The following is a 54,005-nucleotide window of genomic DNA, read 5'->3' as shown; positions in this document are numbered from 1 at the left end:
CCTCCTCGGTGAAGTGGGGCGTGAACGACGCCAGCCCCGGGCGCAGGGACGGATCCACGGCGATCGGCGCCTCGACGGCACCGCGCCGCGAGACCACCCGCACGCGCTCGCCGTCGGCGATGCCCAGGCGGGCGGCGTCGTCGGCGTCGATGCGCAGCGACTCGCGGCGGCGCAGCGGCGAGGAGTACCCGCCGGTCTGCACCCCGGAGTTGTAGGCGTCGAGCACCCGCACGGTGGTCAGGCGGATGGGGAACTCGTCGTCGAGGGCGTCGACGGGCGCGACGTGCTCCACCGGCGTGAACGGGGCCGGGCGGCCCCGGTCGGCGGGGTCGTCGGCCCACAGCCGGGCGTGCATGAGCGGCGTGCCCGGGTGGTCCAGCGACGGGCACGGCCACTGGATGCCGCCGAGGGCGTCGAGCCGCTCGTAGCTCATGCCGGCGTGCCAGTTGAGCGAGACCGAGCGCAGCTCGTCCCACACCTCCTCGGCCGTGGGCTCGCCCCAGTCGTGGCCGAGCGCGGTGGCCAGCGCGCAGATGATGTGGGTGTCCGGTCGCGCCTGGCCGGGCGGGTCGATCGCCTTGCGGACGCGCTGGACCCGCCGCTCGGAGTTGGTGACGGTGCCCTCGTACTCGCACCAGTCGGCCGTCGCCGGGAACACGACGTCGGCGAGCTGGGCGGTGGCCGTGAGGAAGATGTCCTGCACGATCAGGCAGTCCAGCTCGGAGAGCAGGTGCCGGGCGTGGGCGGCGTTGGCCTCGGACTCGGCGGGGTTCTCGCCGATGCAGTACAGCGCGCGCAGCTCGCCGCGCTCCATCGCCTCGAACATCTGCGAGAGGTGCATGCCGGGCCGGGGGTCGAGCGTCACCGGGTGCTCGGGTGTCGACCAGGCCGTCTCGAAGCGGTGGCGGGCCTCGTCGTCACCGAGGTCGTAGCCGCCGGGCAGCTTGGCCGGGATCGAGCCCATGTCGCCGCCGCCCTGCACGTTGTTCTGCCCGCGCAGGGGCACCAGCCCCGAGCCGTAGCGGCCGACGTGCCCGGTGAGCAGCGCGAGGTTGATCAGCGCGAACACGTAGTCGGCGGCGTTGTGGTGCTCGGTGATGCCGAGCGTCCAGCAGATCTGGGCGCGGTCGGCCCGCGCGTAGGCGTGCGCCAGCTCCTTGATGGAGGCGGCGGGCACGCCGGTGATCTCCTCGGTGCGCTCGAGCGTGTAGGGCTCGACCGACGCGACGTAGTCGTCGAAGCCGGAGGTCGACCGGTCGACGAAGGTGTGGTTCACCAGCCCCGCGTGGATGATCTCGCGCCCGATCGCGTTGGCCAGCGCGATGTCGGTGCCGACGTCGAGGCCGAGCCAGGCGTCGGCCCAGTGCGCGGTCGAGGTGTGGCGCGGGTCGACCGAGTACATCCGGGCGCCGTTGCGGAGCCCCTGCAGCACGTGGTGGAAGAAGATCGGGTGGGTCTCACGCGCGTTGGAGCCCCACAGCACGAGCAGGTCGGCGTGTTCCGCCTCCACGTAGGCGGAGGTGCCGCCGCCGGCACCGAACACCGTCGTCAGACCGACGACACTGGGAGCGTGTCAAGTGCGGTTGCAGCTGTCGACGTTGTTGCTGCCCATCACCACCCGCGAGAACTTCTGCGCGGCGTAGTTCATCTCGTTGGTGGCCTTCGAGCAGCTGAACATGCCGAAGGCGTCGGGGGAGACGCCGCGCAGGCCCGCGGCCGCGCGTTGCAGCGCCTCGTCCCAGCTCGCCGGTCGGAGCTCGCCGTTCTCGCGGACCTGGGGTTGCGTGATCCGGACGTGGCGTGGCTTGCGCATGCTCGGGCCTCCTGAACGCTGTTGCCGCGGCCACCACTGTAGGTGTCGTTGCGAGGCGCGTCACACGGGGATTTCGTGCTGGGAAACTTTGTTTCCTGGCTCCCCCGCCGACGTCCGGAAGGTCCTTTCCGCTCACCTGTTCGGAGGTGCAGGCTTCGGGGTATCGGGGGAGACACACGCATCGAGGAGGAGCGAGATGGCGGGCAACCCGAGGGTCGAGCAGGTGGTCGAGCAGGTCCGGAGCCTGAACGAGCAGATCGTCGATCGCGCCCGTCAGGGCGGCGAGGAGTCGCTGCGGGCGTACAAGGAGCTCCTGGAGAACCTCGCCGAGGCCGAGGAGGCCGCCGGCGACCGCACGGCGGAGTGGGTGCAGGCGTTCGCGCGTGCCCAGGCGTCCTTCACCCGCGAGCTGGCCGAGGCCTTCCCCGCCCTGCTGCAGCGCCTGGGCCAGGGCTTCAGCGGCGTGACCGGGGCGGCCGCGCAGCAGGCGCGTCGGGTGCCGGGCGTGGCGGCGGCCGAGGGCGAGGCCAAGGGCGCGGTCTCGGTCGAGGAGGACCTGCCGATCACGGGCTACGACGACCTCAACGCGGCCGACGCCGCCAAGGCGGTCGACGGGCTGTCGGCGACCGACCTGGGCAAGGTCGACGCCTACGAGCGGCGCACCAAGAACCGCAAGACGGTGCTCGACAAGATCGCGTCGCTGCGCTGACGGGACGGCACCCGGGTCCGGGGTTTCGGGCCCGGGTGCGGTCGTCAAGCCGTCGGTCATGACCACGGACCAGTCGTCGGACCAGTCGTCGGACCAGCCCCCGCCGCAGGAGCAGACCCACCCCGGCAGCACCGGGGCGATGGAGCCCGAGCCGGCCGACGAGATGCGCGGCTACGTCGGCCGCGACCTGCTCGCCGGCCGCAAGGCTCTGATCACCGGCGGCGACTCGGGCATCGGGCGCGCCGTGGCGGTCGCGTTCGCCGAGGAGGGCGCCGACGTCGCCATCAGCTACCTCTCCGAGGGCGACGACGCCACGCACACCCAGCAGCTGGTCGAGGCCAAGGGCCGCCGGTGCGTCCGGCTGCCCGGCGACATCGCCGAGCGCGACCACTGCGCCCGCATGGTCGAGCGCGCGGTCGACGAGCTCGGCGGGCTCGACCTGCTGGTCAACAACGCCGCGGTGCAGACCCCGGTGGACGGTCCCGAGGAGCTCTCCGACGAGCAGTGGGACCGCACGTTCGCCACGAACGTCTCGAGCTTCTTCTGGATCACCAAGGACGCGCTCCCGCACCTCGGCGAGGGGGCCGCGATCATCAACACCGGCTCGGTCAACGGGCTGCGCGGCAACAGGTCGCTGCTCGACTACTCCGCGGCCAAGGGCGCGGTGCACGCGCTGACCATGTCGCTGTCCCAGCAGCTGCTCCCGCGCGGCATCCGGGTCAACTGCGTGGCGCCCGGCCCGGTGTGGACGCCGCTGATCCCGGCCACCATGCCCGAGGACAAGGTCGACTCCTTCGGCGCCCAGGCCCCGATCGGCCGCGCCGCCTCGCCCGACGAGATCGCCCCGTCGTACGTGTTCTTCGCCGCCGACCGGCTCTCGTCGTACTACAGCGGCGAGGTCCTGGCCCCGGCCGGCGGCGAGACGCATCCCGGCTGACGGCACACCCGGTGTCCCGGACGGCGGGCGTCGGGTAGCCGACCGCATGAAGGTCGTCTACGTGTCCTACCCGCCGTCCGACGCCGCCGGGGGCGACGTCCCGGCGAGCGCCGACAACGCGCTCGGGCTGCGGGAGTTCCTCACCTCCCGCGGCCACGACCTCGTCACCACCACCGACACCGGTGCGGGCCTCGACGAGGAGCTCGCCGGCGCCGAGGTGCTGATCACGACGCCCTTCTGGCCCGTCTACCTCGACGCCGAGCGGGTCTCGACGGCGGCGGACCTCCGGCTGGTCATCACCGCCGGCGTCGGCTCCGACCACACCGACCCCGAGACCGCCCGGCAGCACGGCATCACGGTCGCCGAGGTCACCGGCAGCAACGTCGTCAGCGTCGCCGAGCACAACGTGCTGCAGATCCTGGCGCTCGTGCGCAACTTCGTCCCGGCCCACGCGAACGCCCGCGAGGGTGGCTGGGACGTGGCGGGGGTGGCCGCGTCGTCGCACGACCTCGAGGGCAAGACCGTCGGCATCGTCGGGCTCGGCGCCATCGGGGCCCGCACGGCGCTGCGGCTCAAGGGATTCGACGTGCGGACGCTCTACTACGCCAACCACCGGCGCTCGCCGGCCGAGGAGGAGACGCTCGGCGTGCGCTACGCCCGGCTCGACACGCTGGTGCGCGAGTCGGACGTCATCTGCCTGGCGCTGCCGCTGATGGAGGGCAGCCAGGCGCTGTTCGGTCCCGAGCGCCTGCAGGCGATGAAGCCGGGCGCCTGGCTGGTCAACACCGCGCGCGGCGCCATCGTCGACCGGGACGCGCTGGTGGAGGCGCTGGAGTCCGGGCACCTCGCGGGGTACGCCGGCGACACCTGGTACCCCCAGCCGGCGCCCGCCGACCACCCCTGGCGCTCGCTGCCCGAGGGCTCCGAGGCCATGACGATCCACTGCTCGGGCATGACGCTGGAGGCGCAGGACCGGATCGCCGAGGGTGTGCGCGAGATGCTCGAGGCGCACCTCGACGGCGAGCCCCTGCCCGACGACTTCGTGATGGTGTCGCCCGACCGCTGAGGTACGTGAGCGAACTTCGGGGCTATCGCCCCGAAGTTCGCTCACAGACGGGGCGTCAGGCGGCCACCGGCTCCTCGGCGCGGGTCTGCGCGCGCGGGGCCGGGACGTCGGCGGCCGGGGCGGGCGGCGTCTCGCGGCCGGTCAGGCGGTCGACGAAGCGCTTGAGCTCGCCCGCCACCGGCAACGAGAGCTTCCAGATCGACCGCGTCGACTGCCAGAACTGCCGCGGGAACGGCCCGGTCGTGTAGGGCAGGTCCCAGCGCGCGCAGATGTCGCGCACCTTCTCCGCGATCTCCGGGTAGCGGTTCGACGGCAGGTCGGGGAAGAGGTGGTGCTCGATCTGGTAGCCCAGGTTGCCGCTCATGAGGTGCATGAGCCGGCCGCCGGTGAAGTTCGCCGACCCGAGCAGCTGGCGCAGGTACCACTCGCCCCACGTCTCGCCGTCCAGCTCCTCCTCGGTGAACACCTCGGCCCCGTCCGGGAAGTGGCCGCAGAAGATGATCGCGTAGGACCACACGTTGCGGACCAGGTTGGCCGTCGCGTTCGCCGCGATCGTCGCCGGGAAGAACGGGCCGGACAGCGCCGGGAAGAACACGTAGTCCTTGAGGGCCTGCTTGCCGGCCTTGCGCCCGATCTGGCGCAGCTTGGCCTTCATCTCCTCGGGGTCGGCGTCCATCGTCGCGGCGCCCTCGATGTCGAGGTCGTGCAGCGCGACGCCCCACTGGAACAGGAACATCAGCAGCGCGTTGTAGAGCGGCTGGCCCAGGTAGTACGGGTGCCACGGCTGGTCGGAGCGGACGCGCAGGATCTCGTACCCGACGTCCTTGTCCTTGCCGATGACGTTCGTATAGGTGTGGTGCAGGTAGTTGTGGGAGTGCTTCCACTGCTCGGCCGGGCAGACGTTGTCCCACTCCCACTGCGCCGAGTGGATCTCCGGATCGTTCATCCAGTCCCACTGGCCGTGCATGACGTTGTGGCCGATCTCCATGTTCTCGAGGATCTTGGAGGCGGCCAGGGCGGCGGTGCCGGCGATCCAGAGCGGCGGCAGGATGCTGCCGACGAGCGCGACGCGCCCGCCGGTCTCGAGCCGGCGCTGGAGCCTGATGACCCGCCGGATGTAGGCGGCGTCGTCCTCGCCGCGCGAGGCCTCGACCTCGCGCCGGATCGCGTCGAACTCACGCCCGATGGCCGCGACGTCGGCCTCGCTCAGGTGCGTGAACTCCTTGATGTCCGAGATGGCCACGGCGGGGTTCCTCTCTGCGTCGGGGGAGCGGTCGGTACCTGAAGTACTAGGTACCCACGGTACCGATCATGCGACGGCTGCGGGCCGGCGATCGCTGTGTCGCTGGGCACCGAGCGGGGCATGGGCCCCGTCACACGCCGCGGCGGGCGGGTCGCGTGCGGGCGCCCGACGGGGCCGGGCGAGGATGCGTGCCACCCGATCGGGGGGTCCCGGGGTTCCGTCGCCGAATTCGGTAACGGATTGGTCACGGCCCGCGATAGGCGGTCACGGAGCAGAAGGGAGGGGTATGTCGACGCCGACCTCGGTGCCGAACGCCCTCGGCGACGGCCGGGCCACCATCGAGCCCGGACGCCTGGTCGCCGGGCGCTACCTCCTGGTCGCGCCCGTCGGTCGAGGCGGCTCGGGATCCGTCTGGCGGGCCCACGACGAGCTGCTCGACCGCGACGTCGCGATCAAGCGGCTGCACGGGGCCCGGGCGCTCGACGCCCAGCGCGCCCGCCAGATCCGCGACCGCGCCCACCGCGAGGGCCGCGTCGCCGCGCGCCTGCACCACCCGCGGCTCGCCGCGATCTTCGACATGACCGACCTCGACGGCGAGGTCTGCCTGGTCATGGAGTTCGTGGCGGCCCCGTCGCTCGCCGACCTCCTCGACCGCGAGGGCTCCCTGCCGCCCGTGCGCGTCGCGGCCATCGGTGCCCAGATCGCCGAGGGCCTCGCCGCGATGCACGAGCGCGGCATCGTGCACCGCGACGTCAAGCCGGCCAACATCATGATCGGCGCCGGCGACACGGTGACCGTGACCGACTTCGGCATCGCGGTCGTCGACACCGACCCCGGCACCGCCGACCACCTGGTCGCCGGCACGCCCCACTACATGGCGCCCGAGCTCGCGCGCGGCGGCCCGGCCACCGCGGCCGCCGACGTCTTCTCGCTCGGTGCGACCCTCTACGCCGCGCTCGAGGGCGCCCCGCCCGCGGGTGACGGCGGCAACGCGCTCGAGGTGCTCTCCCGCGTCGCCTCCGGGGTCGTCGCCCCGGCCCGGCGCGCGGGCGACCTCACCCCGGTGCTGCGGGTCCTGCTCGACCACGACCCCGCGTGCCGCCCCGACGCGGCCCGCGCTGCACGGATGCTCGCGAGCCACGACCCCGCCCCCGGCGCGGGCACCGCCCTCGGTGCCGTGGCGCCCGCCGCGGCCGTGCGCTCCGACCTGCTCGGGGCCGGCCCCGCCACGCCGGAGCCGTCCACCCCCGACCCCGCCGACGACGCCCGCACCGGCCCGCTCGCGCTGCCCGGACGGGCGCCCGCGCACCGGGGCGCGACCCGGGCGGTCACGCCCGTCCAGACGGGTCCGCGCCGCGTGACCCGGATCGGCCGCCCGAGGCGGCGGGCCGCGGCCGTGGGCGCCGGGCTCGTCGGGGTGCTCGGCGCGGCCGGCATCGTGGCGGCCGCGACGGGCTCGTCCGACCCGACGCCGGTCGCGGCCCCGGACACGGCCGCGCCGGCGCCGATGCCGGTCCCCGTGGCGGCGCCCCCGGTGATCCCGCCGGGCCCCACCACGACCCCGTCGCGCGCCACCCGCTCCGCCACGGCGGACGACGTGGAGGAGGTCGCGTCGTCCACCCGGGCCACGCCGGTCCGCCGCTCGCGCGACGCCTCGGCCGCACGGGCGGCCGCGCAGTGGGAGCGCTGGTTCGAGCGCTGGCGGGCGCAGGCGCGGGCGAACGACGATGGCGACGACGACCGTGCGCGGGGGCGGGCCCGCGGCCGCGACCGCTGAGCCGGTTCAGTCCTCCCGGCGCTCGTCGCGGGCGGGCACCCGCGGCGTGGGCACGCCCCGCTCGTCGCCACGGCCGTCGGTCGGTGGCGCGCTCGGACGTGGACGCACGATGCGCCTGATGCGCGGCTCCTGGATGAGCCGGTCGTCCATACGGTCGCGCATGGTGCCTCCCGGGCGTCCTCGGTGGCGGGGACGTCGAGAGGCGAGGCTACGGCCGGACACCGCACGAGCGCTGTACGTCATTGTGCGTACGTCCGGGTGGCGCCGTCGCCGCTCGTGACGGTGTCGACCTTCACGACGACCGGACCGCCCGGTACGTTCCCGGAACGGGACCGCCGGTGCGGACGAGGGGCCCGCACCGGCGAGGCCCCGTGCCGGGGTGCCGCGGCGACCGTCAGGCGCCGCCGCGCAGCACCTCGCAGAGCACCAGGGGCTCGGCGTCGGCCGGGAGCGCGAGCGGGCGCCAGCGCGGCGCCCGGCGCAGCGCGGGGTCCCTCGTGACCGCCCACCCGTCGGTGGCCGACCAGCGCAGCGCCCGCACCTCGCGGGGCGGGTCGGCGTGCACCCACAGCGTGAATCCCGCGCCCGCCGTGTCGGGCACGGTCTCGACGTCGTCGCCGTCGAGCAGGTCGAGCGCGGTGGCGACGGCCTCCGCACACGCGGTGGCGTGGGACAGCAGCCAGGGTGCGGGAGCGAGGGGAGCGGTCGGGGCGGTCATCGGGGTCACCTCCGGGCGGGCCCTGAGGACGCGGGCACCGCGTGGTTACCGACGAGTATCCCCGCGATCGGAGCGTGCCGTCACTCCGGGTCGTTGTGGGGGTCGCCACCCACGCGGTAGGGCGTGGTGACGCCCTCGTACATGAGGTGGGCGATCAGTCCCTCGCCCGGGTGGGCGAGGTTGTGGCAGTGGTCCATCCACAGCCCGGGGTTGTCGGCCACGAACGCGATGTCGACGCTGTGGCCGTCCTGCACGTCGACGCTGTCTGTCCACCACGGGCTGCCGGTGGCGGGGACGCCGTCGCGCGCGAGCACCACGGCATGGTGGCCGTGCAGGTGCATGGGGTGCAGCTCGCCGCTGCCGTTCTCGATGTGCATCCGGACGACGTCGCCCTCGCGCACGACGTACATCGGCACGTCGGGCCACAGGTGCCCGTTGACCGTCCACCACAGGCCGGGGGTGCCGTCGAGGAACCCGGGGCGACGGCCGATCACGTAGTCGAAGGACCGGTCCGCGGCCGCGGGGTCGAAGGGCAGCGCCGCGGGCGAGCCGTAGTGCAGCGGGTCGAGCTCGCCGGCCGGTCGCGGGGTCGGGGGCAGCGGCCGTCCGAAGGTGACCGCCGACGCGCCGCCGATCTCGACCCGCACGCCCGCGCCGTCGGCGGGGAGGTCGATCTCGAGGTCCGCGCGCCCGCCCGCGGTGACCGCGAGCGAGTCGGTCGAGGGGGTGGGCGCGGCGACCTCGGTGCCGTCGATCGCGGCGAGGCGGTGGGGCGCGCCGCCGACCCACACCTGCACCGGTCCGTTGTCGGTGTTGACGATCCGCACGCGCACCCGCTGCCCCGGCGCGCCCGCGCCCGGCACGTCGCCCTCGAGGCCGTTGACCGTGCGGCGTCCCGCGTACAGATGGGTCAGCGCCGTCGTGTCCGCCACGTCGCCGAGGCCCTCCCGGGGCGTGACGACGAGCGCGCCGAACAGCCCGCCCTTGACCTGCGGGTCGGCGACCTGGTGGGAGTGGTACCAGAACGTGCCGGCCTGGTCGGCGCGGAAGCGGTAGACGAAGGACTGACGATGCGTGACAAGCGGGAGGGTCGGGACACCACCCCGGCGGCCTCGGGGTGCGGACCAGGGTCGAAACCCGGGGCCGACCCGGAGGGCAGCGCCGGCGGGCGGCGGCACGCTCGGTGCCATGACCACACCCCAGTCGAGCACGTCGTCCACCTCCGCCCCCTTCGGCTTCCGCCGCAGCGTCGGTGACCGCTGGATCGCCGGCGTCTGCGGTGGCATCGCCGCCCGCACGGGCCTCGACGTCACCCTCGTGCGCGTCCTCGCGGTACTCCTGGCCGTGTTCGGGCACCTCGTGGGTCTGATCGCCTACCTCGCCGCCTGGGCCCTGGTGCCGGAGGAGGGGTCCGACGAGCGCAGGCCGGCCGCGCCGGCCCCGGCGGACCCGCCGACGAGCACCGTGTGACCTCCGGGCGGGCGCCGGGCGGGCGATCTAGGCTCGCCCGCGTCGTCCCGCCAAAAGGAAGCTCCCCGATGCCCACCCCGCCCTTCACGTCGGTCTACCACCAGGGGTTCGTGCGCGTGGCGGCCGCGACGCTGCGCACCACGATCGCCGACCCGGCGGCCAACGCGAGGTCGCTGCTGGCCCTGGCCCGCGAGTGCCGGGACGACGGGGTCGGCCTCGTCGTCTTCCCCGAGCTGACGCTGTCGGGGTACTCGATCGAGGACCTGCTGATGCAGGACACGCTGCTCGACGCCGTCGTCGACGCCCTGGGCGACGTGGTCGCCGCGTCGGAGGAGATCACCCCGGTCCTCGTGGTCGGCGCCCCGCTGCGCCACCGCCACCGCATCTACAACTGCGCGGTCGTCGTGCACCGCGGGCAGGTGCTGGGTGTGGTGCCGAAGACCTTCCTGCCCAACTACCGCGAGTTCTACGAGCCTCGCCAGCTCGCCGCGGGCGCGGGGGAGGAGGGCACGATCCGCCTGCTCGGCGCCGACGTGCCCTTCGGCGCCGACCTGCTCTTCGCGGCCGACGACGTCGACGGCCTCGTCCTGCACGTCGAGGTCTGCGAGGACATGTTCGTGCCGATCCCCCCGAGCGCGGAGGCCGCGCTGGCCGGGGCGACGGTGCTGGCGAACCTCTCGGGCAGCCCGATCACGGTCGGCCGCGCCGAGGACCGCCAGCTCCTGGCGCGTTCGGCGTCGGCGCGCTGCTCGGCCGCGTACGTCTACGCCGCCGCCGGCGAGGGGGAGTCGACGACCGAGGTCTCGTGGGACGGCCAGACGAGCATCCACGAGAACGGTGTCCTGCTCACGGAGACCGAGCGCTTCCCCTCCGGCGAGCGCCACTGCGTCGCGGACGTCGACCTGCGCCTGCTGCGCTCCGAGCGCCTGCGCATGGGCACGTTCGACGACAACCGCCGCCGCCACGAGCGGGCCTTCCGCACCGTGGCGTTCACGCTCGCCCCGCCGACCGGCGACATCGGGTTCCGCCGCGAGGTCGAGCGCTTCCCGTTCGTGCCCTCCGACCCGGCCCGCCTCGAGCAGGACTGCTACGAGGCCTACAACATCCAGGTCGCCGGGCTCGAGCAGCGGATGCGCGCCATCGGCGGTCCGAAGATCGTCATCGGGGTGTCCGGCGGGCTCGACTCCACCCACGCCCTGATCGTGGCCGCGCGGGCGCTGGACCGGGCGGGTCGCCCGCGCTCGGACATCCTCGCGTTCACCCTGCCCGGCTTCGCCACCGGCGAGCGGACGAAGTCGAACGCGCAGCGCCTCGCCGAGGCCCTGGGCGTCACGTTCGAGACGATCGACATCACCGAGACCGCCCGGCTGATGCTCGGCAACCTCGGCCACCCCTTCTCCCGGGGCGAGCCGCAGTACGACGTCACGTTCGAGAACGTCCAGGCCGGCCTGCGCACCGACTACCTCTTCCGCGCCGCCAACCAGCGCGGCGGCATCGTGCTGGGCACCGGCGACCTCTCCGAGGCCGCGCTCGGGTGGTCCACCTACGGCGTCGGCGACCAGATGTCGCACTACACGGTGAACACCGGCGTCCCGAAGACGCTGATCCAGCACCTCATCCGCTGGGTGATCAGCTCGCAGCAGTTCGACGACGAGGTCGGCGCGGTGCTGCAGGACGTCCTCGACACCGAGATCAGCCCCGAGCTCGTGCCGGCCGACTCCGACGAGGAGATCCAGTCGAGCGAGCAGAAGATCGGGCCCTACGACCTGCAGGACTTCAACCTCTACTGGGTGCTCCGGCACGGGTTCCGGCCCTCGCGCATCGCGTTCCTGTCCTGGCACGCGTGGCGCGACCCCGACGCCGGCCCCTGGCCCCCCGGCTACCCCGAGACCGACCGCACCTCCTACGACCTCGCCGAGATCCGGCGCTGGCTGCAGGTGTTCGCGCAGCGCTTCTTCGGGTTCGCGCAGTTCAAGCGCTCGGCGATGCCGAACGGGCCGAAGGTGGTCGCCGGCGGGTCGCTCTCGCCCCGCGGCGACTGGCGCGCACCCTCGGACTCCTCGGCGGCGATCTGGCTCGAGGAGATCGAGGCGCACGTGCCGGAGAGCTAACCCGCGGCGCGCTTGTACGGGTCGGGCGGGAACCAGCCGCGGGCCACGACGGCCTGCGACCAGTGGCCCAGCGCGTCGACGAGGCGGTCGAGGTCGGCGCCGAGCGCGTCGACCACGGGCTGCTGGGCGAGGTCGGTGGCCTCCTCGACGCGGTCGCGCAGCCGGCGGCACTCGGCGGAGAGGGTGTCGCCGTCGAGCAGGCCGCGGGCCCGCAGGCGCGCGAGCGCGGTGTCCATGGCCTCGGGCGACCACCCGCGCGTCGCGGTGTACTCCAGCAGCTCGAACCCGACCCACAGCTCGGTGAGGACGTTCGCCTCGATGCCGTCGAGGCCCGCGGCGACGCAGGCGGCGACGTGGGAGTCGCCGCGGTGCTCGCGTAGCAGCGTGGTCGCGTGCCACAGGCGCCCGTGCGCCTCCGGCGGCCAGGGCAGCGCGGACATCCCCGCGTAGAGCGGGCGCCCGACGACGTCGACGGGGTCGAGCGCGACCCGCAGCGTCTCGACGACCGCGTCGACCTCCGCCTCGCCCACGTCGGCCAGCACGGTGCGCAGGGCCGCGGTACCGGCGCGCTCGCGCATCCCGCGCAGCTCGGCCACCGGGCACGCGGTCCGCGCCTGGTCCCAGAGCCCGCCGACCAGGCCGGGCTCGAAGACCGCGAACGCCGCGGCCACGACCGGCCCGTCGGCGTCGCCGAGCACCGACGCCCGCCCGCCGACGTAGCCGCCCAGGAAGTCGAGGCCCGCCGCGCCGCTCTGCTCGGCGGCCGGGTCGCTCCACACCGTCACCATCGCGAGCGGCTCGATCGCGTCGCGCAGGCGCCGGGCCGGGGTGGCCTCGGGGGAGGGGTCGGCGATCGGTCCCGTCCGCGGTCGGCAGAACACGGAGCGGGCCTCGTCGAAGTCCATGGCGCCGGATCGTTGTCCGCGGCCTCGTCGCCGTCCAGAGTTGTGGGCGACTCGGAAGATGTCGATGTGATGGTGCGCAACCGGTCCCGCCCGCGGGCCTGACCGCGCGTCGGGTTCCGGTGGGCCGAATGCCGACTCGACGTGCGGGCGTCCGTCTGATCTTCTGATCGCCACGGCACGGGCACCACTGGAGGACCCCCGCATGACCATCACCCCCACCCGGACCACATCGATCTTCGGTAACTCGGTCAAGCGCACCGAGGACAAGGGTCTGATCCGGGGCGCCGAGGACTACACCGGCGACCTCCCGATCGAGGGCTCGCTCCACGCGGTCTTCGTCCGCTCGCCGATCGCGCACGGCACGATCACCAGCATCGACGCCGCGGAGGCGCGCTCGATGCCCGGCGTCGTCGCCGTGTACACCGACGGCGAGCTGAACGTGAACGACCGCCCCGGCCTGCCCGGCGTGGTCCCGGACGCCATGAGCCGCCCGGCGCTGGCCCGCGGCAAGGTGCGCTTCGTCGGCGACATCGTCGCGGTCGTGATCGCCGAGACCGCCGGCCAGGCCCTCGACGCCTCCGAGACCGTCTTCGCCGACATCGAGCCGCTGCCCGCGGTCACCGACATCGAGGCCGCGCTCGCCGACGACGCCCCGCGCCTGTTCGACGACCTCGAGTCGAACCTCGTCGCGGGCGCCGGCACCGGCGACGTCGAGGGGATCTTCGACAACGCCGACACGGTCGTGAAGGGCACCTTCTACAACCAGAAGCTCGCCGGCGTGCCGATGGAGCCCAACGCCTGCGTGGCGATCCCGGGCGACGAGGGCCGGATCAAGATGTACCTCTCGACCCAGGGCCCGCACGGCGCGCGTGACGCGATGGCCGGCGACCTCGGCATCGAGGGCGAGAACGTGCACGTCATCGCGCCGCGCGTCGGCGGCGGGTTCGGGCCGAAGATGCACGCCTACCAGGAGTGGGGCATCGTCGGCGCCGCCGCGCTCGCCCTCGGCAAGCCGGTGCGCTGGAACGAGACCCGCTCCGAGAACATGCTCTCGATGGTCCACGGGCGCGCCCAAGTCCAGCACGTCGAGCTCGGTGTCAAGAACGACGGCACGATCGTCGGCCTGCGGGCCACGGCCATCGGCGACGCCGGCGCCTACCCGGTCCTCGGGACGATCCTGCCGAGCCTGACCCAGCTCATGGCCCAGGGCGTCTACGACATCCCGGCCATCGACTTCACGTGGAAGGCCGTCGCCACCAACACGACCCAGATCGGGGCGTACCGCGGCGCCGGGCGGCCCGAGGCCACGCAGATGCTCGAGCGGATCATCGACATGGCCGCCGACGAGATCGGCGTCGACCCGCTGGAGATGCGGCGCAAGAACTTCCTGGCGCCCGACCGGTTCCCGATGACCAGCCTCACCGGGGCCCAGTACGACAACGCCGAGCACGCCAAGGCGCTCGACGCGGCCAAGCAGGCGGCGGGCTACGACGACCTGCTCGCCGAGCAGCAGAAGCTGCGCGCCGAGGGCTCGCGCACGGCGATGGGCATCGGGATCGCGTCCTACGTCGAGGTCACCGCGCCGCTCGGGCTCGACGTGGAGTTCGGCTCCGCCCAGGCCCACCCCGACGGCACGTTCACCGTCAAGGCCGGCACCAGCGCGCACGGCCAGGGTCACGAGACGGCGTTCACCCACATCGCCTCGCAGATCCTCCAGGTGCCGATGGACAAGGTCCGCCTCGTCCAGTCGGACACGGCGCTGGTGCGCAGCGGGGCGGGCACGGCCGGCTCGCGCTCGCTCCAGACCGGCGGCAGCGCGATCTGGACCGCCTCCGAGCAGCTCGTGTCGCGGGCCCGCGAAATCGCCGCGCACATGCTGGAGGCCTCGCCGGACGACATCGAGCTCGTCGACGGCGGGTTCGGCGTGAAGGGCATCGCCGACACCCAGGTGAGCTGGGCGCAGGTGGCGACGGCGTCCGAGGACGGCTCGGGCTACGACCCGGGCGTCGGCGGCAAGCAGCTGCTCGAGGAGCTCGACTTCACCCAGGGCCAGTCGAGCTTCCCGTTCGGGTCGCACATCTCCGTGGTGGACGTCGACCTCGACACCGGCATGGTGAAGCTGCGCCGGCACATCGCGGTCGACGACTGCGGCCGGATCCTCAACCCGATGCTCGTCACCGGGCAGCAGCACGGCGGCATCGCCCAGGGCATCTCGCAGGCCCTCTACGAGCGCGTCACCTACGACGAGGACGGCAACCCGACGTCGGGCAACCTCGCCTCGTACGTCATCCCCTCGGCGGCGGACCTCATCACCTACGAGACCACCAACACCGAGACGCCGACCCCGCTCAACCCGCTCGGCGCCAAGGGCATCGGCGAGTCGGGCACGATCGGGTCGACGCCGGCGGTGCACAACGCCGTGGTCGACGCGCTGTCGCACCTCGGTGTGCGGCACGTCGACATGCCGCTGACCCCGGAGACGGTGTGGCGCGCGATCCAGGGCGCCTCGGGCGGCGACCCGGCCAACCGCCCCGCCGCCGGCCCCGAGTACGCGGGCGAGGCGCGCCCGCAGCACTGACCCTCACGTGAGCGGACTTCGGGGCTATGGCCCCGAAGTCCGCTCACAGGGGGTGGGGGGAGGGGGCGGGGATGATCGCGTGGTTGGGGCACGCCCCGCTGCCGGTGCTGGTGCTGACGGTCTTCGTCGCGGTCTACCTGGCCGCGGCGCTGGTCCTCGCCGGGCTGTGGCTCGCGCGGGGGCGGGGGCACAGCGGGTCCCTGGGCCCCCTCAGCCCGGGCCTGCTCTCGCCCATGGGGCTGATCTTCGGCCTGCTCGTCGGGTTCCTCGTCGCCGACGTGTGGGCCGACCGGGACGACGCCGCGGCGGCGGTCAGCCGCGAGGCGAGCGCCCTGCGCGACGTCGACCTGCTGATGGGGGCGTTCCCGGAGCAGCGCACCGAGGTGCGGCGGCTCCTGGCCGAGCAGATCGACCAGTACGTGTCCGTCGAGTGGCCGGAGATGGCCGACGGCGACGCGACGCTGACCGTGGCGCCCGCCCGGCTGGTGGCGGTGCAGGCGGTCGCCCTGTCGCTGCCGGTGCAGACCGAGGGCCAGCGGGTGGCGCAGGACCGCGTCGTGACCGCGGTCGACCAGGCCCTGGAGTCGCGGCGGACGCGCCTCGTGCTGAGCGGGTCGGCCATCGACCCGCTGCGGCTGACGGCGCTCTACCTCGTCGCGCTGACGACGCTCGCCGCGATGGGCTGCATCCACGCCGACCGGCTGCGGCGGGCCGGCGTGTCGCTGGCCCTGCTCGCCACGGCGATGGCGCTCGCGCTGACCCTGCTCTGCGCCCAGGCGGCACCGTTCGCCGGCTACTTCGCGATCGACCCCGAGCTGTTGCTGCAGGTCCGCCCCCCGTGAGCTAGCCGGGCAGCACCCAGCCGATGGGGTCGGCGAGGCGCAGGGCCGACTCGGGGCCCCAGGAGCCGGGCGCGTAGGGCTCGGGCTGCCGGTCGTCGTCGAGCACCTCGGCGGCCGCGATCCACACGTCCTCGAGACCGTCGGGCCGCGTGAACAGCGCGCGGTCGCCGGTGAGCACGTCGTGGATCAGCCGCACGTACGGGGGCAGCGGGTCGCCGCCCGACAGCGTGTCGAGCGGGATCTGGGTCCAGGCGGTACCGAGATCGGACGAGGCGCCCGGCGTCTTGACGTTCATCGACAGCGCCAGCGCGCCGTCGCCGGCGAGGTCGAAGCACAGCACGTTGCCCCGCGTCGGCAGGTCGCGCTCGTCGACCGGGCCGTCGTCGGGGTCCCGGAAGATCAGGTTGACCTTCTGGTGGCTCGCGGCCATCCGCTTGCCGGTGCGCAGCAGGAACGGCACACCGCGCCAGCGGTCGGTGTCGATCCACAGCCGGGCCGCCACGAACGTCTCGGTGGTGGAGTCGTCGGCGATGTGGTCGAGGTCGCGGTAGCCCTCGAACTGCCCGCGGACCACCTCGTCGCGCCGCAGCGGGCGGAAGTGCCGCACGGCCTCGTCGCGGGCCGCGGCCACGTCGTCGGCGCGGAAGGTCGCGGGCGGGTCCATCGCGACCTCGGCGGCCACCTGGAACAGGTGCGTGACGAGCATGTCGAGCACGGCGCCGGTCGCGTCGTAGAACTCGGCGCGGTCGGCCACGTCGAGGGTCTCCGGGACGTCGATCTCCACTGCGGCGACGTGGTGGCGGTCCCAGGAGCTGCCGAACAGGCCGTTGGCGAACCGCAGCGCCCGCAGCTCCTGGGTGGCCTCCTTGCCGAGGAAGTGGTCGATGCGGAAGACCTGCGACTCGTCGAGGACCTCGTGCACGACCCGGTCGAGCTCGCGGAAGCTCGCGAGCGAGGTACCGAACGGCTTCTCGTAGACCACGCGCGAGCCCGCGGCGAGACCCTGGGCCCCGAGTGCGCGCGTGTAGTCGCCGAACGCGACCGGCGGCAGGCCCAGGTAGTGGACGAGCTGGGCGTCCCGACCGATCTCGCCGCGGGCCTCGGCGATGCGGTCGAGCAGCTCGCCGGGGTCGTCGGCGGTGAACCCGCCGCCGGCGAAGCGCAGCCCCGCGGCGAACTCGTCCCAGGGCCCGTCGTCGGGCTTCAGGCCGCCGAACTGCTGCAGGGCCTCGCGGACCTCGTCGCGGAACTCGTCGTCGGTCTTGGTGCGGCGCCCGTTGCCGATCAGACGCCACTCGTCGGGCAGGAGCTTCTCCTGGACGAGGCGGAAGAACGACGGCAGGACGAGGCGCTTGGCCAGGTCACCGGTGGCGCCGAACAGGACGAAGACGGTGGGGCCGGGTGCGGCGTCTGACGACCCTGACGCGGACGAAGTCACGGGGGCATCGTGCCCGTGATCGAGAGGGTCCGACACCCGGCGACCCACCGTCGTGGCTCAGCGACGCGAGGCCACCACCTCGCGCGCCTCCTGCTCGGTCGACACGGCCGGGTGCGACCCCGGCAGCGGCCGCCCGGCCGGGTCGCGCAGCGTGGTCAGGACGACGACGCCGACGATCCCGAAGATGATCAGGTACACGGCGGGCCAGTAGGCCCAGCCGGTGCCCAGCACCACGGCGGTCATGATCAGCGAGGTGGTCCCGGCGAACGCCGACACGAAGATGTTGAACGAGATCGAGAGGCCGCCGTAGCGGATCTCGGTCGGGAACAGCGCCGGCAGCGTCGAGGGGCAGGTCGACGAGAAGCAGATCAGCAGCGCGCCCATGACCGCGAGCCCGACGCCGACCAGCGGCACCGACCCGCTCTTGAGCACCAAGATCATCGGGAACGCCAGCACGATCGTGCCGACGGCGCCGGTCCACAGGATCGGCTTGCGGCCGACCCGGTCGGACAGCCGGCCCAGCAGCGGGATGACGAGGACCGCGACCCACAGGACGGCGATCTGGAGCCACTGCGACGTCGTGCTGTCGACGGCGATGCCGCCGACCACGGAGACGTTGTCCTCGAGGTAGGTCGGCATGTAGCTGGTCAGCATGTAGTTCGGGACGTTCCAGGCGACGACGAGCCCGCCGGCCGCGAGCATGGCGGGCCAGTAGTCCACGAACAGTTTCTTGATGCCGGCGCCGGCCTGTGTCCCCTCGCGTTCCTCCGATTCCGAGAGCAGTGTCTGGAACGCGGGCGTCTCCTCGAGCTTCACGCGCAGGTACACACCGACGATGCCCAGCGGCAGCGCGATGAAGAACGGGATTCGCCACGCCCAGGTGGACGCGAACTCCGGGGTGGAGACCAGCGGGATGATGGTCGCGACCGTCGCGCCGAGCGCGTAGCCGATGAACGTGCCGCATTCCAGGAAACTGCCGAAGAATCCGCGTCGCCGGTCGGGGGAGTACTCGGCGATGAAGGTCATCGCCCCCGCGTACTCGCCGCCGGTGGAGAAGCCCTGCACCACGCGGCAGAGCACGAGCAGGATCGGGGCCCAGATGCCGATGGACGCGTAGGGCGGGATGAAGCCGAGCAGGAACGTCCCGATCGCCATCATGATGACGGTGATCGACAGGACCTTCGTGCGGCCGATCCGGTCGCCCAGCGGCCCGAAGAAGAGCCCGCCCAGCGGCCTGACCAGGAACGACACCGCGAAGCCGGCGAACACCCCGATCTGGGCGAGCGCCGGGTCGTCGGGCGGGAAGAAGTTCTCCTCGATGGTGGTCGCCAGGTAGGCGTAGACGCCGAAGTCGAACCACTCGGTGATGTTGCCGACCGCCGCCGCGCCGACCGCGCGCTTCATCGTGGCGGTGTCGGTGACGGTGACGCCGTCGGGCACCCCGCCTCCGTCACCCGCTTCCGTCTGCGTCATCTCGTTCTCCCTGCGTCGCCGAAGCGCTGCCCCCGACGGGAACGCGGTGGTTGTCCGATTTGAGGGAAACGACCCGAAAAGTCGTTAACGCCCGTTTACTTTTCTTCTCGATCGGACACTACGCAAGACCCACGGGGACCACAGGGTAAACGCGACCGATTGCTGTGAGTGGGGTCATGCGATCACGGCGCGCGGGCACGGAACACACCCCCGGCCCGATGCGTCTCTCGTGGTGGGCGCGGACAGCGCCCACGGTTCGCAAGCGCTCGGGGACCGGTCGGGTCAGCCGGACCCGGTCACCGGCCCCGGCGCGTGCACGTGGTGAGGAGGAGCCGTCATGGCGGCAGTGTTCATTGGCATGATCGTGAGTGCGGGAGCGGGCGTCGGGGTGGCCACCGCCCTCGCCCGGCACGCGCAGCGGAACTGGGTGGGCCGTCCGGCGACCGTGGAGGCCTGACCCCGGCTCCCACGACCGGGCCGTCCCGCGTGCGCGGGGCGGCCCCGTCGTCGTGTCAGCCGTCGGGGCGCAGGTCGGCCTGCATGAGCACGGTGTCGGCCCACTGCCCGTTCTTGTAGCCCACCGACGGCATCCGGCCGACCTCGACGAACCCGAGGCGGCGGTGCAGCACGATCGACGGCGTGTCGTGCCGGGAGCCGGCGAGCGCCGCGATCACCGCGACGACCTGGCGGATCTCGGTGCCGCGCAGCGTGTCGAGCAGGCCCGCGAGCAGCCGGGACCCGAGACCCCGGCCGGCGGCCTCCGGGGCGATGTAGATCGAGTCCTCGACCGTGTACCGGTAGGCGGCGTGCGGGCGGAACGGCGCGATGAAGGCGAAGCCCTCGACCTCGCCGTCGATCTCGGCGACGAGGAAGGGTCGCGTGGGGCCCGCGGACACGATGCGGTCGCGCCAGTACTCGTCGGAGGGCGGCTCCTCGACGAAGGTCGCGATCGACTGCAGGACGTAGCCGGCGAAGATCGCCGCGACCCGCTCCGCGTCCTCGGGGGCGGCGGGACGCAGCACACCGGTGGCGGTGGCGGGGTCGGTGGTCACGGGCCGATTCTGGACCATGGGCGCGGCCCGCCACGAGCGTCGGGCGACCCGGCTACTCCACGCGCACCAGCGTGAACTCCCACTCGCCGGCGGGCTGGTTGTACCCGGTGCGCTCGTAGATCGCGGTCTGCCCACCCCCGGCCATGTCCGAGACGGTGCGCCGCAGGCCGTGCTCGCCGCTGGGCAGCGGGATGCGCTGGAGGAGCGGCGGCTCCTCGCCGGCGGCGTCGGGCTGCGTGATCGACCCGACGCCCTGCAACGGGCCGTTGACGTACCGGACAGCGAACTCCATGTGCCCTCCCTGGCGCGATCGGCACACCCTACGACCCCGCGACGCGATCGTCATCGCCAGCACGCGGCCCCGGTTGCCCCGATCGGCCGACCACGGAGGACCTTGTGGCCACGTACCGTGATGGGTGTGCGGTCGGCTCTCCTCCTCCTCGGCGGCCTGGTCCTCATCGGGGCCGGCATCGCCGTCATCGCGCTCGGGACGCCCGGCGCGTGGGTGCTCGGACCGTCGTTGATCGTGGGCGGGCTGCTCGCCAAGGTGGCGGGGTTCCTGCTCACCGGGGACGGGCCGACGACGCCCGGTGGGTCCGCGCGCACGGTGACGACGCTCGGCCCGGCCGGCGCCGATCGCGCGCGGGGGGCCGCGGGCACCGGGCGCACGTCCGCGCTGCGCCGGGCCCGCACGACCCGGACCGCGCGCGCGACCCGGGTCGCCCGCACCGTCGCGCAGGCGTCGACACCGCGCCGTCGCGGCCCGGGCCGGCAGGCCTCCTGACCGTTAGGGTCGGGCCGTGGCCGGCGCCTGGGAGTACGCGACCATGGAGATCTCGGCGGTGGGCCTGGCCGAGGAGACGGCGGGCGAGGCCGGCGCCGAGTGGCAGATCTACGCCATCGGCCCGTCCGACGAGCTGATCCTCGAGGAGTACCGGCCCTACCGCGTGGCCTGGGCGCGCGTCTACGCCGAGCAGCTCAACCGGCTGGGGCAGCAGGGCTGGGAGCTCGTCGCGCTCGCGGGCCCGCAGGGTGCCCTCGTGCCGAGCGCCCCGGGGCGCGCGCCGGGCGCGGCGCCGCACGTCGTCGAGACGCGGTTCGTCCTGCGGCGCCCGGCGTCCTAGACCGGGCCCCGCTCAGACGGGCCAGGCCTCCTGGCGCCACGCCGCGTCCCAGAACATCCACTCGTAGCGGCAGGTCGTCACGTAGTGCGCGCGGACGCGCTCGCGCTCGTCGTCGCCGAGCACCGGCCCGACGCGGTCGGTCACGGCCAGCACCGCGTCGACGACCGCCTGGAACTCCTCGCCCCCGTACATCGCGATCCAGCGCGCGTACAGCGGATCGGGGGAGGAGCCCTCGAGCAGCGCCTCGCCGACCCGCGCGTAGATCCAGTAGCAGGGCAGGACCGCGCCGAGCCCCTCGGCGAAGGAACCGCCGTGGCAGGTCGCGAGCAGGTAGCTGGTGTAGGCGGTGGTGGTCGGCGCGACCGGGACGTCCGCGGCGTCGGCGGACGACAGGCCGAGCGCGTCGGCGAGCTCGGCGTGCATGTCCTGCTCGGCCGCGATCGCGCCGGCGGCGTGCTGGGAGAACATCACCGTGTCCGCCTCGGTCGGCGCCCGCGCCGCGAGCACCGCGAGCGCCCGGGCGTAGCCGCGCAGGTAGTGGGCGTCCTGCACGACGAAGTGCCGGAACGCCGGGTGCGGCAGGGTGCCGTCGGACAGGCCGGTGAGGAACGGGTGCGCGCGGACCCGGTCGTAGATCCCGGCGCCCGCGGCCCAGAGCTCGTCGCTGAAACCCACGGCGAGCACCCTGTCATGCGCCGGGTGAGATCATCGCAGGGTGCGGGCGCGCCGGGGTGTTCTGAGCGAAGGGGCCCTTCGCTCGACGAGAGGGGCGAGGGGCGCCCGCCGCCGGAACGCCGGGGCCGGCGACGTGGGGCGAGGGGCACGTTGCGCATGATCGACAGGGTGCGACGGTGGCCGGACGTGCCGCTCGCGCGGGCCGCGGGCCTCGCCCTCGGGGTGCTCGCCGACGCGGTGCTCGGCGACCCCCGCCGCGGCCACCCCGTCGCGGCGTTCGGGTCGGTGGCGGGCGCGCTCGAGCGGCGCTGGTGGGCGGACCGCCGCGGTCCGGGCGTCGCGTACGCGGCGGTGCTCGTCGGCGGGGCGGTGGGCGCGGGCGTGCTCGCCGAGCGCGTGCGGCACCCCGCGGCGCGCACCGTGCTGACGGCCGCGGCGACCTGGACGGTGCTCGGCGGGACATCGCTCGCGGCCGAGGGCACGGCGATGGCGGCGTCCCTGCGCGCCGGCGACGTCGACGCCGCCCGCGAGCGCCTGCCGCACCTCTGCGGGCGCGACCCGTCGGTCCTCGACCCCGACGGGCTGGCGCGCGCGGCGCTCGAGTCGATCGCCGAGAACACCGCCGACGCCGTCGTCGCCCCGCTCGTGTGGGGCGCGGTGGCCGGGGTGCCGGGCCTGCTCGGGCACCGGGCGGTGAACACGCTCGACGCGATGGTCGGGCACCGCTCGGCGCGGTACGAACGGTTCGGCTGGGCCTCCGCGCGGGCCGACGACGTCGCCGGCGTCGTCCCCGCGCGCGTGTCGGCGCTGGTCACGGCCGCGTGCGCGCCGCTGGTGGGCGGGCGGCCCGCCGACGCGTGGCGGGCGTGGCGCCGCGACGCCCCGGCGCACCCGAGTCCCAACGCGGGCCCCGTCGAGGCGTCGTTCGCGGGCGCGCTGGGCCTGCGCCTCGGCGGGCGGACCGTGTACCCCTACGGCGTGCAGGACCGCCCCGTGCTCGGCGACGGCCGCGCGCCCGCGGTCGCCGACCTCCCGCGCGCCGTGCGCCTCTCCAGCGCCGTGGGGCTCGCGACGGCGCTCCTGGCCGTGGTCGTGTCGGGGTGGCGGCCCCGGAGCGGTACGGAGCGTCGCGGAGCTGCCGCGTCGGAGGCGGACCGCTGACGGCGGCTCGGAAGAGGCGAGAGGATCACTCCGCGAACGTGCGGACCAGCTCCAGGGCGGCGTCCGGTCCGATCGGGGGGTTGAGGATCGGGAGGTCGACGCCGGCGGCGCGGTACTCGGCGAGGCGCTCGAGGCAGCGGGACCGGGGCCCCAGCAGACAGAACGAGTCCAGCAGCCGGTCGCTGAGGGCCGCCGCTCCCGCGTACCGGTCCATCGCGTCGGCTTCCTCGCCGAACCCGCTCTCGCGCCACATGCGGCGGAAGAACGGGAAGCGGGTGTACAGGCCCAGGTTCTCCCGGGCCGTCGCCCGGAGGCGATCGAGATCCTCGCCGAGGAAGGTCGGCAGGCCCAGCGTCATCTCCGGTGGCGGCCGGCCCGGTGAGCGCGCGCGGCCGCGAGCGATGTACGGGGCGCTGTCGGCCACCCGTTCCGGCGACCACATCGTGGGCATGAGCCCGTCGGCGACCTCCGCCGCCCGTGTGACGGCCCCGAAACCCAGGACGGCGAGGTGGATCGGCACCGTGTTGGCCGCCGGGCTCTGGGGCAGGTGGGTGGTCGGTCCCCGCCCGGCCAGCCAGTCGCGCACCGCCTGCGCGTAGGTGACCAGGTCCCGCGGCGCGTTCGTCATGTCGACGCCCAGCGCGTCGTTCACCGGCCCGTGGCTGGTGCCGAGTCCCAGGACGAACCGGCCGCCCGTGTCGTCGGCGATCAGCTCGGCGCCCTTGGCACACAGATACGGGTGCCGCAGGTAGATGTTCGCGACCCAGGTGCCGACCGTGAGCCGCTTCGTCGCGCCGCCGATCACCGCGGCGGTCGTCATCGAGTCGCTGTTGACCTCGGTGGAGAACATCGCCTCGAAGCCGGCCTCCTCGGCCTCCCGCGCCACCAGACGGACGTCCGCCGCTCGCCACCCCGCACCGGGTACGACGGTCAGGGCCAGGCGTTCGGAGATCACGGGACCACCCCCTCGACGAGGTGGCGAGTGTGGGTCGAGACGGTCGCGGCCAGGTCGCGGTGCCGTCGCGGTGTTGCGGCGGCGCGGTTCGGCGCGGTTCAGCGCGGTTCAGCGGCGGCCGTAGCGGTCCGCGAGCTTCTCGTCCGCGGGATGGGGCTGCGCGTCCCAGGGCGTGCCGTCGGCGGCGTCGCGGGGGTCCTGGCGATCGCGGGGCCGCGGTTCGAGCCCGTGCTCGCGGCGGTACTCGAGGCGGGCGAAGTAGATCCACGCCCCGATCGCCATCAGCCCGAAGATCAGCCACTGCCAGGCGTAGGAGTACGACGGGTTCGGGTCGGGCGGGGGGAGGGGCACGGAGGTGAGCACGCCGGGCTGACCGGGGAGCACCTGGACGTAGCCGGGGCTCGTCGGCACCCCGCCGGCGGCGGCGACCGTGGCGGCGTCGGCGGAGTAGACCTGGCGCTGCCCGTCGGCGACGACCGCGGGGCGCGTCGGCGCGCCCTCGTCGAGGCGCTGGTAGCCGGTGACCGTCACCGTCCCGCCCGGCGGCGCCGGGATCGGCGGCAACGTCCCCTGCCCGTCGGTGCGCACGTAGCCGCGGTCGACGAGCACGGTCTCGCCGGTGGTGGTGACCAGCGGCGTCATCACCTCGCTGGCGGGGTGCCCCTCGATGCTGCGCAGGCGCACGAGCACCTGCCCCTCCGGGCGGTAGGTCCCGGTGACGACCACCTGGCGCCACGCCACGTCCGCCCCCGGCGCCTCGCCGGGGGCGACGAGCTCGGTGCGCGGCACCGGCGCCGTCGCGACCGCCCGGGTCAGCGCGGCGTTGTCGCCGGAGCGCTCGTCGCCGCGGTGGAACTGCCACGGGGCGAGCAGGTAGTAGCAGGCGAACGCGAACGCGGCCACGGCGAGCGTCAGTGCGATCCACCCGGGTCGCAGCAGGAAGCGCACGAGCTCAGGTTATCCGCTCGCACACCGCGAGGGCCCGGTCGCCGTAGCCGCCCCCGAACAGCTCGGCGTGCACGAGCAGGGGCCAGAGCTGGTGCAGCCCGACCCGGTCGCGCCAGCCGTCGGCGAGCGGCGCGGCCTCGTCGTAGGCGGCGAGGATCGTCTCCAGCTGCGGGGCCCCGAAGAGCGCGAGCATGGCGACGTCGGTCTCCCGGTGCCCGCCGTGCGCGGCGGGGTCGATCACCCACCCCTGCCCGCCGGCCCACAGCACGTTGCCGGTCCACAGGTCGCCGTGCAGCCGCGCCGGCGGCTCGGGCGGTCCGGCCACGGCGTCGAAGCGCGCGCAGGCCCGTTCGACGAGGGCGAGGTCGTCGCCGCCGAGCGCGCGGCGGGCGTGGGGGAGCACGCGGTGCTCGGCGTACCACGACGGCCAGTGCCCGCCGGTCTCGTTGACCATCCGCGCCTCGCCGATCCACGCGTGCACCGGTCCGCCGGGCGGCGGCGCGCCGAACGCGGGCGCGCCGGCGGCGTGCAGCGCGGCGAGGCCGCGCCCGAACCGCTCGGCGGCGTCGCGGTCGGCGCGGCCCGGCGGCACGCGCGTCGACACCATGCGGCCCTCGGTCTCCCCGAGCACCTCGGGCACGCCCACCGCGCCCGGCTCGGCGAGCCAGCGCAGCCCGGCGGCCTCGGCGGCGATCGCGGACGGCTCCCCGGACTTGACGACGACCTCGGTGCCGTCGTCGAGCGTGGTCATCTCCACGCCGCGCCCGCTCCCGGCGAGCAGCGCGTCGACCGACGTCACGGGGCGACCCGCGCGACCAGCCCGGGCATCGCGGCCTCGACCATGTCGAGCACCTCGTCGAAGCCGTCAGGGCCGCCGTAGTACGGGTCGGGCACCTCGGCGCCCTCGGGCGCCGCGGGGTCGAACGCCCGCAGCAGCACGACCCTCTCCGGGTCCGCGCCGCCGGCGATCAGGTCGCGGGCGTGGCCTCTCGTGGCGGCGACCAGCAGGTCCGCGGCGAGCATCTCCGGGTCGATCTGACGCGCGGTGTGCTCCGTGTCGTAGCCCCGCTCGCGCAGGGTCGCGGCCGCGCGCCGGTCCATCGGCTCGCCGAGGTGCCAGTCGCCGGTCCCGGCGCTGGCCACCGTCACCGCGTCGGCCAGCCCGGCCTCGGCGAGGCGTGCGCGGAAGACGCTCTCGGCCACCGGCGAGCGGCAGATGTTGCCCGAACAGACGAAGACGACGTGCACGCCCGCCATGATCCCCGTGCCGCCCGCGGTGCGGGCGAGGGCGTCCCTCGCTGCCCCCCACGCAGCGAGGGAGTCACTCGCTGCTCCGGTCAGGCCGCCGCCGCCACCACGGCCGGCCGCGACACCGGGGCCGTCGGCGCGGAGCGGGCGGTCAGCAGTTCGATCTCGAGCAGGTCGTCGGCGAGCTCCGTCAGGCGGATGCGGTCGACCTCGAACGCCCGCGCGATGCGCGCGCCGACCGCCGCGACGTCGTCGAAGGTCTGGCCGGCGCCCAGCCGGATCGTGAAGCGCTCGGGCCCGCCGAGCACGACCCGGGTGATCCGGGGTTCGACCCGGTGGACCCCGCCGGACAGGTAGATCCTCTCGGACAGGCCGATCTCCTGGACGGCCTCGCGCCAGCGGGCGTGGATGTCGTGGCGCCGCCGGCCCGCGGCGGCGTGCACCGCGGCGCGCGGTGTGCGGCGCAGGGGCGCCCACCAGCGAGCGGCCGCGGCGCGCAGGCCCCGTGCCGGGGAAGTCTCGGTCGTCATCGGTCCCCCTCGTCGCCGCGGGACCGCCCGGGCGGCGCGTCCTCGCTGCTCACGAGGGTGATCCGGCACCGCGGCGACCACGAGGGGGCTCGCCCCCCGGGGTCTGGGGGCGCACCCTCGCCCCGGGCGGGGGATTCCCCGACCCCGCCGCGACCGGGGGGTTGGGGCGCGGAGGAGCAGCGAACGGCACGGTCGCGGCGGGCGGCGGGCCGACCCCGCGCGCCCGCACCGGGACGCCACCGCCGCGGTGGGCAGAATGGGCCGTCATGACCCCCGCCCCCGCGATCACCGTCGCCGACGCCGTCGCCGCGCTCGAGGCCGCGTACCCGCCGGCGCTGGCGCACGACTGGGACGCGGTGGGGCTCTCGGTCGGCGACCCGGCGGCCCCGGTGCGCCGGGTGCTGATCGCCGTGGACCCGCTGCCGGCGGTGATCGAGGAGGCGATGGACGTCGACCTCCTCGTCACCCACCACCCGCTGCTGCTGCGCGGGGTGCACGCCGTCGCGACGACCGCGCCCAAGGGCTCCGCGATCCACCGGCTCATCCGCGGCGGGGTCGCCCTGTTCAGCGCGCACACCAACGCCGACGCCGCGAACCCCGGCGTCTCCGACGCCCTCGCCGGCGCGCTCGGCGTGACCGTCGAGCGCCCCCTCGCGCCCGAGGGCGACGGCACCGTGGGCATCGGGCGCGTCGGCACGCTCGCCGTGCCCGAGACGCTGGCGACGTTCACGCAGCGGGTCGCCGACGCCCTGCCCGCCACCGCGTGGGGTGTGCGCGCCGCCGGCGACCCCACGAGGACGGTCGAGAAGGTCGCCCTCTCCGGCGGTGCCGGCGACTCGATGCTGCACCTGGCCCGCGCGGCCGGGGTCGACGTCTACGTCACCGCCGACCTGCGCCATCACCCCGCCACCGACCACCTCGCCGAGCCCGGCGCCCCCGCCCTCGTCGACGTCGCGCACTGGGCCTCCGAGCACCCGTGGTGCGCGCAGGCCGCGGCCGTGCTCGCGCGGACCGCGCCGCACCTGGAGATCACCGTGTCCACCACCCGCACCGACGCGTGGACCGTCGGCCAGCCGTCAGGAGCCGTGAACGCATGAAGGCCGACCCGACCGCCCAGCGCCGCCTGCTCGAGCTGGCCGCGCTCGACGCCGAGCTCGCCCGCGCCCAGCATCGGCGGCGCACGCTCCCCGAGCAGTCGGCGGTGGAGGAGGCCGAGACGACGGTGCAGGGCCACCGCGACGCCGTCGTGCGCGCGAGGACGTCGGTGAGCGACCTCGGCCGCGAGGTGGCCAAGCTCGAGCAGGAGGTCACCCAGGTCCGCACGCGCGAGGAGCGCGACCGCGGGCTCATGGACTCGGGCAGCGTGTCGGCCAAGCAGATGACCGACCTCTCCCACGAGCTCGACACCCTCGCCCGCCGGCGCGGGGTCCTGGAGGACCAGCAGCTCGAGGTCATGGAGCGCCTCGACGCCGCCGAGACCGACCTGGCCCACGAGCAGGGCGAGCTGGCCACCGCCGAGACGGCCCTGGCCGACGCCGTCGAGCGCCGCGACGGGGTGCTCGGCGACCTCGACGTCCTCGAGGAGCGCCGCGGCGGCGAGCGGACCGCGCTCGCCGGGGAGCTGCCCGGCGACCTCGTCGCGCTCTACGACCAGCTGCGGGCGCGCACCGGCACCGGGGCCGGCGAGCTCGTCGGGAACCGCTGCGGCGCCTGCCGGCTGGAGATGGACCGCAGCGAGCTGCGCGACGTCGCCGCGGCCGCCCCCGACGACGTCGTGCGCTGCGAGCAGTGCGGGGCGATCGTGGTGCGGACCGCGAAGAGCGCGGGGAAGGGGGCGAACGCATGACCACCGCCGGCTCGTGGACCGGGCGCGGCAGCACGCAGCCGACGCGGGTCCTGCTGCTGCGCCACGGGCAGAGCCCGCTCTCGGTCGAGCGCCGCTACTCGGGGCGCGGCAACCCCGAGCTCACCCGCGAGGGCCTCGAGCAGGCGGCCGCCGCGGCGACCACCCTCGCCGCCCGCCACGTCGCCACCGACGGCCACATCCGCGCGGTGATCAGTTCGCCGCTGATGCGCGCCCGCCAGACCGCCGAGCCGGTGGCGGGCGTGCTCGGGCTCGGGGTCACCGTCGACGACCGTCTCACCGAGACCGACTTCGGCGCCTGGGAGGGGCTGACGTTCTCGGAGGCCGCCGCGCAGGACCCCGAGATCCACCGCGCGTGGCTCGGCGACAGCGCGGTCAGCCCGCCCGGGGGCGAGAGCTTCGACCTCGTCGCGGGCCGGGTGTACGCCGCGCTCGACGACCTGCTGCGCCGCTTCCCCGGGCAGACCGTGGTGCTCGTCAGCCACGTCACGCCGATCAAACTGATCCTGCGCCGCGCGCTCGACGCGGGCCCGCAGATGCTCTACCGGCTCCACCTCGACCTGGCGTGCCTGTCGGTCGTGGAGTTCTGGCCCGACGGCGGCGCCTCGGTGCGCCTGGTGAACGACACCTCCTACCTGGCGTGAGTCACGCCTCGAGCTTCTTGATCTCGGCCTCCAGCCGGACCAGGACGTCGACCTGGGCGGTGTTGTAGAGCTCGCGCATCGCGACGACCATCGTCTCGCCCGCGCGCCGCCGCCCGAGCGGACTGTCGGTCCCGACGTCGGGCACGGGGTGGCTGGCGCGCAGCGCGCGGCTGGGGGCGGCCATCCGCTCGGCGAGGTCCTGGCGGGTGGCCTCGTCGGCGTCGGCGGGGAGGTCGTCGAACTCGGTGAACGACGGGTCCTTGGGCACGTCCCGGAGCATGTCCGCGTACGCCTGGAGGCTCTGCTCGCCCAGCACCCGGCTCATGACCACGGTGAACGCGCGGTCGGCCTCGGAGAGCTCGACGGTGCGCGCGACCCGGCCCAGCTCGGGCGGCAGGTCGGTGGGCGAGGACTGGCTGAGGATCAGCCCGAGCTCGACCCGGGCGCGCTGCAGGCGCTCGATGGTCGCGGCGAGCTCGGCGTCGAGGGTGCGCAGGGCCTCCTCGGGGTGGTCGTCGGCGTCGCCCATCTCCTCGATCTGCGCCAGCGAGAAGCCCAGGTCGGTCAGGCGCTTGATCCGCAGCACCCGCACCAGGTGCGCGACCCCGTACTGCTTGTAGCCGTTGGCGCGGCGCTCGGGCTCGTCGAGCAGCCCCACCTCGTGGTAGTGCCGCACCGCCCGCAGCGTCGTCCCGGTGAGCTCGGCGAGCTGGCGGGTGCTCCACCCCATGGGTCGGTCCTCCTGGTCACGGCGACGGACGTCCACAGTGGAAACCGTGCCGCCGCGTCACGGTCAAGCGTGGCGTGGGTCACCTCGCCCCGTCCTTGAGCGTGCCCCGACGGCCGGGTGCGTCCTGGGTCCCCTCACGGGACCACGGGAGGCACACGATGGCAGGCGACCGGACGCGCCGCGGCACGACGACGTTCTTCGTCTCCTACGGGCTCTCGCTGCTCGGGCAGGGGATCGCGTCGGTCGTGCTGCCGCTGATCGTGCTCGCCCGCACCCGCGACGTCCTCGCCGCGGGTGTCCTCGCGACCGCGACGACCACCGCCGCGGCGGTCGCGGGGCTCGTGTCCGGGCTGCTCGTCGACCGGATCGACCGACGCCGCGTCTCGGTCGCCTGCGACCTGCTCGCCGCGGGCTCCGTCGCGGCCCTGCCGGTCGTCGACGTCCTCGTCGGCCTCGACCTGGGGTGGTTCCTGGTGCTCGGCGTGCTCGGCGCGGTCATCCGCGTGCCCGGCATGACCGCGCGCGAGACGCTGCTGCCCGCGCTCGCCCGCCTCGGCTCCGGGGGCCCCGGCGCGCTGGACCGGCTCGTCGCCACCCGGGAGACGGTGGCCAACGTCCTCGTCCTCGTCGGTCCCGGGCTCGGCGGGCTGCTCGTCGGCGTGCTCGGGGCCTCGCCGGCGCTGCTGCTGGCGACCGCGGCGACGAGCCTGCTCGCCGCCCTGACCGCGCTGCTCGTCGACCCGCGCGCCGGCGCGGTCGCCCCGGGGGAGCCGGGTGCCGGCGGTGCGGTCCGCCGCGCCCTGACCGACCTGGTCGACGCCTGGCGCTTCCTCGCCCGCCAGCGCCTGGTGCTGGGCGCCACGCTGCTCACCGCGGTGCTCGCCGCCGTCCTGGGCGCGCTGCAGAGCACGCTCATGCCCGCCTACTTCACCGGCGAGGGCCTCGCCGGGCTCACCGGCCTCACGCTCTCCGCGATCGCCGGCGGCGGCATCGCCGGCTCCGCGCTCTACGCCGCGCTCGCCGAGCGGCTGGCGCGCCGGACCTGGTTCGTGATCGGGATGGTCGGCACGCTCGCCGGGTTCGGCACGGTCGGCAGCATGGCCTCGCCGTGGCTGGTGCTCACCGGCTCCGCGGTCGTCGGGCTCACCTACGCCCCCGCGGCCGCGCTCCTCGGGGTGATCATCATCGAGGCCACGCCGGACGCCCTGCGCGGGCGGGTGCTCGGTGCGCAGAACACGGTCGTGCTCGCCGCCCCGGCCCTCACCACCGCGCCGGTCGCCGCCGTCGCCGCCGGCGCCGGGCTGCCGGTCGCCGGCCTCGTGCTCGCCGCGTTCGTGGGCGTCGCGACCCTGCTCGCGCTCGCCGCCCCGGCGTTCCGGGCGCTCGACGACACCGGAGCGCCTAGAACCACTCCAGCCACGCCCCACCCGGGTGCGCCAGACCCAGCACCTCCCCGGACGACGACCCGTCCCGATGCACCGACAGGTGTCCGATGACCCCCGTGACCCCGGCCCGGGTCGCCTCCAGCGCGCGGGGCGGCACCCGCAGCGACTGGGTGCTGTCGCGGCCCTCGGCGCCGAGCGGCAACAGGGGGTCCACCGAGATCCACGCGACGTCGCGGCCCAGCTCGGCGAGACCGCGGCGGAACCCGGCCCGCTGCTCGTCGGTGAGGAAGACGGTGACGTATGTGTCGACGAGCACCAGCAGCGCGTCGCCGGGCATCCGCGCGCACAGGGCCGGGAGGTCCTCGACGAGGTCGGCGCGCACGGTCGTCGCCGGGTGCGTCCGCGCGATCTCGGAGGCGGCGGCGAAGCGGTCGACGGCGGAGGTCTCCGGCGGGATGCAGGCGGCGAGCCAGTCGCGCACGCGCTCGTCGTCGAGGTCGAGCGGCTCGACGTCGACGCCGAGCCGCGCGGCGATCGTGGGCAGGCGCGACGGCAGCGGCGCCGGCCGCCCGCGCAGCTCGGGGGCCAGGGTGAGCGCGGCGTCCGCGGGCCCGAGGGTCCGGCCGGCGAAGTCGTAGCGGTAGCGGTCGAGGTGCAGCCCGAGACCCGCGCCCGTGCCGAGGTCGACCAGGGCGATCGGCCGGTCGGGGTCGAGACGCGAGAGGACCGGGACGACGTCGGCGCTGCGGGCGACCTCGTTCATCTGGTAGCGGTGCTCGACGCAGAGCAGGGCGAGCTCGTCGGCGTGCTCCCGGGCGAAGGCCACCAGCGCCGGGCGGAAGCCGTCGTCGAGGGCCGGCTGCCCCGACCCGGGCACCGGGAAGTACCCCGCGAGCGGCTCGGGCCGGTCGCGGGCCACGAGGTAGCGCACCGCGGCGCTGAGCAGCAGCGGCGGCAGGCGGTCGAGCGGGATCGCCGCCCCGAGCTCGAGCAGCTCGGGCTCGTCGGCGATCGCCGTGAACAGCTCGGCGGTGAGCGCCCAGCTCGGGGGCGTGTCCGGCCCCGACCACCCGGCCGCGATGCCCTGGGCCTGTTCACGCACGCGGGCGCGCGCCTCCACGTCGGCTGCCGTCACGCCGCTGAGCTTGCCGAGCCGCGGACCGGCCGCGCAACGCGACCGGCCCGGCTCGCTCAGATGGCGTCCAGCTCGGCCACGGCGTCGTCGGGCAGCACGAGGTCGGCCGCGGCGAGGTTCTCCCGCAGGTGCGCCCGCGACGACGTGCCGGGGATGATCAGCATCGTCGGCGAGCGCTGCAGCAGCCACGCCAGCGCGACCTGCTGCGGGGTCGCCCCGACGCGCTCGGCGACGCGGGCGAGCGTGTCGGACTGCAGCGGGCTGAACCCACCGAGCGGGAAGAACGAGGTGTAGGCGATCCCCTCGGCGGCGCAGTGGTCGACGAGGTCGTCGTCGGTCCGGTGCACCAGGTTGTAGTGGTTCTGCACGCACACGACCGGTGCGACGCCGCGGGCCTCCTCGAGCTGGGCGGGGGAGACGTTGCTGACCCCGAGGTGGCGGATCAGGCCCTTCTCACGCAGCTCGGCCAGCGTCGTGAACGCCTCGGTGAGGGGCTCGTCGTGGTCGTCGGAGACGCGCAGGTTGACGACATCGAGGGTGTCGAGGTCGAGTCGCTCGAGGTTCTCGTGCACCTCGCGGACCAGCTCGTCGGGCGAGGTGTCGAGGTTCCACGACCCGTCCTCGCCGCGCCGGCAGCCGACCTTGGTGACGATCCGCAGGTCCGCGGGGTAGGGGTGCAGGGCCTCGCGGAGGATCTCGTTGACGACGAACGGGCCGTAGAAGTCGGACGTGTCGATGTGCGTGACGCCCCGGTCGACGGCCTCGCGCAGCACGGCGACGGCCTCGTCGCGGTCGCGTGGCGGCCCCATGACACCCGGCCCGGCGAGCTGCATGGCGCCGTAGCCCATGCGGGTCAGGACGAGGTCGTCGGCCAGGGCGAGGCGGTCGGTCAGCTCGGATGTGGTCATGGACCCAGGCTTACCCGCCCGCCACACCCCGGGGAGCGACGGATCGTCCTGGTACATCCCGTACCCCCCGGCGCGCCGCGATCGGGCGGATGATCGGGGCGTGAGCACCGGGGAGCTGGCCGCCGCCCTGCGGACGTGGCGCGACCGCACGGATCCCGCCGACGTCGGGATGGCCGCCAACGCGCCGCGCCGCGCGCCGGGCCTGCGTCGCGAGGAGCTCGCGCTGCTCGCGGGCATCTCCATCGACTACGTCGTGCGCCTCGAGCAGGGCCGCACCCGCACGCCGTCCGCGCAGGTCTGTGCGTCGCTGGCCCGAGCGCTGCGGCTCTCGGACGCCGAGCAGGCCCACCTGTTCCGCCTCGCCGGCCACGCCACCGACGGCGGCCGCGTGTCCCGGCGCATCCCGGTGGGCGTGCGCCGGATCGTCGAGGCCCTGCACGACAGCCCCGTCGGTGTCCTCGACGCGACCTGGACGCTGATCTCGTGGAACCCGCTCTACGCCGCGCTCATGGGCGACCCGACGGCGCTGCCCGAGCGCGAGCGCAACACGCTGTTCCGCCTCTTCGTCACCGGCGAGCCGAGCTCCCGGGTGCGGCACACCCCCGAGGAGCGCGACGCGCTCGCCCGCTCGCTGGTCGCCGACCTCCGCGGCAGCACCAGCCGCTACCCGCACGACCCGGACCTCGCCGCCCTCGTCGCCGAGCTCGCCGCCACCGGCCCCGAGTTCGGGGCGCTCTGGGACTCCGGGGCCGTGGCCGAGCACCACCAGAGCCGCAAGGTGATCGCGCACCCCGAGGTCGGCGACGTCGACATCGTCTGCGACACCCTGACCACCGCCGAGGACGACCTGCGCCTGCTCGTCTTCACCCCAGCGCCCGGCTCCGACGCGCGCAGCCGCCTCGACCTCCTCGCGGCGGTGGGCACGCAGGCGATGGTGATGAGCCGTCCGCAGGTCTGACTGTCGATACGTACATCTACGGACTGCCGGACCCTCTCGTGTCGGCGCAGGCTCGCTCCACGAGCCGTCTCCGACCAGGGAACCACCATGAGCACCGTCGCCACCGACAACGCCGCCCTCGTCCGCAGCGCCTACGAGGCCTTCGGACGGGGCGACATCCCCGCCGTCATCGATTTCCTCGCGCCCGAGGTGGTCTGGATCGAGACCGAGGGCGGGCCGTACGGCGGTGTGTACGAGGGCCCGCAGGCGGTGCTCGAAGGAATCTTCGCCCGCGTGGGCTCCGACTGGGACGGGTTCGTCGTCGACGTGGAGCGCGTGCTCGCCGACGGCGACACGGTCGTGGGGATCTGCACCTACCGCGGGACCTATCGGGCCACCGGTCGGGAGATGGTCGCGCGCGTGGTCCACGTCTGGGAGATCCGCGACGGTCGGGCGCTGCGCATGGAGCAGTTCGTCGACTCCGAGCAGCTCAACGCCGCCGCGCGCTGACCCCGGCCTCAGACCACCGACGCCAGCGCGGCCGTCCCGGCGAGAAGGGCAGCCGGCACGGTCGCGAGCCCGGCGATCGTGAACGTCCCCAGCGGGGCGGGGACGCCGCGGGAGGCGAGCACGCGCCGCCAGAGCAGCGTGGCCAGCGAGCCGACGGGGGTGAGGTTCGGCCCCACGTTCACCCCGATGAGCACGGCGAGCACGGCGCCCACCGCCGGGGTCGGGCCGAGCGCGGCCAGCAGGACCAGCGTGGCCGGCAGGTTGTTGACGAGGTTCGCGAGCACGGCCGCGATCGCCGCCAGCCCGAGCAGGGCGCCGAACGACGTGCCGGCGGGGAGCAGGCCCGCGACGAGGTCGCCGAGCCCGCGGTCGGTCACCGCGGCCACCACGACACCGAGGGCCAGCACGAACAGGCAGAACAGGGGTGAGGCCGCAGCCACGACGTCACGGACCCGGGTGCGGTGGGTCGCGAGGGTCCGGGCCGCCATCGCCGCCGCGCCCGCCACCGCGACCCACACCGGCTCGATGCCCAGCGGCGACGAGGCGGCGAAGCCGAGCAGTGTCGCGGCCAGGACGGCGAGCGCGACGCGGGGGACCGGCGCCTCCTCGGCCGGGCCGGCGGGCTCGGCGGGCGTGGCGAGGTCGTCGCGGAACGTCAGCCGCAGCCCGACGTACTCGACGAGGAGCACGGCGAGCTGGGGCAGCAGCATCAGCCCGGCGAACCCGAGGAACGACAGGCCGCTGGCCTGCAGGGCCAGCAGGTTGGTCAGGTTGGCGACGGGCAGCAGCAGCGAGCCGCTGTTGGCCAGGTGCGCGCAGGCGAAGGCGTGCGGGGCCGGGCGCGCGCCGAGGCGCCGGGCGGTGTCGAGCACGACCGGGGTCAGCAGCACGACGGTGGCGTCGAGGCTCAGGACCGCCGTGGTCACCGTCGCGGCGAGGACGACCAGCGCGAACAGGCGCCGCGGGCGGTGCCGCGAGTGGTGGGCGAGCAGCCCGCCGGCCCAGCGGAACACGCCCTCGGCGTCCGCGAGGTGGGCGAGGACCAGCACCGCGGCGAGGAAGCCGACCGTCGGCCCGAGCTCGCGGACCTCGTCCCACGCGGCCGCCGGCGCGATCAACCCGGTCGCGAGGACGATCAGCGCCGCGGGGAGCGCGGCCGCCGCCTCGGGCAGGTTGCGCGGGCGGGTGACGGCGCCGACGAGGACGACGGCGAGCAGGCCGACCGCGAGGACCGTCATGGCCGTCCTGCCCGGGTCACCGCAGGAACAGGTAGATCGCGACCGCGACCCCGAGCACGACGACGCTCCAGCGCAGCACGCCGTCGGGCATCTTCTTGGCGACGGCCATGCCGAGGAAGCCACCGATGAGCGTGGTCGGCGCGAGCAGGAGCACCGCGAACCAGTCGACGGGGGCGAAGAGCGCGAACAGCACGACGGTCACCGTGCTCGTCACCAGCGAGAGCAGGACCTTGACCGCGTTGAGCCGCTGGAGGGTGTCGTGGGCGAGCAGCGAGAGCACGGCGATGAGCACGACGCCCAGCGCGCCGCCGAAGTAGCCGCCGTAGACCGCGGCGACGAAGATCGTCGGCAGCAGCACCCGGGGGTTGTCGGCGGTGCGCTCGGCGCGGCCCGTCCACCTCTTGATCCACGGCTGCGCGCCGAGCGTGAGGCTCGCGAGCAGCACGAGCACGGGCACGACGGCGTCGAACACCTGCTGGGGGAGCACCAGCAGCAGCGCGCAGCCCAGCGCCGACCCGAGCGCGGCGGCGATGCCGGTGCCGACCAGGCGCCGGCGCTGCCCGCGCAGATCGCTGCGCGCGTTGACCGTCGAGCCGGCGTAGCCCGGCCACTGGGCCACGGAGTTCGTCACGTTGGCGGGCAGCGGCGGCATCCCGACCGCGAGCAGGGCGGGGAACACGATCAGCGACCCGCCGCCGGCGACGGCGTTGACCGCTCCCGCCAGCAGCCCGAGGGCGGCGAGCAGCACGATCTGGAGCACCGACGGGTCCGACACGGTGAGCGACGCTAACGGTCGAGGCGTGCGCCCGCGGCTCGGGTGCCGCCCGACCGGCACGTTCCGCATGATCGCGAGGGCGTCCGGGATGCCGGACGTGCCGTTCGCGGCGGTTGTACCCTGGTCGGCGCGGACGAGTCGGCCGGGCGACCGCGGCGGGTGATCCCCGTCGAGGAAAGTCCGGACTCCACAGGGCAGGGTGGTTGCCAACAGCAACCCGGGGTGACCCGCGGGACAGTGCCACAGAGAACAGACCGCCATCGGGCTCGCCCGGTGGTGAGGGTGAAACGGTGGTGTAAGAGACCACCAGCGTCCTGGGCGACCAGGACGGCTCGGTAAACCCCACCCGGAGCAAGGTCAAGAAGGTCGGTCCGCGAGGACCGGCCGCGCAGGTCGTCCGAGGGCTGCCCGCCCGAGACCTGCGGGTAGACCGCTGGAGCCCGCCGGCGACGGCGGGCCGAGATGGATGGTCGCCACCCACGCGCCCGCAAGGGACGTGGGCACAGGATCCGGCTTACAGGCCGACTCGTCCGCCCCGCACGCCGCATCCGTCGGGATGTCGGCGCCCGCGCCCCGACTAGCCTGCCGTCATGCGTCCCCTGCGCTACTCCATCAACGTCACGCTCGACGGGTGCTGCGACCACAACGCCGGGGTCCCGGCCGAGGACCTGCACCGTCACGCGGCGCAGACCCTCGCCCGCGCCGACGCCCTGATCTTCGGTCGCGTCGTCTTCGAGCTGATGGAGGCCGGGTGGCGCGGCCCGGCGGGGGACCGGCCCGCCTGGACGGAGCCCTTCGCCCGGTCGATCAACGAGGCGAAGAAGTACGTCGTCTCGAACACGCTGACCAGTGTCGACTGGAACGCCGAGCTCGTGCGCGGGGACGACCTGGAGGCGACCGTCCGGCGGCTGAAGCAGGAGCCGGGGGAGGGGCTGTACGTGGGCGGCGTGACGCTCCCGCTGGCCCTGGCCGAGCTCGGGCTGATCGACGAGTACGAGTTCATCGTGCACCCCCGGCTGGCGGGCCACGGACCGACACCGTTCGCGGGGCTCTCGCGCTACGTCGATCTCGAGCTCGTCGGCCGGCAGGAGTTCAGCGGGGGCGCGGTGTCCCTGCGGTACGTGGTCGCGTGACGATCACCCCGGCCCGTCGGGGTGGGCGAGGTCGTAGGCGCGGGCGAGCTTCTTCGGCACGACCATGCGCCAGGCGTCGACGACGAACTCGCGCGCCTCGGCCGGGTCGAGGGCGGCCAGGGTCGACTCGACCCAGTTGAACCGCAGCTCCGAGGTGCGCGGCAGGTGGAAGCGGCCGGGCTGCCCCTCGACGAGCGCCGCACGCTCGTCCTTCGGGAACGCGAAGCCCATCTCCGTCTCGTCGCGCGAGAACGCGACGTAGACGATCTGCCCGACGCGGAACTTCAGGCATCCGCGCACGACCACCGGGTACGAGCGCTCCAGGCTCGAGCCCAGCGGACGCACGTCCTCGACGCTGGCCACACCGGGCAGCATGCCCGGAGACTGGGCCCGTGCGCGTCACCCGCATCCACACCGACCTGCGCGTGCCCGACATCGCGGCGGCGCGGGAGTTCTACGCCGGCTACCTCGGCCTCACCGACGAGAGCATCGGCATGGACTGGGTGACCCGGTTCTCGTCGCCGCACACCGGGGCGGACGTCCAGCTCGTCACCCGCGACGCCACGGCGCCCGAGGACCCGGTGGCGTCCATCGCGGTCGACGACGTCGAGGCGGCGTACGCGGAGGCCCGCCGGCGCGGGTTCGAGATCGTGCACCCGCTGCAGACCGAGCCCTGGGGCGTGCGCCGGTTCTTCGTCCGGGCCCCGGACGGCAACGTGCTCAACATCCTCCAGCACGTGGACTGAGCGGAGACCAGCCTCACCGGGTCGCGCCTGGCCGCGCCGTCACCGGGTTGCGACCATCGTGATGAGCCCCGGGGGAGAGCGGGGTTCCTGGACGAGCGGCGCCGTACCCAGACCACGACAAGACGGCAGCCCTGCGAGGTCCGTCATGGCGTGGATCGTGCTGGTCGTGTCCGGGGTGCTGGAGGCCGTGTGGGCCACCGCCCTCGGCAGGACCGCCGGCTTCTCCCGGCTCACCCCCTCGATCGTCTTCGTCGCCGGCCTGGTGCTGAGCATGGTGGGGCTGGCCTACGCGATGCGCTCGCTGCCCACCGGCACCGCGTACGCGGTGTGGGTCGGCATCGGTGCGGCGCTGACCGTCGCCTACGCGATGGCGACCGGTGACGAGGCGGCCTCCCCGCTCAAGATCGTCCTGTTGCTCGGGGTCGTCGGCTGCGTGGTCGGGCTGAAGGTCCTGTCCTGACCGTCAGGTCCCGTCGCCGGGGGCGCGCGTGCCCAGCTTGCCCTCGGCGACGAGGACGCCGAGCACGTCCATGATCGCGCGGCACCCGAGCTGGGCGGTGGAGTCGCTGGTGTCGTAGGGCGGGGAGATCTCGATGACCTCCATCCCGCAGATGCCCTCGCGCGCGATCGTCCGCAGGGCGTGCAGCGCCTCGCGGGGGAGCAGCCCGCCCGGCTCGGGCGAGCCGGTGCCCGGCGCGATGCCGCCGTCGACCGAGTCGATGTCGAAGGACAGGAACACCGCGGCGGCGTCCTTCCACGCCACCTCGAGCGCGATCTCGACGGCCTTGTCGATGCCGAGCTTCTCGACGTCGCCGATGGTCATGACCGTCGTGTCGCGCTCGTGGGCGACCGAGAGGCCGGGCCGGGAGCCGTACCAGCCCCCGATCCCGATCTGGACGAGGTTCTCCGGCGGCACGTTCGGGATGTTCGTGGCGTGGAACCAGTGCGTCGTGTGCATGCGCTCGTCCATGTCGCGCTCTTGGATGTCGATGTGGCGGTCGAAGTGGATGATCCCGACGTTGCCGTCCACGTACTTCGAGATCGCGCGCACGTCGGGGTAGCCGATGGAGTGGTCGCCGCCGATGATCACGGGGAAGACGCCCTGGGAGACGACGTGCGAGATCGCGCGGTCGATCTGGTCGAACGTCTTCTCGATGTTGGAGGGGATGACGAAGACGTCCCCGGCATCGCAGAGCGCGAGCTCCTCGTCGAGGTCGACGCCCAGGTCGAGGCTGTAGGAGTCGTAGACCGCGGAGATCCGTCGCACCGCCTGCGGGCCGAACCGGCAGCCCGAGCGGTACGTGGTCCCCATGTCGAACGGCACCCCGATGACCGCCGCGTCGTAGCGGCCGACCTCGCGGATGTCCTCGCAGTAGGGCGCCTTGAGGAACGTGTTGATGCCGGCGAAGGCGGGCTGCGCGCCCCGCGAGAACGTGCTGATGCGCCGGTCCTGCACCGAGTCCGCGGCCTCGAGCCCGTACTCGAGACCCTGCTGCACCGCGCGGTGCTGGGCCGTCGCCGGGATCTGGGCGAGGCGCCGCAGCCCCTGCATCCCCTGCAGGGTCGAGCGGTCGAAGCCGTGGGACTGCTCGGGGCCGTCCGTCATGCTGGGTCCCTCCCGGGTACGGGCTGCTCGGCCGACGGGAGCCCCATCGACACGCTGTTCTCGACGAACCGGCGATCGGGGCGGCTGGCGAGGAAGTACGCCAGCCCGACCGCGCCGAAGCAGGCGAGCCCGAGGAGGAACGCGTAGGTCTGCCACCACGGCAGGCCCAGGTCCCGGGGCCACGCGATGTTGATGAGCTCGAAGGTCAGCCAGAGCACCGCGACAACGTTGATCACCAGGGCGAGCGTCCCGGAGCGGCCCTTGTCGTCGCGCCACCGCCCGCGCATGCGCTGGTAGAGCAGGGCGACCACCGGGGCGAGGAACCCGACGTAGTAGGCGCCGGTGGCGAACGCGACGAGCACGGTCAGCGCGTTCGCGTAGACGAAGGCGAGCGCCGAGAGCGTGGCGACCAGGCCGACCGCGAACAGCGGCGTCTGGTTGCGGGTGGAGACCCGCCGCCACACCCGCGAGAGCGGGAGCATGCCGTCGCGGGCGTAGGAGAACACGACCCGCACGCCGGTCGCCTGGACGGCGATCCCGCAGGCGATGAACGCGATCACGACGACGACCAGGAAGGGCTTGGCCGCCCACTCGCCGAGCCCCGCGACCACGGCGTCCGAGACGGGGTCGGCGGACTGCCCGCTGATGACTGCGCCGATGTCGGGGTGGGCGAGCACCAGGGCGCAGGCCGCGAGGATGTCGACCGCCCCGACCGTGATCAGCGAGACGACGATCGCGCGCGGCACCTGGCGGCGCGGCTCGCGGGTCTCCTCGGCCACGCTGCCGCAGGCGTCGAACCCGAGGATGACCCAGCCGCCGATGGCCAGCGCGGCGATGAAGGCGGGGAGGAACGGGCCCCCGTCGGGCGTCATGGACGTGTCGACCAGCGTGCTGACCGGCTGCACGCGGAACAGCGAGATCAGGAGGATGCCGATCCCGATGCTCGCCACGAGCTCGCAGGCGATGCCGATGTTGACCACCCACCGCAGCAGGTGCAGGCCCGCCGCGTTCACCGAGGTGAAGATCGCCATGACGATGAGGCCGAGCAGCACGCTCTGCGCCGTGGTCGGTTCCTCCCAGCCGAGCAGCTGGCCGAGGAAGAAGCCGCCGCCGTAGGCGACCGTCGACAGCGTGAGCACGAGCGCCCACATGTAGATCCACCCGGCCCACCACCCGTACGCCGGGCCGACGAGCCGCCGGGACCACTGGTAGATGCCCCCGGCCAGCGGCCAGCGGCTCGCCAGGTTGGCGTAGACCAGCGCGACGAACATCTGGCCGACGAGCACGATCGGCAGCACCCACACCCAGGCGGGCCCGGCGGTCTGCGCGCCGAGTGCCACCACGGTGTAGAGGCCGACGATCGGGGAGATGAAGGCGAACCCGAGCGCCCAGTTGGTCCAGAAACGCAGGACCCGGGGCAGCTCCTGGCGATAGCCGAACTCGGAGAGCAGGCGGTCGTCCTCGGAGCCGGCCGGGGCCGGCGTCGTCGTCGCTTCGTCCATGGCCCGTCCTGTCCGGTTGCTAGAACAAGTGGGGCCGTCAGTAGAGGGGGCGCGGAGGAGGGTGTCAAGACTCGATCAGGCCCGTGACCTGCGCAGATGAACCATTGGACCGCGCTCAGAGCGACCGGTTGTCCGGTGCCGTCTTGTATGGTTGTCCCATCGACCGAGATCTGCAGGGAGCCGAGGATGGCCAGGTGGAGCGGGAAGATCCCCGCCGGCGCGGGCGCGCTTGACCGGACGAGCTTCGTGCCCCTGTACTACCAGCTGCAGGAGCTGCTGAAGCAGCACATCGAGTCCGGGACCTGGCGGCCGGGAGACGTCCTGCCCTCCGAGCCGGAGCTCGCGCGGCACTTCGGGGTGAGCCGCGTCGTCGTGCGCCAGGCGCTCGCCATCCTCGAGGACGACCGCCAGATCCGGCGGGTCCGCGGCCGCGGCACCTTCGTCGCGCCACCCAAGCGGGCGTCCCGCGCGGGCGGCCTGTCGCGCCAGCTCGGCTCGCCGGAGGCCGCGCACGGCGGGGTCCTCATCCTCGACGTCGGGGTCCCGGTAGTCGAGCGCAGCATCCGCGAGCGCCTCGACGCCGCCGCGGGGGAGGACGTCCTCCGTGTCACCTCGCTGCTCACCTTGGACGAGACCGCGCTGGCGATCGCGTATTCCTTCTTCCGGCGGGCGGACGCGAGCTGGTTGGAGGAACGCCTGCACGTGGGGCGCCACCTGCCCGAGGGGCTGTCGCTCGCCGACCACGGCGTCGTGCTGGGCCGCTCGCAGATGTCGATCGAGACCAGCCAGTGCGGGCAGTTCGAGGCCGACCGCTTCGGGGTCCCGCACCGGACGCCGGTGTTCCTGGTGCTGTGCACCGAGTACCGGACGACGGCGTCCGGGGACCGGCCCTTCGAGGTGGCCCGGGTCGAGTACCGGGGTGACGTGGTGCAGCTCCGCCTCGACACCGGGACCGACCGCGGGAGCGGGCTCGAGGCCGTCGTCGGGCCCGGCCGCTAGGAGCCGACGGGGTGGGTGTCCGCCGGCGCGGCCGGGCTCGTCGCGTCGTCGGGCACCCAGCGCAGGACGTCGCCGGGCTGGCACGCGAGCACCCGGCACACGGCGTCGAGGGTCGTGAAGCGGACGGCCTTGGCGCGCCCGTTCTTGAGCACGGCGACGTTCGCGGGCGTGATGCCCACCGCCTCGGCGAACTCGGCGACCGACATCTTGCGGCGCGCGAGCATGACGTCGATGTCGACGACGATCATCAGACGACCTCGTCGAGCTCGCGGCGCAGCACGGTCGCGTTGGCCAGCAGGCCGCGCATGACGACCATGAGCAGCGCGTAGGCGGTGCCGCCGACCGCGATGCCGCCGCCGATCAGGATCAGGCCGGGCGCGTCGTCGATCTCCCCGTAGTGCATGCACGCGGCGGCGACCAGGAGGGCGGCGACGAACCCGGCCACCGTGACCACCCGGACCCAGCGGAAGGCGCCGTCGTCGAAGATCGCCTCCCGGCGCACCATCCCCAGCAGCACCCACAGCGCGACGAGCCCGACCTCCAGCGCGGCGAGCGCGCCGACGCCGAGCACCGCGTAGAGGACCGCGATCCCGGTGATCCCGCCGGCGCCGAGCGCGAGGACGACGGCCACGACGATCGCGACCTGCGCGGCGAGGGCGCCGAGTGCGATGCCCACGAGGAGCGCTCGGAGGGCGACGATGACGAGCGGACTCATGCATCGATCATCGACCGATACCTATCGACCGTCAATAGGTAGTAGTCGGGTCACAGCGTCCGGGTGTCGACGCGGACGGGGAGTGTCACGGTGTAGCCGCGGGCGACGTCGCCGGTGACCGCGGCGAGCTGGCTCGCGCCGCCGTCGTCGCCGAAGACGGTGTCGCCCGCCAGGCTCACCTCTCCCAGGTTCGCGACCGACTGCTCGTACCCCGGCTGCGCGTACACCTGCCGGCAGGTCTCCTCGGGCAGGGCGACCTGCGAGGTGGCGATCGTGGTGGCGGCGTCGGCGATGCTCACGGCGTCGGGATGGACCTCGACGTGCACGTGCGGCCACCGCCCCGCGTAGCAGGCCGGGACGACGCTGGTGAAGCGGACGGCGCCCGCGGCGTCGGTGATCTGGACGCCGCGCAGGTAGTTCTCGTCCTCGACGCCCGGGGAGTAGAGGGAGTACCCGCCGGCCCGGTCGCAGTGCCACACGTACACCGCGGCCCCGACGAACGGCGCCCCGCCGCGCGCCAGGTCGGCGACGGAGAGCTCGAGGGTCATGAGGACGCCGTCGGCGACACCGGTGGGTCCGCCGAAGCTCGGGCGGATGTCGCTGCGCACGATCCCGCTCTGCGTGAGCACGTTCGCGCCGTTCGACCCGTCGGCGGGAACGGCCCGGCCGTCTCCTCGGGGATCTCGCCCGGGCTCGTCCCCGCCCGCACGGGCGGACCCCCGCAGGCGGCGACGCCGACCGCCACCGCGCCGAGGCCGAGGAGGCGCAACGCCCGCCGGCGGCCGAGCGTGCCGAGGTCGAAGGCCAGCCCCTGGTCCTCGAGGTCGGCGTCGGGGCGCGGGAGCGGTCGGTGGTCCACGGGTCCTCCGTACACGTCGATCACGGCGTCCGGGTCCAGGGCACGCGATCGAGCTGTGCGGACGATGTGCCGGCACCCGTCGCGCCCTGTGCATCAGACATCGGAGGCGATTCACTCGATCAGAGGTGGAGGGTCTATCGCGAGTCACGAGCCGACCCTCTATGGTGACCAACGCTGTGACGCGTGTGGTTCCTGTGACTGATGGGACGGTTGAGATCGAATGCTCACCCCTCGGCAGCGCGTCATCCTGCGCCAGATCGTCAGCCCGCCGTACATCTACCGGTGGGCCGGACTCCTCACGACGATCGCGCTGATGACCGGCGTGACGTTCGTGGTGCTCAGTGACGTCGGGGCGCGCCAGGTGCTGGCCACCGGGGCCGCGCCCGTGGTGGCCACGGGGCCGGCCGGGAAGCCGGTGCGCTCGGTGGCCGACGCCCCCGCGCTCGGCATGCCCGGCATGGCGCGGCCGGCGATCACGTCCTCCCTGCTGACCGTCACGGACTCGAGCGTCGACCGGCCCGCGGTCGCGCTGACCTTCGACGACGGGCCCACCCCGGAGTACACGCCGCAGGTGCTCGACCTGCTCGCCGAGTACAACGTCAAGGCCACGTTCTGCACGATCGGCAACCAGTCGGTCGCCCACCCCGAGCTGATGCAGCGCATCATCGCCGAGGGCCACCGGCTGTGCGACCACACGATGACCCACGACGCCACCGTGGGGCAGAACCCCCACGACCTCATGAGCCGCCAGCTCGGCACGAGCAGGACCACGATCGCCGGCAGCGTGCAGCCTCCGGCGACGATCGACTACTTCCGCGCGCCGGAAGGCGCCTGGACCCCGGCGCTCGACCAGGTCGCCGCCGAGACCGGCATGCGACCCCTGGGCTGGTCGGTGGACACCCTGGACTGGACCCAACCCGGGTCCGCCGCGATCGTGAACAGCGTCAAGCAGGGCCTGCACCCCGGCGCGATCGTGCTCTTCCACGACGGCGGCGGCCCGCGGGACCAGACGGTCGCCGCCGTGGCCGAGCTCCTGCCGTGGATCCAGGAGCAGGGCTACCAGTTCGTCTTCCCCAGCTGAGCCGTGCGCGCTCAGTGCTTGCGGATGACCTTCTCCGCGCGGCCCTCCCGCCAGGTGGTGACGTCCATGTGCTCGTCGCCGACGGCCACCGCGGCGGCACCGACGATGTCCGCGCGGAGGAACTGGTCGAACCGCTGGCCGCGCAGATCGAGTCCGATCTCCGCGTAGACGGCTTCGGCGAAGCGCTGGTGCAGCGCCTCGTCGCGGACGTCCTCGACCCGGCCCCACAGCTTCGCGTCGCCGTCGCCGACCTGCGTGTCGACGGTCGCGGTGTGCAGCGCGAAGCGGGGATCGGCCCGCAGATCCTCGAACTTGGCGGTGTCGGGCATGCCGACCAGCCACAGGTCGCCCTCGAGGAAGCGCGGCTCCATCGGGCTGATGCGCGGGAAGCCGTCGGGGCGCAGCGTCCCGAGCATGCAGAGACAGCCGGTGGCGGCGTGACGGCGCGTGAAGACCTCGGCGATGCGGGGCGCGGCCGCGGCGAAGTCGGTCCAGAGAGCCATGGGGACGACGGTAGGGGCGACCCCCGACAGCGCCGGCGGATCAGGAGGGCGGCGGCGTGCGCGGTGTCCACGCGTCGCGGACGATCCGGTCGATCGTGGAGCGGCGGGCCGTCCAGCCGAGCTCGTCGCGCGCCGGCGCCGGGTCCACCGTCACCACCGGGGCCTCGGGCGCCCCCTCGCGGTGGCGCGCGGGGACGACGCGGCCGGTCACCCGCGCGACCGCGTCGAGCACCTCGCGCACCGTCACCGGCTGCCCGCTGCCGATCGGCAGCGCCCGGTACGTGCCCGGCGTGGCCACGGCGAGCGCCGCGACCACGGCGTCGGCGGCGTCCGCGACGTGCACGAGGTCGCGCACCGCCGACCCGTCCCCGTTCACCACGAACTCGCCGCCGCCGGCCGCCGCGGCGAGCACCGCCGGGAGCAGACGGGTGCGGTCGGTGTCGCCGGGTCCCGCGACGTTGGCGAACCGCAGCGACACGGCCCCCACCGTTCCGGCCGCGGCGACATCGCGCACGGCGACCTCGGCGGCGAGCTTCGAGGCCCCGTAGGGGTGCGCGGGCGGGCGCCCGCTCCTCCCGAGCGCGGCGGTGGAGGCGAGCACGATCCGGGCGCCCGGCCGCAGCGCGTCGAGCACCGCGAGCGTGCCGCCGACGTTGGTGCGCCAGGTGCCGAGGGGATCGGCGCGGGATTCGCGCACGCGCACCACGGCCGCCAGGTGGCACACCGCGTCGACGTCCCGCAGCGCCGCGGACACCTGGTCGGGACGCTCGAGCGATGCCGTCCGGGTCTCCACCGGTCCCGCGACCGGGCGCGAGCGGGTGACGCCGACGACGTCGTGCCCGGCCGCGACCAGCGCCGATACCACCGCCCGCCCGACGAAGCCGCCCGCCCCCGTCACCGCGACCCGCACGACGGTCAGCCTCGCAGGATCCGCCCGGCGATCGAGGTGAGGGTAGCCTTACCCGGCGGCGGACCCTACTGTCGTGCCGGAGACCGGTGACACCCGGCGACACCCGGAGGCGGACCGTGAGCGTGAGCGAGCCCCAGCCCTTCTCCCAGTCCCTGCGTCGGGCCACCGCGGCCGCCCACGACCGCGCGCACCACTCGCGCTACATGGACGCGCTGTTCGGCGGGCGCCTCGCGCTCGCGCACTACGGCACGCTCGTCGTGCAGTACTGGCACATCTACGCCGCGCTCGAGGACGGCGCCGACCGCCTCGCGGAGCACCCGGTGGTCGGCGGCTTCGCCGTCGACGCGCTGCGCCGTCGCGACGCCATTGCCGCCGACCTGGCGTTCCTGCGCGGCCCCGACTGGGCCGACGACCTGCGCCCGCTGCCCACCACCGCCGCCTACGCCGGGCGCATCCGCGAGACCGTCGACGCCTGGCCCGGCGGCTGGGTGGCCCACCACTACACCCGCTACCTCGGCGACATCGCCGGCGGGCAGGCCGTGCGGGTGCTGCTCGAGCGCACCTACGGGGTGACCGGGGACGGGGCGCGGTTCTACGACTTCGGCGCGCTCGGCCCCGTGCCGCCCTTCCGGACCCACTACCGCGGGTTGCTCGACGCCGCCGACTGGGACGAGGTCGAGCGCGCGCGGATCACCGACGAGGCCTGCCACGCCTTCGAGCTCAACATCGCGATGCTGCGCGAGCTGGCCGACACGGTGCCACCGGAGCACCTGGCGGCCTGAGCTACGCCTCCCGGCGGGCGACCGCCAGCCACGCCGGCAGGTCGACGTGCGCGCCGACGGGCACCCGGAGCAGGTCGGCCTGCTGCGCGTCGGGCACGCGCCCGCGGTACGTGCTCTCGCGGAGCTGCTCGAGCCGCCAGCCGGGGCGCGAGAACGCGCGGCGGATCTCGTCGTCGGTGACCTCGGGGCCGAACGCGGGCCCGGGCGCCAGGGCGAGCAGGACGACGCGGCCCCCGCCGACGACGACCTCGCGCAGGGCGTCGGCGTAACGGGCCTGGTCGTCGCCGTCGAAGATGTGGAACAGCGCGCTGTCGAGGACGGTGTCGAAACCGCGCAGCTCGACGGGGTCCAGCGCGTCCGCCACGACGAACACCGGGTCGACCCCGTGCGCGGCCGCGACGGCGCGGGCGCGGTCGAGGGCGGCCGGGGCGGAGTCGGCGCCGACGACGTCGTAGCCGTGCCCGGCGAGCAGCACGGTGTGCTCGCCGGTGCCGCAGCCGAGGTCGAGCACGCGGCCGCGCAGGAGGCCCTCGGCCTCGGCGGCCACGATGGCGGGCTGGGGCTCGCCGATGATCCACGGGGGCTCGTCGGTGAGGTAGGAGTCCTGGAAACGGAACGGTGCGGGGGTGGTCATGGGGACCTCCTGGGCTCGTGATCGTCGCTGCGGGCCGAGCCTCCGCCCTCGACCTCGCTCGAGGTCAAGAACCCGGACCGGGCGGGCGTCCCGCCGCGCCGCCACGAGGAGGACGGCGGCGCGGCGAGCGAGCACGGACGTCAGTCGTGGGCGACGAACATGGTCACGCCGCCGGTGGCGAAGTTCGGGACGTCCCCTGCGGCGGCCTGCCCGGCCTCGGAGCCCATCCCGGACTGCAGGGACTCCATCGAGTCGAAGGTCAGCTCGGCCATGAGGTAGTAGGGCGGCGGGTTGCCGTCGAGCGAGGAGCAGTGCCGGTAGGTGAACGCCGTGACCCCGGGGATCGGGTCGACGAGCGGAGCGTGGGTCGTGCGGTAGTACTCGTCGAACGCGGCGGGGTCGGTCGGGTGGCCGTACAGGACCGTGAGGATGTGCATTGGATCACTCCACCACGAACGACGGCCCCGGAGCCACGGTCCGTTCGTACGGTCCGCGGCGCCGGGGCCGGCGTGGGGGAGCGGGGAGGGCTCAGACGCGCGCGTGCTTCTCGATCACGGCGCCGAGGCCGGGCAGGGCCTCGATGACGTTCTCCTGGGCCTTCGGGCGCAGCTTGCTGTAGATCGAGGTGATCGTGCCGCGGCTGCTGCGCTCGGCGCGGCGGTCGGTGACCGCGAGGAGGGCCTCGGAGGCCTCCTGCGGGCGCGTGCCGAGGAAGGTGCCGAAGTCACCGGTCGCCTCGGTGGTGTAGGTGGCCCAGAAGGGCTCGAGCTGCTCGACGAACTCGTCGAGCATCTTGTCGAGCGCCTCGCGGACGATGCCGGGCTTGATCTTCTTCAGGCCGGCGTAGCCGGTCTTGACGACGCCGCCGGAGAGGCCGCTCTTGTTCGCGACCTCGGAGTCGACGAGGCCCTGCAGGTCGTCGATGACGGCGCTGCGACGGTCGGAGTCGAGAAGGCGAGCCTTGAGCGTCTCGGCCATCGGTGTCCTTCCTCGGGGAGCAGGGGGAGCGGCGCCGACCGTACGGGAGCACCGGGGCCGGATCTCCACTAGGGGCGGCCGAATGACACGTGTGTGGTTCAGCTGTCGTCGTGCGCCGTGAGGAACTCCCGGAGGTCGTGCCAGGAGTTCTCCCGGGCCCGCCGACCGGCGAGCACGCCCAGGTGTCCGCCGGGCCGCACGTCGAACCGCAGGTCGGGGCAGGCGGTGAGCAGCTCGGTGGCGCGCTCGACGGCCGCGACCGGCGCGATGACGTCGTCGGCGCCGGCGACCAGGAGCACCGGGACCTCGACGTCGGCCAGGCGCACCGGCCGCCCGGCGAGGCGCAGCCGGTCCTCCGCGAGGTCGTTCGAGCGGATGACGTGGTGGTAGATCTGCCCGAACGCCCGGCCGGGGTAGGCGGTCATGCCGGCCATGAGCAGGTCGACGGCCTCGATCTGCTCGAGCAGCTCGCGGTCGTCGAGGTGCGTCGCGAGGGTCACCGGCTTGGTCAGGTAGCGCTCGACGCTGGTCAGCTGGAACGCCCACTTCACCGCGGTGGCGGGGAACGAGCCGAGGGTCCGGTAGGCGGCGGAGAAGATGCGCCCGCCCGTGTACTCGGCGACCGACCGGAACGGCGCCACCAGGGGGACGGCGGAGACGTCGACGGGTGACGCGAACGCCGTGACCGAGCGGATGGGGGCGCCCGAGACCCCGCTCGCGGCCGCGAGCAGCGCGAACAGGCCGCCGAGGCTCCAGCCCGCGAGGTGGACCGCGCTGTCGCCGTGCCGGTCCGCGATCGCGTACAGGGCCGCCGGGACGATCTCGTCGACCCACAGCTCGAGACCGCGTCGTCCGGCGGCCGGGCCCGTGGCGTCGTAGGTGACGATGACGATCTCGCGGCCGGTGGCGAGGAGGTCCTCGACGAGGCTCGCCCCGCGGCGCAGGTCGAAGGCGAAGTCGGGCGCCCCCAGCGGCGGGACGAGCAGCAGCGGAGCGAGGGCCGGGTCGACCGGGGCGGTCGGCTCGTAGCGGTACACCGTGTACCCGTCGCCGTGGTGGATCGGCAGCCGCGGCATCCGGCGGGTGTCGGCGAGGTGGCCGTGGGTCGCCCAGTCGCGGACGTTGCCCCACGCCTGCGCAGCCGTGTGCCGCGGGACGCCGGCCAGCCCGGCGAGGGCGGGCAGCGCGCCGCGGGGCGCCCTCCCGTCGGACGGGTCGTCGTCGGACGGCGCGGCGGTCACACGCGCCGATACTAGGGCCGTCCGGGCATCCGTGATCGCCCGCACTCACTCACGCGTCGTGATACCGCCTCACCCTCGGTGACTCCGGGCGAGGGGTCCCGGCGCCGTTCCCGCATCTCGGGGCCGATCGCAGGTCCAGCGCACTGCGCCGTCCGGGCCGTCCGCGGTCCGCCCGATCGGCAGAACCACCGTCACACCGGCGGCGCGTTGGACCGGGTGGCGCCGCCTCGGGATCTCCGCACGTACCCGCCAGGGGTGCCGCAGCGCACGCCGAGGGACGAGGAGAACGCGACGTGAGCCTGTGGGAACCGACCTCGGCGGTCACCGACGAGCTGTCGCGCGACCCGCGGCCCCGCACCGAGACGCCCTGCGATCCGCCCCCCCTCCCGCGCGCCGAGCGCCGGGCCCGGATGTCGCGGATCGCGGCGGGCCTGGGCGTCGGGATCATGGGCGCGGCCTCCCTGACGACGGCGGTCTACCAGACGACGACCCAGGCCTCGACTGCTCTCGGGATGCCCGGCGCGGTCGACGAGCTGCACAGCCCCCTGCCCTGGGCCGCCGTGCCGGCCGCCGCCGGGCCCGCGCTCCCGCCGTCCACCACGATCACCCCGACCGTGGCCGACCTGGCCCTGCGCGCCGACCAGCAGCCCCTGCCGTCCCCGCCGGCCCCCGCCGCCGGGCCGGCGCCCGCGGGTCCCGCGCTCGCTGCCGCGGCGCCCGAGCCCGGGACGCGCGCGGCACCCCCGGCCCGCGGGACCGCCCGCCCGTCGTCCCCGGGGACCTCGCCCGGCTCGACGCGGCCGACCAGCTCGACCGGGTCGAGCACCGCGCCGCCGTCGAGCCCGACCTCCTCGCCGGAACCGACCACCCCGAGCTCGCCCTCCGAGTCGCCGAGCGAGACGCCGAGCGAGTCGCCGTCCGAGTCGCCGTCCGAGGCGCCCAGCTCGGCGCCGTCGTCGGGGACGGAGCCGACGGGCGGGACCACGACGCCCTCCGGCGTGGGCTGAGCACACGGGTCGGCGCCCGGGAACGCCGACGGCCCCGCTCCCCCGGGGGAGCGGGGCCGTCGGTGCGGGACCCGGTGGGCGCCGGTCAGCCCCGGGGGCGGCGCAGCGCCGTGCGGCGCTCGGGGCGCAGGTGGTAGACGACGGTCGGCAGGACCACGACGGCGACGAACGGCAGCCCGACCAGCGGCAGGACGAACAGCAGCGCCAGACCGACGAGCATCACGACGAGCGCGGTGAGCGGGTTCGTCGCGAGCTCGCCGAGGCGCACGAGGCTCGGGTGCCGGCGCGCGGCGGTGCCGACGCGACCGACGACGCCGGCCGGGGTCGGGCGCGGCGCGGCGGGGACGGGGCGGGGGAGGGTCGGGGCGGTGTTCGGCCAGGGGAGAGCCATCGCGAGCGTCGGTCCTTCGGGGTCGTGAGGGTCCAGCGGGGCGCGTCGGGGAGCCACGCCGGGGCTCGCGGCCGGGTGGGCCGGAGAGCTCCGGGGCGTCGCGGAGATCGACACCGGGATGACGCCTGTGCGACCCGGGTGGTTCCCGCCGTTCGGTATCGATTCGGCAACGGCGGTCTCCGACGTCGCCGACCATCATCCTCGCGTCACCCGGATGGCCGCAGTGCCCCGAGCAGGTGATCCTCCGCGGCCTCCTAGGGTGACCCGAATGACCGGCGTACCCGACGGTGCCGGCGCGGACACGCCCCGCGCACCCCTCGATCCGGGCGTGCGGGCGCTGCTCGACCGGTGGGCCGACCAGCCGCCGATGTTCGCGGGCACGGCGCCCGGGACGACCGACGGCGTGCCCGAGGCGCGCGCTCGTTTCGCCGCCCAGATGGCCGAGGGCGCGGGGCCGGCGCCGCGGGCACCCGAGCGGCGCGAGGCCGGCGGGGTCGCGGTCCGCGTGCACCGCCCGGCGGACCCCGCCACCGACGCGGTCGTCGTGTTCCTCCACGGCGGCGGGTGGGTGCTCGGCACCGGCGACGCCTACGACACGGTGGCCGCCCGGCTCGCCGACGACCTCGGCGCGCTCGTCGTCGCCGTCGACTACCGGCCCGCGCCCGAGCACCCGTTCCCGGCGCCGCTCGAGGACACGCTCGCGGCCGTCCGGGCGGTGACCGGGGACGGGACGCGCTACGCCCTCGTGGGGGACAGCGCCGGCGCCAACCTCGCCGCCGTCGCCGCGCTGACCCTGCGCGACGAGGGGCGCCCGCCGGCCGCCTGCCTGCTCGTCTACCCGCCGCCGGACTTCGAGGGTCGCTACCCGTCGGTGGCCGAGAACGCGGAGGGCTACTGGCTCACGGCGTCCGACGTGAAGACCTGCTCGAAGCTCTATCTCGCGGGCCACGACCCGCGCGGTGACGCCCGGCTCTCCCCGCTGCGGGCGCCGACGCTGGCCGGGTTCCCGGCGACGATCGTGGCGACGGCGGGCTACGACCCGCTGCGCGACGCCGGTCACGCGTTCGCCGACGCCCTGGCCGCCGCGGGTGTGGACGTGCGCCGCCGCGAGCACCCGACGCTGGTGCACGGCTTCTACGGGTTCACCGCCGCGGTGCCCGCCGCCGACACCGCCGTGACCGCGCTGCACGCCGAGCTCGCCGAGCTGCTCGCGCGCTGATCGTGGTAGGAAACCGTCCGATCTGACCGTTCGTGGCAGGGAGCGACCCCGTGAGTGCACCGTCCTCGTCGGACCAGGCCATCGACCCGACCGCGTGGACGGTCGGGGTCCTCGGTGGCACCGGCAACCAGGGCAAGGGGCTGGCGCTGCGCTGGGCCGCCGCCGGCATCAAGGTGATCATCGGGTCCCGCGTGGCCGAGCGCGCCGAGAACTCGGCGCAGGAGTACTGCGACGCCACCGGCGTCGACCACGTGCGCGGCACCGACAACGCCACCTGCGCCGCCGAGGCCGACATCGTGCTCGCCGCGATCCCGTGGGAGTCGCACGCCGACACGCTCAGGGGCCTCGTCGAGCCGCTCCGGGGCAAGATCCTGATCGACTGTGTCAACCCGATCGGCTTCGACAAGAAGGGCCCCTACCCGCTGCCCGTCGAGGAGGGCAGCGCCGCCCAGCAGGCCGAGCAGCTGCTGCCCGAGACCCGGGTGACCGCGGCGTTCCACAACGTCTCGGCGGTCCTGCTCGCCGACCTCGAGCAGCCGCGGGTCGACTGCGACGTGCTGGTGCTCGGCGACGACCGCGAGGCCACCGACGTCGTGCGCGCGCTGGCCGACGCCATCCCCGGCGTGCGCGGTGTCTACGGCGGCCGGCTGCGCAACGCCTACCAGGTGGAGTGCCTGACCGCGAACCTCATCGCGATCAACCGTCGCTACAAGGTTCACGCCGGCATCAAGATCACCGACCTCGACTAGGGCGTGTCTCTTGGATCACGACCGGGACCAGAGCACGAGGCTGGCGAGCAG

At 74.4% G+C, this 54,005-nt stretch carries 60 protein-coding genes, 1 other RNA gene and 1 riboswitch (1 of these 62 running past the window's edge); of the genes, 27 read left to right on the top strand and 34 right to left on the bottom strand.

What is annotated here, in order from left to right; all coding sequences use genetic code 11:
• Positions 1-1,813, bottom strand: the 5' portion of a protein-coding gene (locus PHK61_RS27820; protein WP_274284277.1) for a molybdopterin oxidoreductase family protein. It extends 149 nt beyond the left edge of the window; the window shows 1,813 of its 1,962 coding nt (coding positions 1-1,813); it begins with the start codon at positions 1,811-1,813; the stop codon falls past the left edge of the window.
• A gap of 196 nt (positions 1,814-2,009) precedes the next feature.
• Here PHK61_RS27820 and PHK61_RS27815 point away from each other — a divergent pair, with 196 nt between their 5' ends.
• From PHK61_RS27815 to PHK61_RS27805, 3 genes are read left to right on the top strand one after another with little or no spacing between them, the layout of a single operon-like run.
• Entirely contained in the window at positions 2,010-2,522 is a 513-nt protein-coding gene (locus tag PHK61_RS27815; RefSeq protein ID WP_274284276.1) for a hypothetical protein, read from the top strand.
• 58 nt (positions 2,523-2,580) lie between these two features.
• Positions 2,581-3,459, top strand: a complete 879-nt coding sequence (locus tag PHK61_RS27810) for an SDR family oxidoreductase (RefSeq protein ID WP_420791449.1) — start codon at positions 2,581-2,583, stop codon at positions 3,457-3,459.
• 46 nt (positions 3,460-3,505) lie between these two features.
• Positions 3,506-4,525 carry an NAD-dependent formate dehydrogenase gene (locus PHK61_RS27805; protein WP_274284275.1) on the top strand — a complete coding sequence of 340 codons (1,020 nt, stop codon included), beginning with the start codon at positions 3,506-3,508 and terminating at the stop codon, positions 4,523-4,525.
• 55 nt (positions 4,526-4,580) lie between these two features.
• Here the strand turns inward: PHK61_RS27805 and PHK61_RS27800 are convergent, their stop codons facing one another.
• A complete protein-coding gene (locus tag PHK61_RS27800; RefSeq protein WP_274284274.1) occupies positions 4,581-5,768 on the bottom strand; it encodes a fatty acid desaturase family protein in 1,188 nt (395 codons plus the stop codon).
• A 286-nt stretch (positions 5,769-6,054) separates the two neighbouring features.
• Between PHK61_RS27800 and PHK61_RS27795 the strand changes: the two genes are divergently transcribed.
• Positions 6,055-7,545 (top strand): serine/threonine-protein kinase, encoded by a 1,491-nt coding sequence (locus tag PHK61_RS27795; RefSeq protein WP_274284273.1) that lies wholly within the window; start codon positions 6,055-6,057, stop codon positions 7,543-7,545.
• 6 nt (positions 7,546-7,551) lie between these two features.
• On the opposite strand, the gene PHK61_RS27790 is transcribed toward PHK61_RS27795, so the two are convergent.
• The 3 genes from PHK61_RS27790 to PHK61_RS27780 form a co-directional block, all read right to left on the bottom strand.
• The gene (locus PHK61_RS27790; RefSeq protein WP_274284272.1) at positions 7,552-7,707 is read right to left on the bottom strand and encodes a hypothetical protein; all 156 of its coding nucleotides are present in this window, start codon (positions 7,705-7,707) and stop codon (positions 7,552-7,554) included.
• Between the two features lie 232 nt (positions 7,708-7,939).
• A complete protein-coding gene (locus PHK61_RS27785; RefSeq protein ID WP_274284271.1) occupies positions 7,940-8,263 on the bottom strand; it encodes a hypothetical protein in 324 nt (107 codons plus the stop codon).
• 80 nt (positions 8,264-8,343) lie between these two features.
• Entirely contained in the window at positions 8,344-9,453 is a 1,110-nt protein-coding gene (locus PHK61_RS27780; RefSeq protein ID WP_274284270.1) for a multicopper oxidase family protein, read from the bottom strand.
• Here PHK61_RS27780 and PHK61_RS27775 point away from each other — a divergent pair.
• Positions 9,452-9,733, top strand: coding sequence for a PspC domain-containing protein (locus PHK61_RS27775; protein ID WP_274284269.1), 282 nt, complete (start codon positions 9,452-9,454; stop codon positions 9,731-9,733). The two genes, PHK61_RS27780 and PHK61_RS27775, sit on opposite strands and share 2 nt — an antisense overlap.
• 68 nt (positions 9,734-9,801) lie before the next feature.
• Positions 9,802-11,844, top strand: a complete 2,043-nt coding sequence (locus PHK61_RS27770; RefSeq protein ID WP_274284268.1) for an NAD(+) synthase — start codon at positions 9,802-9,804, stop codon at positions 11,842-11,844.
• Here PHK61_RS27770 and PHK61_RS27765 read toward each other — a convergent pair.
• On the bottom strand, positions 11,841-12,749 hold the full coding sequence (locus PHK61_RS27765; RefSeq protein ID WP_274284267.1) for an SCO6745 family protein: 909 nt from the start codon (positions 12,747-12,749) through the stop codon (positions 11,841-11,843). The two genes, PHK61_RS27770 and PHK61_RS27765, sit on opposite strands and share 4 nt — an antisense overlap.
• Positions 12,750-12,951: 202 nt before the next feature.
• On the opposite strand from PHK61_RS27765, the gene PHK61_RS27760 reads away from it, so the two are divergent.
• Both PHK61_RS27760 and PHK61_RS27755 read left to right on the top strand, forming a co-directional pair.
• Positions 12,952-15,327, top strand: a complete 2,376-nt coding sequence (locus PHK61_RS27760) for a xanthine dehydrogenase family protein molybdopterin-binding subunit (RefSeq protein ID WP_274284266.1) — start codon at positions 12,952-12,954, stop codon at positions 15,325-15,327.
• Between the two features lie 71 nt (positions 15,328-15,398).
• Positions 15,399-16,169, top strand: a complete 771-nt coding sequence (locus PHK61_RS27755; protein ID WP_274284265.1) for a bestrophin-like domain — start codon at positions 15,399-15,401, stop codon at positions 16,167-16,169.
• A 1-nt stretch (position 16,170) separates the two neighbouring features.
• Here the strand turns inward: PHK61_RS27755 and PHK61_RS27750 are convergent, their stop codons facing one another.
• The 4 genes from PHK61_RS27750 to PHK61_RS27735 form a co-directional block, all read right to left on the bottom strand.
• A complete protein-coding gene (locus PHK61_RS27750; RefSeq protein ID WP_274284264.1) occupies positions 16,171-17,607 on the bottom strand; it encodes a glucose-6-phosphate dehydrogenase in 1,437 nt (478 codons plus the stop codon).
• 57 nt (positions 17,608-17,664) lie between these two features.
• Entirely contained in the window at positions 17,665-19,080 is a 1,416-nt protein-coding gene (locus tag PHK61_RS27745) for an MFS transporter (RefSeq protein WP_274284263.1), read from the bottom strand.
• A 512-nt stretch (positions 19,081-19,592) separates the two neighbouring features.
• On the bottom strand, positions 19,593-20,132 hold the full coding sequence (locus tag PHK61_RS27740; RefSeq protein WP_274284262.1) for a GNAT family N-acetyltransferase: 540 nt from the start codon (positions 20,130-20,132) through the stop codon (positions 19,593-19,595).
• A 52-nt stretch (positions 20,133-20,184) separates the two neighbouring features.
• Positions 20,185-20,424: a hypothetical protein gene (locus PHK61_RS27735; protein WP_274284261.1), complete on the bottom strand. Its 240-nt coding sequence runs from the start codon at positions 20,422-20,424 to the stop codon at positions 20,185-20,187.
• A 126-nt stretch (positions 20,425-20,550) separates the two neighbouring features.
• On the opposite strand from PHK61_RS27735, the gene PHK61_RS27730 reads away from it, so the two are divergent.
• Together PHK61_RS27730 and PHK61_RS27725 are read left to right on the top strand one after the other, a co-directional pair.
• Complete coding sequence (locus PHK61_RS27730; protein ID WP_274284260.1) at positions 20,551-20,916, top strand: hypothetical protein; 366 nt, start codon at positions 20,551-20,553, stop codon at positions 20,914-20,916.
• 16 nt (positions 20,917-20,932) lie between these two features.
• A complete protein-coding gene (locus PHK61_RS27725) occupies positions 20,933-21,256 on the top strand; it encodes a hypothetical protein (protein WP_274284259.1) in 324 nt (107 codons plus the stop codon).
• A gap of 12 nt (positions 21,257-21,268) precedes the next feature.
• On the opposite strand, the gene tenA is transcribed toward PHK61_RS27725, so the two are convergent.
• Positions 21,269-21,931 (bottom strand): thiaminase II, encoded by a 663-nt coding sequence (tenA, locus tag PHK61_RS27720; RefSeq protein ID WP_274284258.1) that lies wholly within the window; start codon positions 21,929-21,931, stop codon positions 21,269-21,271.
• A gap of 168 nt (positions 21,932-22,099) precedes the next feature.
• Here tenA and PHK61_RS27715 point away from each other — a divergent pair, with 168 nt between their 5' ends.
• The gene (locus tag PHK61_RS27715; protein WP_420791448.1) at positions 22,100-23,092 is read left to right on the top strand and encodes a cobalamin biosynthesis protein; all 993 of its coding nucleotides are present in this window, start codon (positions 22,100-22,102) and stop codon (positions 23,090-23,092) included.
• Positions 23,093-23,117: 25 nt separating this feature from the next.
• On the opposite strand, the gene PHK61_RS27710 is transcribed toward PHK61_RS27715, so the two are convergent.
• From PHK61_RS27710 to PHK61_RS27690, 5 genes are all read right to left on the bottom strand, one after another.
• Positions 23,118-24,047 carry an LLM class flavin-dependent oxidoreductase gene (locus PHK61_RS27710; protein WP_274284257.1) on the bottom strand — a complete coding sequence of 310 codons (930 nt, stop codon included), beginning with the start codon at positions 24,045-24,047 and terminating at the stop codon, positions 23,118-23,120.
• 108 nt (positions 24,048-24,155) lie between these two features.
• A complete protein-coding gene (locus tag PHK61_RS27705; protein ID WP_274284256.1) occupies positions 24,156-24,995 on the bottom strand; it encodes an SURF1 family cytochrome oxidase biogenesis protein in 840 nt (279 codons plus the stop codon).
• A 4-nt stretch (positions 24,996-24,999) separates the two neighbouring features.
• Positions 25,000-25,746 (bottom strand): fructosamine kinase family protein, encoded by a 747-nt coding sequence (locus PHK61_RS27700; protein WP_274284285.1) that lies wholly within the window; start codon positions 25,744-25,746, stop codon positions 25,000-25,002.
• Between the two features lie 44 nt (positions 25,747-25,790).
• A complete protein-coding gene (locus PHK61_RS27695) occupies positions 25,791-26,243 on the bottom strand; it encodes a low molecular weight protein-tyrosine-phosphatase (protein WP_420791447.1) in 453 nt (150 codons plus the stop codon).
• An 89-nt stretch (positions 26,244-26,332) separates the two neighbouring features.
• Positions 26,333-26,773, bottom strand: a complete 441-nt coding sequence (locus PHK61_RS27690; protein WP_274284254.1) for a hypothetical protein — start codon at positions 26,771-26,773, stop codon at positions 26,333-26,335.
• 266 nt (positions 26,774-27,039) lie between these two features.
• Between PHK61_RS27690 and PHK61_RS27685 the strand changes: the two genes are divergently transcribed.
• The 3 genes from PHK61_RS27685 to PHK61_RS27675 are packed head-to-tail and all read left to right on the top strand — an operon-like array spanning position 27,040 to position 29,281.
• Positions 27,040-27,870 carry a Nif3-like dinuclear metal center hexameric protein gene (locus tag PHK61_RS27685; RefSeq protein ID WP_274284253.1) on the top strand — a complete coding sequence of 277 codons (831 nt, stop codon included), beginning with the start codon at positions 27,040-27,042 and terminating at the stop codon, positions 27,868-27,870.
• Positions 27,867-28,619: a zinc ribbon domain-containing protein gene (locus tag PHK61_RS27680; RefSeq protein WP_274284252.1), complete on the top strand. Its 753-nt coding sequence runs from the start codon at positions 27,867-27,869 to the stop codon at positions 28,617-28,619. Before PHK61_RS27685 ends, PHK61_RS27680 begins: the two co-directional genes overlap by 4 nt.
• Positions 28,616-29,281, top strand: a complete 666-nt coding sequence (locus tag PHK61_RS27675) for a histidine phosphatase family protein (protein WP_420791446.1) — start codon at positions 28,616-28,618, stop codon at positions 29,279-29,281. The genes PHK61_RS27680 and PHK61_RS27675 overlap by 4 nt, the downstream gene beginning before the upstream one ends.
• Before the next feature lies 1 nt (position 29,282).
• On the opposite strand, the gene PHK61_RS27670 is transcribed toward PHK61_RS27675, so the two are convergent.
• Positions 29,283-30,011, bottom strand: coding sequence for a helix-turn-helix domain-containing protein (locus PHK61_RS27670; protein WP_274284251.1), 729 nt, complete (start codon positions 30,009-30,011; stop codon positions 29,283-29,285).
• 158 nt (positions 30,012-30,169) lie between these two features.
• On the opposite strand from PHK61_RS27670, the gene PHK61_RS27665 reads away from it, so the two are divergent.
• Positions 30,170-31,507, top strand: a complete 1,338-nt coding sequence (locus PHK61_RS27665) for an MFS transporter (protein WP_274284250.1) — start codon at positions 30,170-30,172, stop codon at positions 31,505-31,507.
• Here the strand turns inward: PHK61_RS27665 and PHK61_RS27660 are convergent.
• Together PHK61_RS27660 and PHK61_RS27655 are read right to left on the bottom strand one after the other, a co-directional pair.
• A complete protein-coding gene (locus PHK61_RS27660; protein ID WP_274284249.1) occupies positions 31,413-32,531 on the bottom strand; it encodes a DUF2332 domain-containing protein in 1,119 nt (372 codons plus the stop codon). The two genes, PHK61_RS27665 and PHK61_RS27660, sit on opposite strands and share 95 nt — an antisense overlap.
• 56 nt (positions 32,532-32,587) lie before the next feature.
• Complete coding sequence (locus tag PHK61_RS27655; RefSeq protein WP_274284248.1) at positions 32,588-33,439, bottom strand: oxidoreductase; 852 nt, start codon at positions 33,437-33,439, stop codon at positions 32,588-32,590.
• A 100-nt stretch (positions 33,440-33,539) separates the two neighbouring features.
• Here PHK61_RS27655 and PHK61_RS27650 point away from each other — a divergent pair, with 100 nt between their 5' ends.
• Together PHK61_RS27650 and PHK61_RS27645 are read left to right on the top strand one after the other, a co-directional pair.
• Positions 33,540-34,397, top strand: coding sequence for a helix-turn-helix transcriptional regulator (locus tag PHK61_RS27650; protein ID WP_274284247.1), 858 nt, complete (start codon positions 33,540-33,542; stop codon positions 34,395-34,397).
• Between the two features lie 87 nt (positions 34,398-34,484).
• The gene (locus tag PHK61_RS27645; RefSeq protein ID WP_274284246.1) at positions 34,485-34,886 is read left to right on the top strand and encodes a nuclear transport factor 2 family protein; all 402 of its coding nucleotides are present in this window, start codon (positions 34,485-34,487) and stop codon (positions 34,884-34,886) included.
• Positions 34,887-34,894: 8 nt separating this feature from the next.
• Here the strand turns inward: PHK61_RS27645 and PHK61_RS27640 are convergent, their stop codons facing one another.
• Entirely contained in the window at positions 34,895-36,124 is a 1,230-nt protein-coding gene (locus tag PHK61_RS27640; RefSeq protein ID WP_274284245.1) for an ArsB/NhaD family transporter, read from the bottom strand.
• A 16-nt stretch (positions 36,125-36,140) separates the two neighbouring features.
• A complete protein-coding gene (locus tag PHK61_RS27635) occupies positions 36,141-36,899 on the bottom strand; it encodes a sulfite exporter TauE/SafE family protein (protein WP_274284244.1) in 759 nt (252 codons plus the stop codon).
• Positions 36,900-37,033: 134 nt separating this feature from the next.
• Between PHK61_RS27635 and rnpB the strand changes: the two genes are divergently transcribed.
• Positions 37,034-37,432: RNase P RNA component class A (gene rnpB, locus PHK61_RS27630), an RNA gene on the top strand.
• 57 nt (positions 37,433-37,489) lie between these two features.
• Positions 37,490-38,032, top strand: coding sequence for a dihydrofolate reductase family protein (locus PHK61_RS27625; RefSeq protein ID WP_274284243.1), 543 nt, complete (start codon positions 37,490-37,492; stop codon positions 38,030-38,032).
• A gap of 3 nt (positions 38,033-38,035) precedes the next feature.
• On the opposite strand, the gene PHK61_RS27620 is transcribed toward PHK61_RS27625, so the two are convergent.
• On the bottom strand, positions 38,036-38,395 hold the full coding sequence (locus PHK61_RS27620; protein ID WP_274284242.1) for an MmcQ/YjbR family DNA-binding protein: 360 nt from the start codon (positions 38,393-38,395) through the stop codon (positions 38,036-38,038).
• Between the two features lie 29 nt (positions 38,396-38,424).
• Here PHK61_RS27620 and PHK61_RS27615 point away from each other — a divergent pair, with 29 nt between their 5' ends.
• Together PHK61_RS27615 and PHK61_RS27610 are read left to right on the top strand one after the other, a co-directional pair.
• Positions 38,425-38,778: a VOC family protein gene (locus PHK61_RS27615; RefSeq protein WP_274284241.1), complete on the top strand. Its 354-nt coding sequence runs from the start codon at positions 38,425-38,427 to the stop codon at positions 38,776-38,778.
• Positions 38,779-38,838: 60 nt separating this feature from the next.
• Positions 38,839-38,911, top strand: a riboswitch (guanidine-III (ykkC-III) riboswitch).
• Positions 38,912-38,923: 12 nt separating this feature from the next.
• Entirely contained in the window at positions 38,924-39,238 is a 315-nt protein-coding gene (locus PHK61_RS27610; RefSeq protein WP_274284240.1) for a DMT family transporter, read from the top strand.
• Between the two features lie 3 nt (positions 39,239-39,241).
• On the opposite strand, the gene PHK61_RS27605 is transcribed toward PHK61_RS27610, so the two are convergent.
• Entirely contained in the window at positions 39,242-40,384 is a 1,143-nt protein-coding gene (locus PHK61_RS27605) for an agmatinase family protein (RefSeq protein ID WP_274284239.1), read from the bottom strand.
• Positions 40,381-41,886, bottom strand: coding sequence for an APC family permease (locus PHK61_RS27600; protein ID WP_274284238.1), 1,506 nt, complete (start codon positions 41,884-41,886; stop codon positions 40,381-40,383). Before PHK61_RS27600 ends, PHK61_RS27605 begins: the two co-directional genes overlap by 4 nt.
• Positions 41,887-42,072: 186 nt before the next feature.
• Here PHK61_RS27600 and PHK61_RS27595 point away from each other — a divergent pair, with 186 nt between their 5' ends.
• Positions 42,073-42,885 carry a GntR family transcriptional regulator gene (locus PHK61_RS27595; RefSeq protein WP_274284237.1) on the top strand — a complete coding sequence of 271 codons (813 nt, stop codon included), beginning with the start codon at positions 42,073-42,075 and terminating at the stop codon, positions 42,883-42,885.
• Here the strand turns inward: PHK61_RS27595 and PHK61_RS27590 are convergent.
• The 3 genes from PHK61_RS27590 to PHK61_RS27580 are packed head-to-tail and all read right to left on the bottom strand — an operon-like array spanning position 42,882 to position 44,229.
• A complete protein-coding gene (locus PHK61_RS27590; RefSeq protein ID WP_274284284.1) occupies positions 42,882-43,136 on the bottom strand; it encodes a helix-turn-helix domain-containing protein in 255 nt (84 codons plus the stop codon). The genes PHK61_RS27595 and PHK61_RS27590 overlap by 4 nt on opposite strands.
• The gene (locus PHK61_RS27585; protein WP_274284236.1) at positions 43,133-43,600 is read right to left on the bottom strand and encodes a DUF2975 domain-containing protein; all 468 of its coding nucleotides are present in this window, start codon (positions 43,598-43,600) and stop codon (positions 43,133-43,135) included. Before PHK61_RS27585 ends, PHK61_RS27590 begins: the two co-directional genes overlap by 4 nt.
• Before the next feature lie 50 nt (positions 43,601-43,650).
• On the bottom strand, positions 43,651-44,229 hold the full coding sequence (locus tag PHK61_RS27580; RefSeq protein WP_274284235.1) for a dioxygenase family protein: 579 nt from the start codon (positions 44,227-44,229) through the stop codon (positions 43,651-43,653).
• A 450-nt stretch (positions 44,230-44,679) separates the two neighbouring features.
• Between PHK61_RS27580 and PHK61_RS27575 the strand changes: the two genes are divergently transcribed.
• Positions 44,680-45,540, top strand: coding sequence for a polysaccharide deacetylase family protein (locus tag PHK61_RS27575; RefSeq protein WP_274284234.1), 861 nt, complete (start codon positions 44,680-44,682; stop codon positions 45,538-45,540).
• Between the two features lie 11 nt (positions 45,541-45,551).
• Here the strand turns inward: PHK61_RS27575 and PHK61_RS27570 are convergent, their stop codons facing one another.
• Together PHK61_RS27570 and PHK61_RS27565 are read right to left on the bottom strand one after the other, a co-directional pair.
• Positions 45,552-46,043, bottom strand: coding sequence for a pyridoxamine 5'-phosphate oxidase family protein (locus PHK61_RS27570; protein WP_274284233.1), 492 nt, complete (start codon positions 46,041-46,043; stop codon positions 45,552-45,554).
• Between the two features lie 40 nt (positions 46,044-46,083).
• A complete protein-coding gene (locus PHK61_RS27565; protein ID WP_274284232.1) occupies positions 46,084-46,953 on the bottom strand; it encodes an NAD-dependent epimerase/dehydratase family protein in 870 nt (289 codons plus the stop codon).
• A 122-nt stretch (positions 46,954-47,075) separates the two neighbouring features.
• On the opposite strand from PHK61_RS27565, the gene PHK61_RS27560 reads away from it, so the two are divergent.
• Positions 47,076-47,735, top strand: a complete 660-nt coding sequence (locus tag PHK61_RS27560) for a biliverdin-producing heme oxygenase (RefSeq protein ID WP_274284231.1) — start codon at positions 47,076-47,078, stop codon at positions 47,733-47,735.
• Between the two features lies 1 nt (position 47,736).
• Here the strand turns inward: PHK61_RS27560 and PHK61_RS27555 are convergent, their stop codons facing one another.
• From PHK61_RS27555 to PHK61_RS27540, 4 genes are all read right to left on the bottom strand, one after another.
• Positions 47,737-48,369, bottom strand: coding sequence for a class I SAM-dependent methyltransferase (locus PHK61_RS27555; protein ID WP_274284230.1), 633 nt, complete (start codon positions 48,367-48,369; stop codon positions 47,737-47,739).
• A gap of 140 nt (positions 48,370-48,509) precedes the next feature.
• Positions 48,510-48,806 (bottom strand): EthD family reductase, encoded by a 297-nt coding sequence (locus PHK61_RS27550; RefSeq protein ID WP_274284229.1) that lies wholly within the window; start codon positions 48,804-48,806, stop codon positions 48,510-48,512.
• 91 nt (positions 48,807-48,897) lie between these two features.
• Positions 48,898-49,347: a DUF6918 family protein gene (locus tag PHK61_RS27545; protein WP_274284228.1), complete on the bottom strand. Its 450-nt coding sequence runs from the start codon at positions 49,345-49,347 to the stop codon at positions 48,898-48,900.
• A 98-nt stretch (positions 49,348-49,445) separates the two neighbouring features.
• Positions 49,446-50,588 (bottom strand): alpha/beta fold hydrolase, encoded by a 1,143-nt coding sequence (locus PHK61_RS27540; RefSeq protein WP_274284227.1) that lies wholly within the window; start codon positions 50,586-50,588, stop codon positions 49,446-49,448.
• 293 nt (positions 50,589-50,881) lie between these two features.
• Between PHK61_RS27540 and PHK61_RS27535 the strand changes: the two genes are divergently transcribed.
• Positions 50,882-51,595 (top strand): hypothetical protein, encoded by a 714-nt coding sequence (locus PHK61_RS27535; RefSeq protein ID WP_274284226.1) that lies wholly within the window; start codon positions 50,882-50,884, stop codon positions 51,593-51,595.
• 85 nt (positions 51,596-51,680) lie between these two features.
• Here PHK61_RS27535 and PHK61_RS27530 read toward each other — a convergent pair whose 3' ends face one another.
• A complete protein-coding gene (locus PHK61_RS27530) occupies positions 51,681-51,986 on the bottom strand; it encodes a hypothetical protein (RefSeq protein ID WP_274284225.1) in 306 nt (101 codons plus the stop codon).
• A 268-nt stretch (positions 51,987-52,254) separates the two neighbouring features.
• Here PHK61_RS27530 and PHK61_RS27525 point away from each other — a divergent pair, with 268 nt between their 5' ends.
• On the top strand, positions 52,255-53,205 hold the full coding sequence (locus PHK61_RS27525) for an alpha/beta hydrolase (protein WP_274284224.1): 951 nt from the start codon (positions 52,255-52,257) through the stop codon (positions 53,203-53,205).
• Between the two features lie 50 nt (positions 53,206-53,255).
• Positions 53,256-53,954, top strand: coding sequence for an NADPH-dependent F420 reductase (gene npdG / locus PHK61_RS27520; RefSeq protein WP_274284223.1), 699 nt, complete (start codon positions 53,256-53,258; stop codon positions 53,952-53,954).
• Positions 53,955-54,005: the final 51 nt, after the last annotated feature.

It is taken from the genome of Actinomycetospora lutea (assembly GCF_028737205.1).
In the GTDB taxonomy this organism is placed as follows: Bacteria; Actinomycetota; Actinomycetes; order Mycobacteriales; family Pseudonocardiaceae; genus Actinomycetospora; species Actinomycetospora lutea.
The sequence above is the reverse complement of the archived record's forward strand: the minus strand, read 5'-3'. Positions and strand labels throughout refer to the sequence as shown.

What these genes read in the sequence shown, in the direction of transcription:
- PHK61_RS27700 (WP_274284285.1), bottom strand. Translation starts at nt 25,746, where the DNA reads ATGACCACGCTCGACGACGGCACCGAGGTCGTCGTCAAGTCCGGGGAG.
- PHK61_RS27585 (WP_274284236.1), bottom strand. Translation starts at nt 43,600, where the DNA reads ATGAGTCCGCTCGTCATCGTCGCCCTCCGAGCGCTCCTCGTGGGCATC.
- PHK61_RS27550 (WP_274284229.1), bottom strand. Translation starts at nt 48,806, where the DNA reads ATGCACATCCTCACGGTCCTGTACGGCCACCCGACCGACCCCGCCGCG.
- PHK61_RS27625 (WP_274284243.1), top strand. Translation starts at nt 37,490, where the DNA reads ATGCGTCCCCTGCGCTACTCCATCAACGTCACGCTCGACGGGTGCTGC.
- PHK61_RS27770 (WP_274284268.1), top strand. Translation starts at nt 9,802, where the DNA reads ATGCCCACCCCGCCCTTCACGTCGGTCTACCACCAGGGGTTCGTGCGC.
- PHK61_RS27735 (WP_274284261.1), bottom strand. Translation starts at nt 20,424, where the DNA reads ATGGAGTTCGCTGTCCGGTACGTCAACGGCCCGTTGCAGGGCGTCGGG.
- PHK61_RS27785 (WP_274284271.1), bottom strand. Translation starts at nt 8,263, where the DNA reads ATGACCGCCCCGACCGCTCCCCTCGCTCCCGCACCCTGGCTGCTGTCC.
- PHK61_RS27595 (WP_274284237.1), top strand. Translation starts at nt 42,073, where the DNA reads ATGGCCAGGTGGAGCGGGAAGATCCCCGCCGGCGCGGGCGCGCTTGAC.
- PHK61_RS27600 (WP_274284238.1), bottom strand. Translation starts at nt 41,886, where the DNA reads ATGGACGAAGCGACGACGACGCCGGCCCCGGCCGGCTCCGAGGACGAC.
- PHK61_RS27670 (WP_274284251.1), bottom strand. Translation starts at nt 30,011, where the DNA reads ATGGGGTGGAGCACCCGCCAGCTCGCCGAGCTCACCGGGACGACGCTG.
- PHK61_RS27745 (WP_274284263.1), bottom strand. Translation starts at nt 19,080, where the DNA reads ATGACGCAGACGGAAGCGGGTGACGGAGGCGGGGTGCCCGACGGCGTC.
- PHK61_RS27790 (WP_274284272.1), bottom strand. Translation starts at nt 7,707, where the DNA reads ATGCGCGACCGTATGGACGACCGGCTCATCCAGGAGCCGCGCATCAGG.
- PHK61_RS27680 (WP_274284252.1), top strand. Translation starts at nt 27,867, where the DNA reads ATGAAGGCCGACCCGACCGCCCAGCGCCGCCTGCTCGAGCTGGCCGCG.
- PHK61_RS27530 (WP_274284225.1), bottom strand. Translation starts at nt 51,986, where the DNA reads ATGGCTCTCCCCTGGCCGAACACCGCCCCGACCCTCCCCCGCCCCGTC.
- PHK61_RS27610 (WP_274284240.1), top strand. Translation starts at nt 38,924, where the DNA reads ATGGCGTGGATCGTGCTGGTCGTGTCCGGGGTGCTGGAGGCCGTGTGG.
- PHK61_RS27605 (WP_274284239.1), bottom strand. Translation starts at nt 40,384, where the DNA reads ATGACGGACGGCCCCGAGCAGTCCCACGGCTTCGACCGCTCGACCCTG.
- PHK61_RS27805 (WP_274284275.1), top strand. Translation starts at nt 3,506, where the DNA reads ATGAAGGTCGTCTACGTGTCCTACCCGCCGTCCGACGCCGCCGGGGGC.
- PHK61_RS27570 (WP_274284233.1), bottom strand. Translation starts at nt 46,043, where the DNA reads ATGGCTCTCTGGACCGACTTCGCCGCGGCCGCGCCCCGCATCGCCGAG.
- PHK61_RS27665 (WP_274284250.1), top strand. Translation starts at nt 30,170, where the DNA reads ATGGCAGGCGACCGGACGCGCCGCGGCACGACGACGTTCTTCGTCTCC.
- PHK61_RS27655 (WP_274284248.1), bottom strand. Translation starts at nt 33,439, where the DNA reads ATGACCACATCCGAGCTGACCGACCGCCTCGCCCTGGCCGACGACCTC.
- PHK61_RS27555 (WP_274284230.1), bottom strand. Translation starts at nt 48,369, where the DNA reads ATGACCACCCCCGCACCGTTCCGTTTCCAGGACTCCTACCTCACCGAC.
- PHK61_RS27815 (WP_274284276.1), top strand. Translation starts at nt 2,010, where the DNA reads ATGGCGGGCAACCCGAGGGTCGAGCAGGTGGTCGAGCAGGTCCGGAGC.
- PHK61_RS27675 (WP_420791446.1), top strand. Translation starts at nt 28,616, where the DNA reads ATGACCACCGCCGGCTCGTGGACCGGGCGCGGCAGCACGCAGCCGACG.
- PHK61_RS27760 (WP_274284266.1), top strand. Translation starts at nt 12,952, where the DNA reads ATGACCATCACCCCCACCCGGACCACATCGATCTTCGGTAACTCGGTC.
- PHK61_RS27640 (WP_274284245.1), bottom strand. Translation starts at nt 36,124, where the DNA reads ATGACGGTCCTCGCGGTCGGCCTGCTCGCCGTCGTCCTCGTCGGCGCC.
- PHK61_RS27575 (WP_274284234.1), top strand. Translation starts at nt 44,680, where the DNA reads ATGCTCACCCCTCGGCAGCGCGTCATCCTGCGCCAGATCGTCAGCCCG.
- PHK61_RS27645 (WP_274284246.1), top strand. Translation starts at nt 34,485, where the DNA reads ATGAGCACCGTCGCCACCGACAACGCCGCCCTCGTCCGCAGCGCCTAC.
- PHK61_RS27795 (WP_274284273.1), top strand. Translation starts at nt 6,055, where the DNA reads ATGTCGACGCCGACCTCGGTGCCGAACGCCCTCGGCGACGGCCGGGCC.
- PHK61_RS27765 (WP_274284267.1), bottom strand. Translation starts at nt 12,749, where the DNA reads ATGGACTTCGACGAGGCCCGCTCCGTGTTCTGCCGACCGCGGACGGGA.
- PHK61_RS27685 (WP_274284253.1), top strand. Translation starts at nt 27,040, where the DNA reads ATGACCCCCGCCCCCGCGATCACCGTCGCCGACGCCGTCGCCGCGCTC.
- PHK61_RS27755 (WP_274284265.1), top strand. Translation starts at nt 15,399, where the DNA reads ATGATCGCGTGGTTGGGGCACGCCCCGCTGCCGGTGCTGGTGCTGACG.
- PHK61_RS27810 (WP_420791449.1), top strand. Translation starts at nt 2,581, where the DNA reads ATGACCACGGACCAGTCGTCGGACCAGTCGTCGGACCAGCCCCCGCCG.
- PHK61_RS27780 (WP_274284270.1), bottom strand. Translation starts at nt 9,453, where the DNA reads ATGGCACCGAGCGTGCCGCCGCCCGCCGGCGCTGCCCTCCGGGTCGGC.
- PHK61_RS27525 (WP_274284224.1), top strand. Translation starts at nt 52,255, where the DNA reads ATGACCGGCGTACCCGACGGTGCCGGCGCGGACACGCCCCGCGCACCC.
- PHK61_RS27690 (WP_274284254.1), bottom strand. Translation starts at nt 26,773, where the DNA reads ATGACGACCGAGACTTCCCCGGCACGGGGCCTGCGCGCCGCGGCCGCT.
- PHK61_RS27775 (WP_274284269.1), top strand. Translation starts at nt 9,452, where the DNA reads ATGACCACACCCCAGTCGAGCACGTCGTCCACCTCCGCCCCCTTCGGC.
- PHK61_RS27545 (WP_274284228.1), bottom strand. Translation starts at nt 49,347, where the DNA reads ATGGCCGAGACGCTCAAGGCTCGCCTTCTCGACTCCGACCGTCGCAGC.